Origin of the sequence: Mesorhizobium sp. B1-1-8, from assembly GCF_006442795.2 — a bacterium.
In the GTDB taxonomy this organism is placed as follows: Bacteria; Pseudomonadota; Alphaproteobacteria; order Rhizobiales; family Rhizobiaceae; genus Mesorhizobium.
On sequence record NZ_CP083956.1, the window covers coordinates 1,751,599 to 1,809,269 of the forward strand.

47 protein-coding genes and 1 tRNA gene (2 of these 48 only partly in view) are annotated in these 57,671 nt (G+C 63.4%); 22 read left to right on the forward strand and 26 right to left on the reverse strand.

The genetic code is table 11. The features are described 5' to 3' along the window. The 3 genes in view from FJ974_RS08625 to FJ974_RS08635 are tightly spaced (at most 26 nt apart) and all read right to left on the reverse strand, a layout consistent with a single transcriptional unit that may run on beyond the window. A protein-coding gene (locus FJ974_RS08625) for a phosphotransferase (protein WP_140529737.1) crosses the window boundary here: on the reverse strand, positions 1-878 show its 5' portion. 160 nt of this gene lie to the left of the window's left edge; 878 of the gene's 1,038 nt are visible here — the first part of the coding sequence; the start codon lies at positions 876-878; the stop codon falls past the left edge of the window. Continuing rightward, the gene (locus FJ974_RS08630) at positions 875-1,369 is read right to left on the reverse strand and encodes a MaoC family dehydratase (RefSeq protein WP_319023056.1); all 495 of its coding nucleotides are present in this window, start codon (positions 1,367-1,369) and stop codon (positions 875-877) included. Before FJ974_RS08630 ends, FJ974_RS08625 begins: the two co-directional genes overlap by 4 nt. 26 nt (positions 1,370-1,395) lie before the next feature. Next, the gene (locus tag FJ974_RS08635) at positions 1,396-2,211 is read right to left on the reverse strand and encodes an SDR family oxidoreductase (RefSeq protein ID WP_140529741.1); all 816 of its coding nucleotides are present in this window, start codon (positions 2,209-2,211) and stop codon (positions 1,396-1,398) included. A 116-nt stretch (positions 2,212-2,327) separates the two neighbouring features. Between FJ974_RS08635 and FJ974_RS08640 the strand changes: the two genes are divergently transcribed. Both FJ974_RS08640 and FJ974_RS08645 read left to right on the forward strand, forming a co-directional pair. Further along, positions 2,328-3,569: an acyl-CoA dehydrogenase family protein gene (locus tag FJ974_RS08640; RefSeq protein ID WP_140529743.1), complete on the forward strand. Its 1,242-nt coding sequence runs from the start codon at positions 2,328-2,330 to the stop codon at positions 3,567-3,569. Positions 3,570-3,574: 5 nt separating this feature from the next. Beyond that, the gene (locus FJ974_RS08645; protein ID WP_140529745.1) at positions 3,575-4,612 is read left to right on the forward strand and encodes a zinc-binding dehydrogenase; all 1,038 of its coding nucleotides are present in this window, start codon (positions 3,575-3,577) and stop codon (positions 4,610-4,612) included. A 14-nt stretch (positions 4,613-4,626) separates the two neighbouring features. Here FJ974_RS08645 and FJ974_RS08650 read toward each other — a convergent pair whose 3' ends face one another. After that, entirely contained in the window at positions 4,627-5,451 is an 825-nt protein-coding gene (locus tag FJ974_RS08650) for a MurR/RpiR family transcriptional regulator (protein ID WP_140529747.1), read from the reverse strand. Between the two features lie 145 nt (positions 5,452-5,596). Between FJ974_RS08650 and FJ974_RS08655 the strand changes: the two genes are divergently transcribed. From FJ974_RS08655 to FJ974_RS08705, 11 genes are all read left to right on the forward strand, one after another. Then, a complete protein-coding gene (locus FJ974_RS08655) occupies positions 5,597-6,415 on the forward strand; it encodes an N-formylglutamate amidohydrolase (protein ID WP_140529748.1) in 819 nt (272 codons plus the stop codon). 19 nt (positions 6,416-6,434) lie between these two features. Then, entirely contained in the window at positions 6,435-7,976 is a 1,542-nt protein-coding gene (locus FJ974_RS08660) for an amino acid permease (RefSeq protein WP_140529750.1), read from the forward strand. Between the two features lie 88 nt (positions 7,977-8,064). Beyond that, positions 8,065-9,435, forward strand: coding sequence for a glutamine synthetase family protein (locus FJ974_RS08665; RefSeq protein WP_140529752.1), 1,371 nt, complete (start codon positions 8,065-8,067; stop codon positions 9,433-9,435). Positions 9,436-9,562: 127 nt separating this feature from the next. Next, on the forward strand, positions 9,563-10,951 hold the full coding sequence (locus FJ974_RS08670) for an aldehyde dehydrogenase family protein (protein ID WP_140529754.1): 1,389 nt from the start codon (positions 9,563-9,565) through the stop codon (positions 10,949-10,951). 17 nt (positions 10,952-10,968) lie between these two features. After that, on the forward strand, positions 10,969-12,141 hold the full coding sequence (locus FJ974_RS08675; RefSeq protein ID WP_140529755.1) for an iron-containing alcohol dehydrogenase: 1,173 nt from the start codon (positions 10,969-10,971) through the stop codon (positions 12,139-12,141). A gap of 245 nt (positions 12,142-12,386) precedes the next feature. Beyond that, complete coding sequence (locus FJ974_RS08680) at positions 12,387-13,490, forward strand: ABC transporter substrate-binding protein (RefSeq protein WP_140529757.1); 1,104 nt, start codon at positions 12,387-12,389, stop codon at positions 13,488-13,490. Positions 13,491-13,578: 88 nt separating this feature from the next. Then, positions 13,579-14,484 (forward strand): ABC transporter permease, encoded by a 906-nt coding sequence (locus tag FJ974_RS08685; RefSeq protein ID WP_413468336.1) that lies wholly within the window; start codon positions 13,579-13,581, stop codon positions 14,482-14,484. Further along, complete coding sequence (locus FJ974_RS08690) at positions 14,481-15,284, forward strand: ABC transporter permease (RefSeq protein WP_140529759.1); 804 nt, start codon at positions 14,481-14,483, stop codon at positions 15,282-15,284. Before FJ974_RS08685 ends, FJ974_RS08690 begins: the two co-directional genes overlap by 4 nt. Positions 15,285-15,315: 31 nt before the next feature. Continuing rightward, positions 15,316-16,374 (forward strand): ABC transporter ATP-binding protein, encoded by a 1,059-nt coding sequence (locus tag FJ974_RS08695; RefSeq protein ID WP_140529761.1) that lies wholly within the window; start codon positions 15,316-15,318, stop codon positions 16,372-16,374. A 121-nt stretch (positions 16,375-16,495) separates the two neighbouring features. Then, entirely contained in the window at positions 16,496-18,049 is a 1,554-nt protein-coding gene (locus tag FJ974_RS08700) for a cation:proton antiporter (protein WP_140529762.1), read from the forward strand. Positions 18,050-18,083: 34 nt separating this feature from the next. After that, positions 18,084-18,992: an endonuclease/exonuclease/phosphatase family protein gene (locus FJ974_RS08705; RefSeq protein WP_140529764.1), complete on the forward strand. Its 909-nt coding sequence runs from the start codon at positions 18,084-18,086 to the stop codon at positions 18,990-18,992. 47 nt (positions 18,993-19,039) lie between these two features. On the opposite strand, the gene FJ974_RS08710 is transcribed toward FJ974_RS08705, so the two are convergent. The 14 genes from FJ974_RS08710 to FJ974_RS08775 form a co-directional block, all read right to left on the reverse strand. Then, positions 19,040-20,257 (reverse strand): MFS transporter, encoded by a 1,218-nt coding sequence (locus FJ974_RS08710; protein ID WP_210240687.1) that lies wholly within the window; start codon positions 20,255-20,257, stop codon positions 19,040-19,042. A 93-nt stretch (positions 20,258-20,350) separates the two neighbouring features. Next, on the reverse strand, positions 20,351-20,668 hold the full coding sequence (locus FJ974_RS08715; RefSeq protein ID WP_140529768.1) for a Dabb family protein: 318 nt from the start codon (positions 20,666-20,668) through the stop codon (positions 20,351-20,353). A gap of 11 nt (positions 20,669-20,679) precedes the next feature. Then, the gene (locus tag FJ974_RS08720; protein WP_140529770.1) at positions 20,680-22,308 is read right to left on the reverse strand and encodes a GMC family oxidoreductase; all 1,629 of its coding nucleotides are present in this window, start codon (positions 22,306-22,308) and stop codon (positions 20,680-20,682) included. A gap of 6 nt (positions 22,309-22,314) precedes the next feature. Then, a complete protein-coding gene (locus tag FJ974_RS08725; protein ID WP_140529772.1) occupies positions 22,315-23,076 on the reverse strand; it encodes a 3-ketoacyl-ACP reductase in 762 nt (253 codons plus the stop codon). Continuing rightward, on the reverse strand, positions 23,073-24,590 hold the full coding sequence (locus FJ974_RS08730; RefSeq protein WP_140529774.1) for a GMC oxidoreductase: 1,518 nt from the start codon (positions 24,588-24,590) through the stop codon (positions 23,073-23,075). Before FJ974_RS08730 ends, FJ974_RS08725 begins: the two co-directional genes overlap by 4 nt. Positions 24,591-24,596: 6 nt before the next feature. Next, positions 24,597-25,712, reverse strand: coding sequence for an ABC transporter ATP-binding protein (locus FJ974_RS08735; RefSeq protein ID WP_140529776.1), 1,116 nt, complete (start codon positions 25,710-25,712; stop codon positions 24,597-24,599). Positions 25,713-25,733: 21 nt separating this feature from the next. Further along, entirely contained in the window at positions 25,734-26,678 is a 945-nt protein-coding gene (locus FJ974_RS08740; protein ID WP_140529778.1) for a carbohydrate ABC transporter permease, read from the reverse strand. Beyond that, entirely contained in the window at positions 26,675-27,631 is a 957-nt protein-coding gene (locus FJ974_RS08745) for a carbohydrate ABC transporter permease (protein WP_140529780.1), read from the reverse strand. The genes FJ974_RS08740 and FJ974_RS08745 overlap by 4 nt, the downstream gene beginning before the upstream one ends. Before the next feature lie 92 nt (positions 27,632-27,723). Beyond that, a complete protein-coding gene (locus FJ974_RS08750; protein WP_140529782.1) occupies positions 27,724-28,977 on the reverse strand; it encodes an ABC transporter substrate-binding protein in 1,254 nt (417 codons plus the stop codon). A 56-nt stretch (positions 28,978-29,033) separates the two neighbouring features. Beyond that, positions 29,034-30,545, reverse strand: a complete 1,512-nt coding sequence (locus FJ974_RS08755) for an aldehyde dehydrogenase family protein (protein ID WP_140529784.1) — start codon at positions 30,543-30,545, stop codon at positions 29,034-29,036. 10 nt (positions 30,546-30,555) lie between these two features. Continuing rightward, positions 30,556-31,332 carry an enoyl-CoA hydratase/isomerase family protein gene (locus FJ974_RS08760; RefSeq protein ID WP_140529786.1) on the reverse strand — a complete coding sequence of 259 codons (777 nt, stop codon included), beginning with the start codon at positions 31,330-31,332 and terminating at the stop codon, positions 30,556-30,558. Beyond that, complete coding sequence (locus tag FJ974_RS08765; protein ID WP_413468348.1) at positions 31,325-32,875, reverse strand: acyl CoA:acetate/3-ketoacid CoA transferase; 1,551 nt, start codon at positions 32,873-32,875, stop codon at positions 31,325-31,327. Before FJ974_RS08765 ends, FJ974_RS08760 begins: the two co-directional genes overlap by 8 nt. Positions 32,876-32,922: 47 nt before the next feature. Further along, positions 32,923-33,939, reverse strand: a complete 1,017-nt coding sequence (locus FJ974_RS08770) for a Gfo/Idh/MocA family protein (protein WP_140529789.1) — start codon at positions 33,937-33,939, stop codon at positions 32,923-32,925. Beyond that, positions 33,936-34,979, reverse strand: coding sequence for a LacI family DNA-binding transcriptional regulator (locus tag FJ974_RS08775; protein ID WP_140529791.1), 1,044 nt, complete (start codon positions 34,977-34,979; stop codon positions 33,936-33,938). The genes FJ974_RS08770 and FJ974_RS08775 overlap by 4 nt, the downstream gene beginning before the upstream one ends. 231 nt (positions 34,980-35,210) lie before the next feature. Between FJ974_RS08775 and FJ974_RS08780 the strand changes: the two genes are divergently transcribed. The 4 genes from FJ974_RS08780 (at position 35,211) to FJ974_RS08795 (ending at position 39,955) form a co-directional block, all read left to right on the forward strand. After that, positions 35,211-36,365 carry a dihydrodipicolinate synthase family protein gene (locus tag FJ974_RS08780; RefSeq protein WP_140529793.1) on the forward strand — a complete coding sequence of 385 codons (1,155 nt, stop codon included), beginning with the start codon at positions 35,211-35,213 and terminating at the stop codon, positions 36,363-36,365. A 100-nt stretch (positions 36,366-36,465) separates the two neighbouring features. Next, positions 36,466-37,536: a GDP-mannose 4,6-dehydratase gene (gmd, locus tag FJ974_RS08785; protein WP_140529794.1), complete on the forward strand. Its 1,071-nt coding sequence runs from the start codon at positions 36,466-36,468 to the stop codon at positions 37,534-37,536. Positions 37,537-37,545: 9 nt separating this feature from the next. Next, entirely contained in the window at positions 37,546-38,517 is a 972-nt protein-coding gene (fcl, locus tag FJ974_RS08790) for a GDP-L-fucose synthase (protein ID WP_140529796.1), read from the forward strand. A gap of 205 nt (positions 38,518-38,722) precedes the next feature. Next, complete coding sequence (locus FJ974_RS08795) at positions 38,723-39,955, forward strand: hypothetical protein (protein ID WP_181177006.1); 1,233 nt, start codon at positions 38,723-38,725, stop codon at positions 39,953-39,955. Between the two features lie 19 nt (positions 39,956-39,974). On the opposite strand, the gene FJ974_RS08800 is transcribed toward FJ974_RS08795, so the two are convergent. The 3 genes from FJ974_RS08800 to cpdR form a co-directional block, all read right to left on the reverse strand. After that, positions 39,975-42,284: an alginate lyase family protein gene (locus FJ974_RS08800; RefSeq protein ID WP_140529799.1), complete on the reverse strand. Its 2,310-nt coding sequence runs from the start codon at positions 42,282-42,284 to the stop codon at positions 39,975-39,977. Between the two features lie 214 nt (positions 42,285-42,498). Then, positions 42,499-42,573, reverse strand: a tRNA-Val gene (locus tag FJ974_RS08805). 117 nt (positions 42,574-42,690) lie between these two features. Further along, entirely contained in the window at positions 42,691-43,053 is a 363-nt protein-coding gene (cpdR, locus tag FJ974_RS08810) for a cell cycle two-component system response regulator CpdR (RefSeq protein ID WP_006199474.1), read from the reverse strand. Positions 43,054-43,216: 163 nt separating this feature from the next. On the opposite strand from cpdR, the gene FJ974_RS08815 reads away from it, so the two are divergent. Both FJ974_RS08815 and hisN read left to right on the forward strand, forming a co-directional pair. Further along, the gene (locus FJ974_RS08815) at positions 43,217-44,158 is read left to right on the forward strand and encodes an N-formylglutamate amidohydrolase (RefSeq protein ID WP_140529801.1); all 942 of its coding nucleotides are present in this window, start codon (positions 43,217-43,219) and stop codon (positions 44,156-44,158) included. 325 nt (positions 44,159-44,483) lie between these two features. Then, entirely contained in the window at positions 44,484-45,257 is a 774-nt protein-coding gene (gene hisN, locus FJ974_RS08820; protein WP_140529803.1) for a histidinol-phosphatase, read from the forward strand. A gap of 97 nt (positions 45,258-45,354) precedes the next feature. Here the strand turns inward: hisN and FJ974_RS08825 are convergent, their stop codons facing one another. Together FJ974_RS08825 and FJ974_RS08830 are read right to left on the reverse strand one after the other, a co-directional pair. After that, entirely contained in the window at positions 45,355-45,798 is a 444-nt protein-coding gene (locus FJ974_RS08825; RefSeq protein WP_140529804.1) for a hypothetical protein, read from the reverse strand. A 149-nt stretch (positions 45,799-45,947) separates the two neighbouring features. After that, positions 45,948-46,904: an alpha/beta fold hydrolase gene (locus tag FJ974_RS08830; RefSeq protein ID WP_140529806.1), complete on the reverse strand. Its 957-nt coding sequence runs from the start codon at positions 46,902-46,904 to the stop codon at positions 45,948-45,950. A gap of 467 nt (positions 46,905-47,371) precedes the next feature. On the opposite strand from FJ974_RS08830, the gene FJ974_RS08835 reads away from it, so the two are divergent. Further along, a complete protein-coding gene (locus FJ974_RS08835; RefSeq protein WP_140529808.1) occupies positions 47,372-47,839 on the forward strand; it encodes an Hsp20 family protein in 468 nt (155 codons plus the stop codon). 69 nt (positions 47,840-47,908) lie between these two features. On the opposite strand, the gene FJ974_RS08840 is transcribed toward FJ974_RS08835, so the two are convergent. Beyond that, positions 47,909-48,811, reverse strand: a complete 903-nt coding sequence (locus FJ974_RS08840) for an MBL fold metallo-hydrolase (RefSeq protein ID WP_140529810.1) — start codon at positions 48,809-48,811, stop codon at positions 47,909-47,911. Next, entirely contained in the window at positions 48,808-49,878 is a 1,071-nt protein-coding gene (locus FJ974_RS08845) for a threonine aldolase family protein (RefSeq protein WP_140529812.1), read from the reverse strand. Before FJ974_RS08845 ends, FJ974_RS08840 begins: the two co-directional genes overlap by 4 nt. Before the next feature lie 488 nt (positions 49,879-50,366). Here FJ974_RS08845 and gltB point away from each other — a divergent pair, with 488 nt between their 5' ends. Together gltB and FJ974_RS08855 are read left to right on the forward strand one after the other, a co-directional pair. Further along, positions 50,367-55,088, forward strand: a complete 4,722-nt coding sequence (gene gltB, locus FJ974_RS08850) for a glutamate synthase large subunit (protein ID WP_140529813.1) — start codon at positions 50,367-50,369, stop codon at positions 55,086-55,088. 141 nt (positions 55,089-55,229) lie between these two features. Further along, complete coding sequence (locus FJ974_RS08855) at positions 55,230-56,684, forward strand: glutamate synthase subunit beta (RefSeq protein WP_140529815.1); 1,455 nt, start codon at positions 55,230-55,232, stop codon at positions 56,682-56,684. Positions 56,685-56,784: 100 nt separating this feature from the next. Here FJ974_RS08855 and FJ974_RS08860 read toward each other — a convergent pair whose 3' ends face one another. After that, positions 56,785-57,671, reverse strand: the 3' end of a protein-coding gene (locus FJ974_RS08860) for an EAL domain-containing protein (RefSeq protein ID WP_181177007.1). The gene runs 1,756 nt beyond the window's last position; only the last 887 of its 2,643 coding nucleotides appear in the window; its start codon lies off the right edge, out of view; its stop codon occupies positions 56,785-56,787.

A 57,671-nucleotide genomic window follows, 5' to 3' on the forward strand; every position in this document is an offset into this window, starting at 1 on the left:
AAGAAGGTCCAGTTGCCGATGCCGTCAAGTCCGCGCCGCCGGCAATAGTCGGCGACATAGGCCTGCTCCGAAGGCAAGCCGATCGCCGCGCGGTCGACGCCGCCAAGGCCGCGAAGTCCGGACGCCGGCGGCAGGCGCCACTGCATGCATTGATAAGCGAGGTCGGCAAAGGGATGGCCGAGCGTCGACAATTCCCAATCGAGCACGCCAATCACCTTCGGCTCGCCAGGCGCGAAAACCATATTGTCCAGCCGGTAATCGCCATGCACCAGCGAGACACGGCCGTCGTCGGGCGGCATGTGCATCTCCAGCCAGACAATCAGCCGCTCCATGTCGGCGATCTCTCCGGTTTCGGAAGCGCGGTACTGGCTGGTCCAGCGGGCGAACTGGCGCTCGAAATAGCTGCCGGGCCTGCCGAAATCGCCGAGGCCTACGGCCTCGACATTGACGTCGTGAAGGGCAGCGAGCGTCACATTCATGGCATCGTAGATCGCGGCGCGCTCATCGTTGCTCGAAATATCCGGCAATGACGGGTCCCAGAAGATGCGGCCGGCGAGGAATTCCATGACATAGAACATGCGGCCGATCGGGGATTCATCGCCTGACAGATGCAGCATGCGCGGCACCGGCACGGCCGTGCCGGCAAGCGCCCGCATGACCCGGAATTCGCGGTCGACCTGGTGGGCGGATTTCAGGAGCTGGCCGGGCGGCTTGGCGCGCAGCACGTAGCGGCCGCTTGCGGCAGTCAAAAGATAGGTCGGGTTCGATTGCCCGGACTTGAATTTCTCGACCGCGGAAAGCCCGGCAAAACCGGGAATATATACTTCCAGATAGGGCGCAAGTGCCGCCTGATCGATCGCAGTGGCGTCGATGCTCATGCGGTCTCTGGCTGGCGCTCGATGAGCGTCAACGTCAGCCAGCGTGCGGTCAGCGCCGGCTTCTTCGATCCCTCGATCTCGATGGTCACGTCGTGGGCCGTCTGCACCCATCCCGAAGGCCTGACCTTGACGTCGGCCAGCACGAAGCGGGTCCGGATGCGCGCGCCGGTCTTCACCGGCGCCAGGAAGCGCAGCGAATCGAAGCCGTGATTGACGCCCATCTTGGTGTTCTCGATCGGCGGCATGGTCTCGAAGGTCATCGCCGACAACAGCGACAGCGACAGGAAGCCATGCGCGATGGTGCCGCCGAAAGGCGTCTCGCGCGCGGCGCGCTCCGGATCGCAATGGATGAACTGATGGTCGTCGGTGGCGTCGGCGAACTGGTCGATCATGCGCTGCGTCACCGTTCGCCACGGCGATACGCCGACCTCCTTGCCGACGCTCGCCAGAAGCACATCGAGACTGATCGGTTCCACGCTGATGTTCTCCATTTCACCCACCTGGATGGCGAACGTCTTCATTCCTTGAACAGTGTCAACCCATGCTGCACCGACTGGCCACCGTCGATCGGCAGGATGGCGCCGGTGACGTAGCTGCCGGCACGGCTGCACAAATAGAGCGTTGCGCCGGCAATGTCATCCGGCACGCCGATGCGGCCGAGCGGTACATGGCCGCCGACGTGTTTCGCCTGCTCCTCGGTCGCGGTGGCGAAGGCCGTCATCCGACTCTGGAAGGGCCCGGGTGCAAAGGCATTGACGGTGATGCGGCGGCCGGCAAATTCGAGCGCCAGCGTTCGCGTCAAATGGTGCACCGCGGCTTTCGAAGCGGTGTAGGAATAGGCGTCGTCGGCAAGCGGCTGCGTGCCCATTACCGATCCCAGATTGATTATCCGGGCCGGATCCTCGTCCTTTGCCGCGGCATCGAGCAGCGGCAGGAGTTCGCGTGTCAGATGGAAGACGGCGGTGACGTTGACTCCGAACACCTTTGCCCAGGCGTGGTAGGGGAATTCCTCCAGCGGTGCGCCCCAGGAGACGCCGGCATTGTTGACCAGAATATGCAGCCGGTCGGTGCGCACCTTCACTTCGGTTACGAGCGCGGCGATACCCGCCTCGCTGGAGACATCGGCGGCAAAGCCCTCGGCCCGGCCGGCGCCGCCCTGCGCATTGAGCTCGCTGGCAACGCGGACGCAGTCCTCGCCCTTGCGCGAGGCGATCATCACGGTGGCGCCGGCCCGCACCAGGGCGGTCGCCACCATGCGGCCGATGCCGGTCGCCGCTCCCGTCACCAGCGCGGCCTTGCCGGCGACCGAGAACAGCTTGTCCAGATAGCTCATCGCATTTCCTCCGCATCCGCTGTCCCGCGCCGGCCCGCGGGACTCGCGTTGACAAGGCTAGCCGAAGTACGGTCATCCTTGCCATGAATAAAGATGCATGCGGAAAGGGTCTGGCGATGGCGGACATGAACCTCGGCATGACCGAGCGGCTGAAGCCGATCCACACGCGTGTCGCTGCGATGGTGCGCGACGAGATCGCGCCGCTCGGCGAGGAGTTTCTGGCCGAAGTCGGCAGGAACGGCGACCGCTGGACCTACAGCGCCAGACAGACCGAGATCCTCGAAGGCCTGAAGCAGGTGGCGCGGGAGCGCGGCCTGTGGAATTTCTGGCTGACTGATTCCAACCGCGGCTACGGCCTGTCGACGGTCGAATACGCCTATCTGGCGGAGGAGATGGGCAAGGCGCATCTCGGCGCCGAGACCTTCAACTGCTCGGCGCCCGACACCGGCAACATGGAAGTGCTGGAGCGCTATGGCTCGGAAGAGCACAAGCGGGAATGGCTCGAACCGCTGCTCGAGGGGAAAATCCGCTCCGCCTACCTGATGACCGAGCCGGACGTCGCCTCCTCGGATGCCACCAACATTTCCATGCGCTGCGAGCGGCGCGGCGACGATTATGTGCTCAACGGCGAGAAATGGTGGGCGTCGGGCGCCGGCGACCCGCGCTGCGCCATCTATATCGTCATGGTCAGGACCGGCTCGGACGACGAGCCGCAGCATCGCCGGCATTCGATGATCCTGGTGCCTTCCGACAGCAAGGGCATCACCAAGCTGCGGCCGATGCAGGTCTATGGCGACGACGACGCGCCGCACGGTCATATGCATCTCAGATTCGACAATGTGAGCGTGCCGGCGGCTAACCTGATCCTTGGCGAGGGCAGGGGGTTCGAAATCGCGCAGGGGCGGCTGGGGCCGGGCCGCATCCACCACTGCATGCGGGCGATCGGCCAGGCTGAGATGGCGCTTGAGATGCTGTGCCAGCGCTCCATGCGGCGCGAGGCCTTCGGCCAGCCCTTGGCGAAGCTCGGAGCCAATTTCGACACGATCGCCGAATGCAGGATGGAGATCGAGATGGCGCGGCTACTTTGCCTCAAGGCGGCCTGGATGATCGACCAGGGCGATGCGCGCGCCGCCGCCCCCTGGATCAGCCAGATCAAGGTCATCGCGCCGCGTGTCGCGCTGAAAGTCACCGACGAGGCGGTGCAGATGTTCGGCGCGCAAGGCATCAGCCAGGACACGCCGCTCGCCCGCTCGTGGACGCACCTGCGGACCCTTCGTCTTGCAGACGGACCGGACGCCGTGCACCGGCGGCAGGTGGCGCGCGCGGAACTGAAGAAATACACGCAGGAGAAGGTCTGACCGCAATGCCGCTTCCGTTGGAAATGAAGGCCTTACTGCTTGTCGGCGACGGCTATGCGAGAACGCCTTCGGCCGGCGCGCTGGAGGCGATGGAGCCTTATCTCCAGCCGGGCCGCATCGGCGTGCCGGCACCGGGGCCGACGCAGGCGCTGATCAAGGTCAGCCTTGCCTCGATCAACCCGTCCGATATCGCCTTCATCAAGGGTCAATACGGCCAGCCGCGCGTGAAGGGACAGCCGGCCGGTTTCGAGGGCGTCGGCATCGTCGCAGCGACCGGCGACGATCCTTACGCCAGGAGCCTGGAGGGCAAGCGGGTCGCTTTCGCCACCGGCCTGTCGAACTGGGGTTCGTGGGCCGACTATGCGGTCGCCGAGGCGGCGTCCTGCATTCCGCTGCTCGACACGGTGCGCGACGAGGATGCGGCGGCGATGATCGTCAATCCGCTCACCGCGCTCGCCATGTTCGACATCGTCAAGCAGGAAGGCGAGAAGGCCTTCATCATGACCGCCGGCGCCAGCCAGCTCTGCAAGCTGATCATCGGTCTTGCCAGGGAAGAAGAATTCCGGCCGATCGTCACCGTGCGCCGCGACGAGCAGATCCCGCTGCTGAAGGAGCTCGGCGCCGCGCATGTCCTCAACGAGAAGACGGCTGATTTCGAGACGGCACTGCGCGCGGTGGTCAAGGCCGAGCAGCCGCGCATCTTCCTCGATGCGGTGACGGGGCCGTTGGCTTCAGCCATTTTCAACGCGATGCCGAAGCGCTCGCGCTGGATCATCTATGGCCGGCTCGACGCCGAGCCGACGGTGATCCGCGAGCCCGGCCAGCTGATTTTTCAGGACAAGCATATCGAAGGTTTCTGGCTGGCCGAATGGATGCGCCGGTTCCGCGACCGGCGCGGCCCGGCGGTGCTGGAGGCGCAGCAGCGCTTTTCCGACGGGCGCTGGTCGACGGATGTCACTGCCGTAGTGCCGCTGGACGAGGCAATGGCCAAGGTGCCGGCGGAGCTCGCCAGGCCGAACGGCAAGGTGTTTATCAGGCCGTAAGCCAATACCCTGTTTTAGCGAAGGGCCTCCAGGTCGCGGATGCGTTTGGCGCCATCGGCTTCAAGCTGCCGCGTTACGGCGCCGATAATCGTTTCGGCGACGACGAAGAGGGCGGCCGAGGAATCCCACGCCGAGGGCACGGCGGTGCGCCCGGCAATCACATGGCGGGCGAAACGCGCGATCGGCGACAGCCACTGGTCGGTGAACAGCACGATCTGCACGCCGCGCTGATGCGCCTTCTCGGCAAAGCGGATGAGGCTTTCCTGATAGCGCCTGATGTCGAAGATCACCAGCACGTCGCGCTTGCCCATGTCGATCAGCCGATCCCGCCAGATGCTTTCCTGGCCGGCGAGATGGTAGACATCCGGCTGGATGATGGCGAGGTGGGCGGCCATGTAGCGGGCCAGCGGATCGGTGAAGCGGCCGCCGATCAGGAAGGTCTTGCCGCGCCGCTCCGCAAGCCGCGCGGCGATGTCGGCCAATTGCTTGTCCGAGAGGTGCCGGAATGTCTCGCGCATGTTGTCGAGGGTCGCCTCCAGCATCGGGGAGACGGCGCTGCCGGCCGAGGACGGGTTGAGCGTGCGCGATGCCGGCGACTGCAATTGCGCGGCCAACTCATCCTGCAGCGCCGACTGGAATTCGGGGTAGTTCTGGAATCCCAGCCTGGCGACGAAGCGCAGGATTGTCGGCGAGGAGACGCCGGCGGCGGTCGAGAACTCGGCCACCGTCTTCAGCCCGGTCAGCGGATAGTTGGCGATCAGCGTCTGCGCGGCGCGGCGCTCGCCGGCCGGCATCGTCGCGATACGATCCGAAATCAGTTCGGCAATGCTGGAAATCATCGTTTTCCCCCACTCATTGGCCCGGCCGACGCTCATTTGCCGAATTCGCGTTTGACAAAGGCGGTTAAACTGTATGAAATCATCCACAGGGACGCAATGAGACAAAATACGTAACATAAGATACAGCGCTTCCCAGGGGACAGGTATGGAGACAGCACGGCCCGCGAGCCTTGCGCCGTCCGAGACCGTAAGGGTGACCAACCCCGGCGGGTCCAGCCCTTTCGTCTTCACCTGCGATCATGCCTCGAACTTCTTGCCCGCCGAATTCGGAACGCTCGGCCTGCCTGTCGAGGACCTCTCCCGCCACATCGCCTGGGATCCGGGCGCGCTCCCGGTGGCCAGCCGTATGGCCGCGGCGCTCGACGCGACGCTGGTCGAGACCCGCATCTCGCGTCTCGTCATCGACTGCAACCGGCCGCTCGATGCACCGGACCTGGTGCCGCCGGTCAGCGAAACCACCGCCATTCCCGGCAATACCGGCCTGTCCGAGAAGCAGCGTGCGGCGCGGATCGACCTGTCCTGGCGTCCTTTCCATGACACGATCGCGCATATCATCGACAGGCGGCTGGCCCGCAGGCAGGAGACGCGGCTAGTTTCGGTGCATTCCTTCACGCCGGTCTATAAGGGCAGGAGCAGGCCCTGGCATATCGGCATCATCCACGACGACGACCGCCGGCTGGCGGCGCCGCTGATAGCGGCGCTGCAGCGGCTGGCCGGCGTCATCGTCGGCGTCAACGAGCCCTATTCGCCGGCCGATCGCGTCTATTTCACGCTTGAACGGCATGCGCGCTCGCGCGGCCTTGCCTGCGCGATGATCGAAATCCGCAACGATGAAATCTCCGGCGAGGCCGGGCAGCGGAAATGGGCGGATCTGCTCACCGGCATCTTTTCGAATCTGGAGCCCGAGGAGGCCAGGGGCTCCCGACAAAGCGCAATGGAAAAGTCAGTTCAAACGGCCAGCTAAGAACACAAGGGGACTTCAAATGGCAGCACCTGATCACACAGACAAGTCGGAGGACGTAAAGATCCTTCACAGTATGGGCTACGCCCAGGAATTGGCTCGCCGCATGAGCGGCTTTTCCAACTTCGCCATTTCCTTCTCTATCATTTGCATCTTGGCTGGCGGCATCACGTCGTTCCCGCTGGCGATGGGCACCGGCAGCGGTTTCGAGGCGACCCTCGGTTGGGTCATCGGCGGTCTCTTCGCCCTTGTCGTCGCTACCTCGCTCGGGCAGATCGGCTCGGCCTACCCTACCGCTGGGGGCCTCTACCACTGGTCCTCTATTCTCGGCGGGCGCGGCTGGGGTTGGGCAACAGCCTGGATTAATCTGCTCGGTCTGATCTTCGTCGTTGCTTCGGTGAATGTCGGTGTCTATTTGCTGTTTTCAGGGCTTGTCGCAGGGCCGATCCTCGGCTTGGACACATCGACATGGGGCTTTTGGCAGCAGACGACGGCAGTCGTCATAATTACCGTTACCCAAGGTCTGTTCAATCATCTGGGCATCAAGACGACGACGAGGTTGACCGACTTTTCGGGCTACCTCATCCTCGTTGTAGCGGTCGTGCTGACGCTGACCTTCCTGATCTGGGGGGCGCACAGCTTCGATCTTTCGCGGTTGACGACTTTCGTCAACACGACCGGTGAGCCTGGTGGTGGCTATGTTCCGACCGCCCGCACGGGGCTGGTGGCCTTCCTGATCGGCCTTCTCTACCCGCTTTATACGATCACCGGCTTTGACGCCTCGGCGCACACCGCCGAGGAGACACACAATGCTCGCACAGCGGTGCCCAGAGGCATGATCCATGCCGTTCTGTGGTCTCTCGTCTTTGGCTTCGTCATGGCGGTCTCCTTCGTCCTCGCGAGCCCCGATCTTGCGGCGACCGCCAAGGACGGCGGCAATGCCTGGTTCAACCTGTTCAACAATCTACCGGCGCCCACCTGGCTGAAGGATCTCCTCGGCATCTGCATTGTGCTGTCGAATTACCTGTGCGCGCTGGCCGGGCTCACTTCGACCTCGCGTATGATCTTCGCGTTTTCGCGCGACGGAGGTCTGCCTGGGTCCTCTTTTTGGAAGCAGGTTTCGCCGACATGGCGCACGCCTGTCCCGGCCATCTGGCTCGGAGTGGTGCTCTCGGTCGCGGCGACACTGTACTCGCCGGCCTTCGCCGCATTGGCGGCCGGCTGTGCCCTGTTCCTCTATGTGTCCTATGCAATGCCGGTAGCGGCCGGTCTGCTGGCAGAGGGCAAGAGCTGGACCGAATTCGGTCCGTTCCGTCTCGGCATGTGGTCCAAGCCGTTCGCCGTCATCACCATCCTCGGCGTTCTGATCCTGATGTATGCCGGCATCCAGCCGCCGTTCGACATCCTGATCAACTACGCCATCGGCTTGATAATCCTGCTCACGGTACTGTGGTTCGGCATCGAATCCCGGCGCTTCAAGGGTCCGCCGATCGGCGCCGACATTGCTCGCCGCCAGGCGGAGATTGCGGCAGCCGAAGTGGCGGTCGGCGAAACCGGCCACTGACAACTAGCCTTAAACCCATGGCCGGTCTTAGCGCCGGCCATGGTTTTGTTTCCCCTTCAAATCGACAAGCGCTGGGAGCGCCAAAGGAATGGCCGGGAATTTCTCGTTCGATCAGTTGAAGAAGGCGGTCTCCGGCGGCGAGATCGACACGGTGCTGGCCTGCATCGTCGATATGCAGGGCCGGCTCGCGGGAAAGCGCTTCCTGGCCCAGTATTTCGTCGATTCCGCACATGACGAAACGCATGGCTGCAACTATCTGCTGGCTGCAGACATCGATATGGAGCCGGTGCCAGGCTACAAGGCGGCGAGCTGGTCGAAGGGCTATGGCGACTTCGTCATGAAGCCGGATCTTTCGACGCTCAGGCGCATTCCTTGGCTGGAAAAGACGGCGCTGGTCATCTGCGACGTGCTCGACCACCACGACCATGAGGATTTGGCACATTCACCTCGCGCGATCCTGAAGAAGCAGGTCAAGCGGCTGAAGGAGCGCGGCTATATCGGCTATTTCGCCTCCGAGCTCGAATTCTATCTGTTCAGCGAAACCTACGATTCCGCCCGCAGGAAGCACTGGCAGGGCCTCGACACCGCCTCGCCCTATATCGGCGATTACCAGATCGGCATCACCAGCAAGGAAGAAGGCGTCATGCGCCGGCTTCGCAACGAGATGGAAGCGGCAGGCATCCCGATCGAGAATTCCAAGGGGGAGTGGGGGCCGGGCCAGGAAGAGATCAACGTGCGCTATGCCGAGGCGCTGGAGATGGCCGACCGCCACGTCATCCTGAAGAACGGCGCCAAGGAGATCGCCGATTCCGAAGGCAAGGCGATCTCCTTCATGGCCAAGTACAATTACGGGCTCGCCGGCAATTCCAGCCACATCCACAATTCGCTGTGGAGCGCTGACGGCGAGACGCCGCTGTTCTTCGACAAAAAGGCCGAGTGGACGCTGTCGAGCCTCGGCCAGCAATGGGCGGCCGGCCAGCTCAAATATGCCAACGAATTCACTTGGTTCCTGGCGCCCTACATCAATTCCTACAAGCGCTTCCAGGCCGGCACCTTCGCGCCGACCAAGATCATGTGGAGCGAGGACAACCGCACCGCCGGCTTCCGGCTCTGCGGCGAAGGCACCAAGGGCATACGCATGGAGTGCCGCATCGGCGGTGCCGACCTCAACCCCTATCTCGCCTTCGCGGCGCTGATCGCGTCCGGCCTTGCCGGCATCGACGAGAAGCTGGAACTGCAGAAGCCATTCGTCGGTGATGCCTATCAGGCGTCACAACTGCCGGAAATCCCGAAAACGCTGCGCGACGCCACCGAGACGCTGGCAAAGTCCACGATGCTGAAGCAGGCCTTCGGCGAGGACGTGATCGAGCACTATGTGCATACCGCCCGCTGGGAGCAGTTCGAATACGACCGCCGCATCACGGACTGGGAACTGCACCGGGGGTTTGAGCGGTACTGATGGCGGCGAGGCCTGCGCTGCCCCTCGCCGCAAGCAACGGGAGAGGGCACTGCAACCTCTGGCGACAGACGCATGAGGCAACGCTACGCCGCGCGATTTCCATTGTTTAAAAGACAGCGAGGAAGAAATGACCGAAATGGTCAAACTCAAATCCCCCATCGACGGCTCGATCTATGCGGAGCGGCCGGTCGCGACCGACCAGGCGATCAACGCGGCGGTCGAGCGCGCCAAGGCGGCGCAGGAGAAATGGGCCGAGACGCCGGTCGTCGAGCGCGGCAAGTACATGCTGGCGATGCTGGAGGCGCTGGTCGGCATGAGCGACGAGATCGTGCCGGAGATCGCTTGGCAGATGGGCCGGCCGGTGCGCTACGGCGGCGAGTTCGGCGGCGTCAGGGAGCGCACCAACTACATGGTCGAGATCGCCGAACAGGCGCTCAGGCCGGTCATGGCCTCCAACCCCAAGGACGGGTTCCGCCGTTATGTGAAGAAGGTGCCGCTCGGCGTGGTCCTGGTGATTGCGCCGTGGAATTATCCTTATCTCACCGCCGTCAACACCATCGTGCCGGCGCTGATGGCCGGCAGCGCCGTCATCCTCAAACATGCGGCGCAGACGCTGCTGGTCGGCGAGCGCTTTCAACAGGCTTTCGACAAGGCCGGTCTGCCCAAGGGCCTGTTCCAGAACCTGGTCATGAACCATGGCCAGACCGAAAAACTGCTCGGCTCGGGAAAAATCGACCACGTCAACTTCACCGGTTCGGTCGCCGGCGGGCGCGCCATCGAGAAGGCGGCGGCCGGCACCTTCATGACGCTCGGCCTCGAGCTCGGCGGCAAGGATCCAGCCTATGTGCTGCCCGACGCCAAGATGGACCATGCAGTTGCCAATCTGGTCGACGGCGCCTTCTATAATTCCGGCCAGTGCTGCTGCGGCATCGAGCGGGTCTATGTGCATGAGAAGATCTATGACGAGTTCGTCGAAGGTTTTGTCGCCGAGACCAGGAACTATGTCGTCGGCAATCCGCTGGACCAGGCGACCACGATGGGGCCTATGGCGCAGGCGCGCTTCGCCGACCTGATCCGCGAGCAGAAGGCCGAGGCGCTGCGCAAGGGCGCCAAGGCGCATATCAATATGAAGGTGGCTAACGACACTCCCGGCTCGCCTTACCTGGCGCCGGAAGTGCTGACCGACGTCGACCATCAGATGAGCTTCATGCGCGAGGAAAGTTTCGGCCCGATCGTCGGCATCATGAAGGTGCGCAACGACGAGGAGGCGATCGCCCTGATGAATGACAGCCCCTACGGCCTGACGGCCTCGATCTGGACCAGCGACACCGAACATGCGGTGGCGATCGGCGACCGTGTCGAGACCGGCACCCTCTTCATGAACCGCTGCGACTATCTCGATCCGGCACTGGTCTGGACCGGCGTCAAGGATACCGGCAAGGGCGCAGCGCTTTCGGCCATCGGCTACGACAACCTGACCCGGCCGAAATCATACCACCTGCGCGAAGCCATCTGATTTTTCGAAAGGCAAACATGTCCAAGCTGATTTCCAAATGGAACTATCCCACCACCGTCCGCTTCGGCGCCGGCCGTATCAAGGAACTGCCGGATGCGCTGGCGGCTGCCGGTATCAAGCGGCCGCTGTTCGTCACCGATCCGGGCCTGGCGAAATTGCCGGTCGTCGCCACTGCGCTGAAGATCCTCGACGACGCCAAGGTGCCTTATGCCGTGTTTTCCGAGGTCAAGCCCAACCCGGTCGAGTCGAACCTGACCGCCGGCATCGCCGTGTTCAAGCAAGGCAAGCATGACGGCGTCATCGCCTTCGGCGGCGGCTCGGCGCTCGACCTCGGCAAGCTGATCGCCTTCCAGGCCGGGCAGACGCGCCCAGTGTGGGATTTCGAGGATATCGGCGACTGGTGGACCAGGGCCAATTCCGACGCGATCGCGCCGATCATCGCGGTACCGACGACGGCCGGCACCGGCTCGGAGGTGGGTCGCGCCGGGGTCCTCACCAACGAGGCGACGCACACCAAGAAGATCATCTTCCATCCGAAGCTTTTGCCGGCAATCGTTATCGCCGATCCGGAACTGTCGGTCGGCATGCCAAGCTTCATCACCACCGGCACCGGCATGGACGCACTCGCCCACTGCCTCGAAGCCTATTGCGCGCCGGGCTATCACCCGATGGCCGACGGCATCGCCGTGGAAGGCATTCGGCTGGTGTTCGAGAACCTGCCGAAGGCCTTCGCCGACGGCAAGGATCTCGTCGCCCGCGCCCATATGATGAGCGCCGCCGCGATGGGTGCCGCGGCCTTCCAGAAGGGGCTGGGTGCCATCCATTCGCTGTCGCATCCGATCGGCGCGCTCTACGACACCCATCATGGCATGACCAATGCGGTGTTCATGCCCTATGTGCTCGCCTTCAACCGCGAGGCGATCGAGGACCGTATCGCCCGGCTCGCCGCCTATTGCGGCATCAAGGGCGGCTTCGACGGCTTCGCCAGGGCGATCATCAAGCTGCGCAAGGAGCTCAAGGTGCCGCATGCGCTGCCCGGCCTGATCAAGGGCCTCGACATGGACAAGAAGCGAAAAGGCCTGATCGCCGACATGGCGGTGGTCGATCCGACCGCCGGCAGCAACCCGGTCAAGCTGACCAAGAAGGCGGCGATCACGCTGCTCGAGAACGCCATCGCCGGGTCTGTATGACAGCCGGTTTTCGATGCCGAGGAGTTGAATAAGGGAACATTCGAGGAAAGGGAGAAGGGGGCAAAAATCAAGGCAGCTAACTATTAGCCGGAAAATTAAGTGGGAGCTAATTGCTACAGTCCGTTAAAAAGAGTTAACTTTTCACCCTGCGGGGCTCGGTTTCAAAAAGCTTTCATCTGGCTGTCACACGAAAACGATACCGGCATCGAAGGCGTCCAACGGCGCCAGTTCAACGGAGAGAACAAATGTTCAAGTTCACGGGGAAAGTGCTTTCCCTTTCGGCCGCGGCGCTTTTCGCGTCGACGGTGATTTCGTCCGCAGCTTCGATGGACGATCTCGTCAAGGCCGCTAAGGCGGAAGGCCAGCTCACTGTCATCGCGTTGCCGCATGACTGGTGCGGCTACGGGGCAGTGATCGACGCTTTCAAGGCTAAGTATCCGGAAATCAAGATCAACGAACTCAACCCGGACGCCGGCTCGGGCGACGAGGTCGAGGCGATCAAGGCCAACAAGGGCAATACCGGTCCTCAGGCTCCCGACGTTATCGACGTCGGCCTGTCCTTCGGCCCGACGGCCAAGGACGCCGGCCTGATCCAGCCGTACAAAGTGTCCACCTGGGACTCGATCCCGGACTCCGCCAAGGATGCCGATGGGTTCTGGTATGGCGATTACTACGGCGTTCTGGCGCTCGAGGTGAACAAGGACATCGTTAAGGATTCGCCGAAGGATTGGGCCGATCTTCTGAAGGCTGACTATGCCAACACGGTGGCGCTTGCCGGCGACCCGCGCACGGCAAACCAGGCCATCCAGGGAGTCTACGCGGCTGGCCTTTCGGCCGCTAAGGGCGACGCTTCCAAGGCTGCCGAGGAAGGTTTGAAGTTCTTTGCGGAACTCAACAAGAAGGGCAATTTCGTTCCGGTCGTCGGCAAGATTGCTTCGCTGACCCAGGGCGCAACGCCGATCATCATCCGCTGGGACTACAATGCTCTGGCCGATCGCGACAATGGCAAGGGCACCAACATCGACGTCGTGGTGCCTGAAACAGGTGTCGTTGCAGGCGTCTACGTTCAGGCGATCAGCGCCTTCGCTCCGCATCCGAATGCCGCCAAGCTGTGGATGGAATACCTCTATTCCGACGAAGGCCAGATCGGCTGGCTGAAGGGCTATTGCCACCCGATCCGCTTCAACGATCTGGCCAAGAACGGCAAGGTCCCGGCGGAATTGCTGGCCAAGCTGCCGCCAGCTGAAGCTTATGCGAAGGCCGTGTTCCCGACGCTCGACGAACAGAATGCCTCGAAAGCTGCAATCACCAAGGATTGGGACGCTGTCGTGGGTGCTGCCGTCAAGTAATTGACTGTGGCGATAGAAAGAGATGCGTTGGGCTCGGCCTTTGGTTGAGTCCAACGCCAAGCCTTTCCTCTGTTCCGGTATTGGTGAGATGGCCGAAGCTACATTGATGACCGCACCGCCCGCCGGTGTCGTTTCAAAGCGCCAGCGGACTGTTTCATTCGCCGTGCTCGGCCTGGCGCCGTTCGCCATTTTCGCAGCGCTTTTTCTCATTGTGCCGACTGGCTTGTTGCTCGTCCGTGCCTTCGAAACCCCAGATGGCGGGCTGACGTTCGACAATATCCTTGAAATCTTCCGACAGGGATCAATCGTAAAGTCGTTCCTGCTCAGTATCGAGGTCAGCGCCGTCTCGGCCGTAGGCGGAACGTTCTTCGGCTTCTTCATCGCTTATGCCATCACCCTCGGTGGCTTGCCGTCCTGGGTCCGCAGCGCCGTGATGACTTTTGCTGGCGTTGCATCGAATTTTGCCGGCGTTCCTCTGGCTTTCGCGTTCATCGCGACCTTGGGACGCGTGGGACTTGTCGCTTTCGTGCTGCGTGATTGGTTCGGCGTCAATTTCAACGCCACCGGCTTCAATCTTTACAGCTTCGTCGGTCTTTCGATCGTCTACCTGTATTTCCAGATCCCGCTCATGGTACTGGTGTTCGTGCCGGCGCTGGAGGGTCTGAAGCGCGAATGGCGAGAAGCGACCGCCGTGCTCGGAGGCACCAATTCCGACTATTGGCGCTACGTCGCGATCCCGGTGCTTTGGCCCAGCATTCTGGGTTCGGCATTGCTGTTGTTCGCCAATTCCTTCGGTGCTGTCGCCACGGCCTACGCGCTCACCGGCTCATCGCTGACGATTGTCCCTATCCAGCTGTTTGCGCAGATTCGTGGCGACGTGCTGAACAACCCGGGCCTTGGCTATGCCATTGCTCTTGGAATGGTGGTGATCACCAGTATTACCAGTGGCGGATATATTCTCCTGCGTAGCTGGAGCGAGAGGTGGGTTCGATGAAAACCAATTCGCTTTTCGCCTGGATCATCGTAGCTCTCGCAGGTATTTACTTTGTGCTGCCGCTTGTCGCGACGTTGGAATACGCGATGCGCCAGTTGCCTGCCGGCGCCGCGCCAGGATGGTTCTTCCTGGGCAAACCGCATAGCTTTGATGCGTTTATATCGTCGGTCGTCAGCCCGCGCTTCCAAGTCGATTTTCTGCGCTCCATAGTCCTCGCCATCGCCGCGATATTGCTCGGAATACTTCTCGTCGTTCCGACCGCTTATCTTATCCGGCTAAAATTTCCAGGCTGGAGGTCTCCGGTCGAGTTCGTGACTTTGCTTCCGCTGGTCATTCCGGCAATTATCATCGTCTTCGGTTATAGTCGCCTGTATCTCGCGACGTCGCTGTCCCCATTCAACAAGTCGCCTTTTGCTACAGATATCCTGCTGACATTCGGTTATGTGACGCTGGCATTGCCTTACATGTATCGCTCGGTCGATACGGGTATGCGAGCAATCGACGTGAAGACATTGACCGAAGCCGCGCAGATTCTGGGTGCGGGAAGTTCGAGCATCCTGTTCAAGGTGGTGCTGCCAAATGTGCGCTCGGCCGTGTTGAGCGGTGCCTTCTTGACGTTTGCTATCGTCATCGGTGAATTTACCTTCGCCAGTCTGCTTGCGCGCCCGGTCTTCGGCACGTACTTGCAGGAAATCGGGGCCAACCAGCCGTATGAGCCGTCGGCTTTAGCGTTGATTGCCTTCTTCATTACCTGGGCTTGCATGGGCCTGATCCAGGTCGTCGGCCGCGCGCGGAAATGAGATTTTTGTTTGAATTGGGGCTAGAGCTGTAATGGCATTCCTTGACGTTGTGGGAGTCGAAAAAAGCTACGGCTCCAACCAGGTTGTGAAGACGTTCAGCTTGAGCGTCGAATCTGGCGAGTTCGTCTCGTTTCTCGGACCATCGGGTTGCGGCAAGACGACGGTGCTGAGGATGATCGCGGGCTTCGAAGAGCCCTCGGCTGGCAAGATCGTCATCGGCGGTAAGGACGTAACGCAGCTGAAGCCGAACCAGCGCAATGTCGGTATGGTCTTTCAGGCCTATGCCCTGTTTCCGAATATGACTGTCGCCCAGAATATCGGCTTCGGGCTGAAGATCGCCGGCATGCCGAAGGCTGACGCCGACAGGCGCGTCGCCGAAATGCTCGACATGATCAAGCTGCCGCAGATGGCCGACCGCTATCCCTATCAGCTCTCCGGCGGTCAGCAGCAGCGCATCGCCCTGGCCCGCGCCATCGCGCCGAAACCGAAGCTGCTGCTGCTCGACGAGCCGCTGTCGGCGCTCGACGCCAAGGTGCGCGTGTCGCTGCGCGAGGAAATCCGCTCGATCCAGAAGAAGCTCGACATCACCACCATCTTCGTCACCCATGACCAGGAAGAAGCGCTGTCGATCTCGGATCGCATTGCGGTCATGTATGGCGGCATAGCCGAGCAGGTCGGCACTCCGTTCGAGATCTACAACCGGCCGGCGACCAAGTTCGTCGCCAACTTCGTCGGCACGCTCAACGTGCTCGAAGGCACCGTCACCGACGCCACGTCCGGCACGGTGCGGGTCAACACGCAAGAACTCGCCCTCAAGAGCAAGCTCAACGGGTCGAAGTCCGGCGATACGCTGTCGCTTGCGCTGCGGCCGGAGGCGATTTCGCTGGCAAAGCAGCCCGGCCACGACGCCAGCCTTTCCGGTGAAATTGCGGAAGTGCATTTCCTCGGCTCTGTCATCCGGGTGCGTGTCGGCATCGGCGGCAACATGGTGTCGCTCGATACCTTCAACAATTCGACGACACCGCCGCCGGTCGTCGGCCAGAAGGCGGATATCTCCTTCTCGTCGGGCGACATGCTGGTGCTACACTAGGGAAAAAGTGAATGGTGAATGGCGAAGAGAGCACTTTACGTGCTTAAATTCTTATGGTGATGCCCATTCACCATTCACTTTTTGCAGTGCCAAACGCGTGGTTCCATCGCTACGATGAGCCATGGCCCTTTTCGAAATCACCCTCATTCTGCTCCTCACCGCCGTCGCGCTGACGGCGCTGTCGCGGCGGCTCGAAATACCCTATCCGTCGCTGCTGGCTCTGGCGGGAGCCGGACTTGCCTTCGTGCCCGGCGCCCCGATGATCGAGATCGATCCGGAACTGGCGCTTGCCCTGTTCATCGCGCCGGTGCTTCTCGACGCCGCCTATGACACCTCGCTGCGCGACCTGAAGCGCTACCGGCTGTCGCTGGTCATGCTGGCGCTTGGCGCCGTCGTCTTCACCACTGTGGTGGTCGCTTTCGTCGGCTGGAAGATGGCCGGCCTGCCGATCGCGGCGGCGATCGCGCTCGGCGCCATCGTTGCACCGCCGGATGCGGTGGCGGCGAGCGCGGTGCTCAATCAGTTCAAGGTACCGCACCGCATCACCGCCATCTTGAAGGGCGAGAGCCTGCTCAACGATGCCACGGCACTTTTGATCTACCGGATATCGGTTTCTGCGGCCATTGGCTCGCTGATGCTGAAGGATGCAGTGCCGGTGATCCTGCTGGCGACGGTCGGCAGCGTTATCGCCGGCTATCTGTTCGGCCGCTTCTCGTTGGTGGCGCTGTCGCGCATCGAGGATGCGGCAAGCAGTACGGTGGTGCAGTTCGCGGGAACCTTCGCCGTCTGGATCATCGCCGACAGGATCGGGCTGTCAGCCATCATCACCATCGTCGTCTATGCCATCACCATAGCGCGTACAGCGCCGCGCCGAATGTCGGCAAGACGGCGCGTCAGCACCTATTCGGTCTGGGAGTCGGCGGTGTTCGTGCTCAACGTGCTGGCCTTCGTGCTGATGGGCCTGCAGGCGCGCTCGATCGTCGGCCGGCTCGCCGGCGACGGGCAAGGCGACGCATTTCTCTTTGCCGCAACGGTGCTGATCGTCGTCATCGTGGCGCGCCTTGTCTGGGTGCTGGGTTATGTCACGGTCATACGGCGGTTTTCCCGCTACGACAGCGAAGTGCAAAAGCGAGATGCGCCGACGTTTGCCGGTGCCGTGCTCGTCGGCTGGTGCGGCATGCGGGGATTGGTGACGCTGGTGGTGGCCATCGCCCTGCCGGCCGGCTTCCCCGGCCGTGACCCGATCGTGCTTGCGGCCTTCGCGGTCGTGCTCGGCACGCTGGTGCTGCAAGGCATGAGCCTGAAGCCTCTGCTGCGGGTGCTCAATTTCGAACGGGATACGACGATAGACCGCGAGGTAGCCCAGGCGCGCGTCGCCATCATGCAGGCCGCGCTCGACGTGCTGAGCCGCAAGACGACGGCCGCGGCGGCTGTCGTGCGCGAGCAGTATGAGGCCCAGCGCCTGATTGCGGAGAACCCGGAGAATGCACAGGCGGCGACCGAATACGACCGGCTGCGCCTCTATGCCATCAACCGCCAGCGCGATACGCTCGAGGAATTGCGCAGCAACGGGACGATCGGCGACGAGGCCTATCACCGCCTGGAAGAGGAGATCGACTGGTCGGAGCTTGCCGCGTCTCCGGCCGGAAGCTTCCAGCCGCTCACGACGTATTGAACCCCCCGTCACCGAGTATTGAGCCGGTTCATCAATGAAGCTGATCAGCTACAACATCCAGTACGGCTATGGCAGCGACGGCCGCTATGACCTGACACGCTGCGCCAAGCTGGTCGAGGGCGCCGACGTCATTGCCTTGCAGGAGGTCGAGCGGCACTGGCAGCGCAGCAATGGGGACGACCAGCCGGAAATCCTGTCGCGGCTGCTGCCGGACTATCACTGGGTCTACGGCCCGGCCTACGACATGGACGCCAGCGAAAAGCGCGACGGCCGCGTCATCAATCGCCGCCGGCAGTTCGGCACCATGGTGCTGTCCAAGCAGCCGATCGTCTGGTCTCGGCTGCACACGCTGCCGCTGCGTCGCACGCTGCGTCCGCTCAACACCCGCAACGCCGCGCTCGAATGCATGATCCGCACGCCGGCGGGGCCGGTGCGTTTTTTCTCGCTGCATCTTGCCCATATCGCGGCGGAGGAGCGGCTGGAGCAGATCGACTATCTGCTCGCCGAGCACCGGCGGGCGCCTTCCGATGGCGGCCCCTGGAGCGGCGCCGACGACGAGCCGCAGCGAAACTGGACGAATGGCGAGCCCGAGCCGGAAAGCCCGCAGGCGGCGATCTGGCTCGGCGATTTCAACACGGAGCCGGGCAGCGCGGAATACCGGCGCATCGCCGGCAGCACGCCTTATCATCGCGGCGCCGCCTATATCGATGGTTTCGTCGATGCCGCAGCCGTGGCCGGTGAGCCGACAGGGGACTTCCACACGCATGAGAAGATCATCGACGGACGGCTGGCGAAACGCCGTCTCGACCATTGCTTCGTCGGCGGCATGCTGGCGGGCCGCGTGCGCTCGGTCGGCGCCGATATCGGCGAGGTCGCCTCCGACCATTTTCCGCTCAGGGTCGATATCGATCTCGAAACGCCGTTCGGCTCACCCGCCGGGTGAGCCGACGGCCGAGCGCATGCCGCCGGCGCTTACCGGCACCAAACACGTCAGCCCAGCACCGTCATCACCTCGCCGCGTTTTTCCGGGCTGAAGCGGATGACGACGATGATGCAGACGGCAACCACGCCGGCAAACAGCGCCAGCGCGTAGCCGTAGCTGCCGCCGGGAGCCTCGGCGATGCCGGCCTGGTAGGGGCCGCCATAGGATGCGGCGAGATTGCCGGCCTGGTAGATGAAACCGGGCAAGGTCGCCCGCACCGGGCCCGGCGACAGCTCGTTGAGATGCGCCGGCACCACGCCCCAGGCGCCTTGCACCGCGACCTGCATGACGAAGGCGCCGATCGCCAGCATGAACGGCGTCGTCGAATAGGCCCAGAGCGGGATCGACGGCAAGGCGATCACGCAGGCGATGGTGATGGCATTGATGCGGCCGATCCTCTCCGACAGCGCGCCGAATGCCAGGCCACCGACGATGGCGCCGATATTGGCGACGATGGTGATCCAGCTCACCGTGTGCGGGTCGAAGCCGTGCTCCTTCTTCAGGAAGGTCGGGTAGAGGTCCTGCGTGCCATGGCTGAAGAAGTTGAAGAACATCATCAGCACCACCGCATAGAGCGCGATGCCCCAGTGTTTCCGCAGCGTCTCGATCAGCCCCGGTCTCGCCTGGGCTCGGCCTTCGACGAAAGCCGGCGATTCCGGCACATGCGAGCGAATGAAGAGCACGACCAGCGCCGGCACGAAGCTGAGCAGGAACATGGCGCGCCAGCCGATGGCGTAGCCGCCGATCGTCTGCCCGTAGAGCAGTCCATAGACCGCCGCAGCGAGCAGGTAGCCAGCCGGATAGCCGCATTGCAGGATGCCCGAAACCGTGCCGCGGGCGCTCGGCGGAATGGATTCCATGGCAAGCGAGCTGCCGAGACCCCATTCGCCGCCCATGGCAATGCCGAAGAGCGCCCGCAGCGCCAGGAAGATGCCGAGATTTGGCGAAAAGGCGGCAAGCGCCCCGATCACGGAATAGCTGACGATGTTGAGCATCAGGATGGGCTTGCGCCCGTATTTATCGGCAAGCATGCCGAAGAAGAAGGCGCCGATGAAACGCGTCGCCAAGGTCAGGAAAAGCGCCTTGGAGACTGCCGGCACGTCTGTGTGGAATTCAGTTGCAATATCGGTGAGCACGAATGTCAGAAGGAAGAAATCGAAAGCATCGAGTGTCCAGCCAAGGAACGATGCGATTACGGTTTTCTTCTGCTCGGTGGTGAGGTTCAAGGCGTTGCTCCTTTGCATCCCCCAAAAGCAACGATATGTCGCCCGGCCCGCAAAAGAGAACGGCCGTCAGCCGGCTTTCGAAAAAACCGGCGGTCACTTTTTCGTAAGATCGAGATCGAAGACCATCAATCCATCCGTGCCACCCTCAAGCGCCGCGACAAGCCTGGCGCCGGCGCGCTGATGCGCCTCGTGCACAAGATAGGCGTCGCGGGCGACGGCATCGCGGAAGTCGATGGTAAAGCCGTGATTGAAGCCCCGCGCGAAGGGTTCCGGGCTGACATTGGCGCTGAAGTGCACCCTGTCCATGCCATCGATGACGGAGCGCAGCGCTTCGAGGTCGGCGTGGATCGCCGCGCGCTCGGCAGCGGCAACATTGTTGCGAAAGCGGACAAAGACGCAATGCCGGATCATAGCCGGCTTCCCTATGCTGCGCGATTGCCGGAAAATACCGCGGGCGGCAGCGGCTCGCGGCCAAGGATCAGGTCGGCACCCTTTTCGCCTACCATGATGGTTGGCGCGTTGGTGTTGGAGGAGGGGACGCGCGGCATCACCGATGCGTCGCACACCCGCAAGCCCTCTATGCCACGCAGCCTGAGGTCCGGGGTGACCACGGCCATCGCGTCATGGCCCATGCGGCAGGTGCCGACCGGATGGTGGTCGGTCTTGGAGCTGCGGCAGGCGTAGTCGATCAGCTCATCGTCGCTGGCGAGTGCCGGGCCGGGCAGCACTTCACGCAGCACGTAAGGGGCAAGCGCCTTCTGCCGCATGATCTCGCGCGCCAGCCGCAGTCCCTTGATCGACATGTCGCGATCGTAAGGGTCGGACCAGTAGTTCGGGTCGATCAGCGGATGGTCGGCGGGGTCGGCGCTCTTCAGCCGCACCGTGCCGCGCGAGCGCGGGCGCAGGAAGGCCGAGTTCAGGGTGACGCCCGGGTTCTTCAGCTTCTCGACGCCGGCCTCGATGCCGGAGCCGAGGCCGAGATGGAACTGGATGTCGGGCGAGGCAGCCGTCGGGTCGGCGTACCAGAAGCCGCCGGTCTCGAACAGGCTGGAGGCGACCGGTCCTTTCTTCAAGAGCAGGTATTGCAGGCCCGCCCAGGCCGTGCGGTGCAGCTTGGCGTAATTGTCGTAGGTGTGGTCACCGGTGCATTCGGCAATGACGAACAGGTCGAGATGATCCTGCATGTTCGAGCCGACACCGGGCAAATCGTGGACGGGGGTCACGCCGACCGATTTCAGATGGTCGGCCGGGCCGATGCCCGATTGCATGAGGAGCTTTGGCGAACCGATCGCGCCCGACGAGACGATCACCTCGCGTTCGGCGCGCAGGATCGACTTTTCGCCGCCGGGCCCTTCGACGATTTCGACGCCAACGGCGCGGCCCTTCTCGACGACGACGCGCGTCACCAGCACGTCTGTCCTGACCGTCAGATTCTTCCGTTCGCGGATAGGCCTCAGATAGGCGACCGAGGCGGATGAGCGCCGGGCGTCCTTCTGCGTGAGCTGATAATAGCCGACGCCTTCCTGGCTGGCGCCGTTGAAATCCGGATTGAAGGGGATGCCCATTTCCTGCCCGGCGCGGAAATAGGCCTCGCAGATCGGCAGCGGCGAAATCGGGTTGGAGACGCCGAGCGGCCCTTGGTCGCCATGATAATCGTTGGCGAAGCGCTGGTTATTTTCCGCGCGCTTGAAATAGGGGAGCACGTCGCGGTAGCCCCAACCGGTCAGCCCTTCCTCCTTCTCCCAGGCGTCGTAGTCGCGAGCGTTGCCGCGCGTATAGATCTGGGCGTTGATGGACGAGCCGCCGCCGACCACCTTGGCCTGGGTGTACCAGAAGATGCGATCCTTCATGTGCTTCTGCGGCACGGTCGACCAGCCCCAGGAGGCGATGCCCTTGGTCATCTTGGCGAAGCCCGCGGGCATATGGATATAGGGGTGCCAGTCCTTGCCGCCGGCTTCCAGCAGCAGCACCGAATTCGCCGCGTCCTCGCTCAGCCGGTTGGCCAGAACGCAGCCGGCCGGACCGGCGCCAACAATGATGTAGTCAGCCATTGTCCCTCACAAGCGCGGCACGGAAAGCGCGCCGTCGACATTGATGACCGATCCGGTCGAAAAGCCGAACTTGCCGGAGGCAAGCGCGGCCACCACTGCGCCGATATCGGCGGCTTCGCCCCAGCGCTTCGCCGGCACCAGTCCGCCATCGATCAGCGCGTCGTATTTGGCGGTCACGCCCGCCGTCATATCGGTGCGGATGATGCCCGGCCTGACCTCGAACACGCCGATATTCTCGGTGGCGAGCCGCAGCGCCAGGTTCTTCACCCACATCGAAAGGCCGGCTTTCGAGATGCAGTAGTCGGCGCGTTCGGGCGAGGCCATCGCGGCGCTGACCGAGGTGATGGTGATGATCGATTTTGCGTGGTCGCCCGGTGTTGCGAGCATCGCTTTGGCGACGGCCTGGCTGAGGAAGACGGTGCCGCGCAGGTTGATGCCCAGCGCGCGGTCGAAATTCTCCGGCTTCAATTCCAGAAGGTCGCCGCGCATGGCGGCGCCGACGCCGGCATTGTTGACCAGACAGTCGATGCGGCCGAAGGCATCCGTGGCTGCTTCGACCAGTTTCGAATGGCGGGCGACATCGGCGATATCGCAGCGGGCGTAGGCAAATTTCGCGCCGCGCCCGGCGATGTTTTCGGCGAGGCCGCCGGCGGGTTTGTCGGCAAGGTCGGCGACGAGGAGGTCGAAGCCGGCGTCAGCAAGCGCCTCGGCGCAGGCCAGCCCGATGCCACGCGCGCCGCCGGTGACGATGGCCGCCGGACGGGTCATGCGTCAAGCTCCGTCCTGCGGATATGCTCGGCCACACGCAGCGCTTGTGCGGCAATCGACAATGCCGGATTGACCGCCGCCGAGTTCGGCAAAAAACTGCCATCGACGACGAACAGGTTCCGGTGGTCGAAGGCGCGGCAGAACGGATCGAGCGGCGATGTCGCAGGGTCGTCGCCCATCTTCACCGTGCCGCACTGGTGCGAGGGCGTGCGCTTGTCGAAGGGCCGCGACAGCACGATCGGATAGCCGCAGGCGCGAAAATTTTCGCGCATCACCTTGGTCAGGCCGTCCAGCGACTGCATGTTGGAGCGCCGCCATTGCATGACGATGTCCTTGCCGTCGACCATGATACGGCTTTCGGGATCGGGCAGGTCCTCGCACATCAGGTACCAGTCGACGGCATGGCCGGCCATGTAATCAAGCGCGAATTTGGGCATCAGCTTGACGTTGGCCTTAAGCATGTTGCCGTCGATCTTGCCGAGCAGCTGCACATTGCCGAGCGGCTTGCCGCCCTTGCCGTCCGACAAATAGTAGTCGTTGAGCATCAGCGTCTTCTGGTAGACGGAATTGTTGCGGCGGCGCGGATCGATCGCCAGCATGGCGCTCGAATTGTGGTTCATGAAATTGCGGCCGACCTGGTCGGAGCGGTTGGCGAGGCCCTTGCTGCCTCCCTTACCATTGTCTGCTGAAGGGGAGCGCAGCAGGATGACGGCCGAGTTGACCGCGCCGGCCGACAGGATGACCAGTTTCGGCGCAAGCTTCTTCCTGGAACCGCCCTGCGTGTAGTGGATGGCGGCGATAGATTTGCCGTCGGGCGCTGCTTCGAGATAGTCGACATAGGCGCCCGTCTCGAGCTTGATATCGGCGTCGGCGAGTGCTGCCGTCAGCGGACCGGTCTGCGCGTCGATCTTGCCATGGCCGGTGTTCGGGAAAGCGTCCCAGCCGGTCTTGCCTTCCCTCAGCCAGGTATCGATGTCGACGCCGAGCGGCAGCGATGCCGGATGCAGGCCGAGGCCTTTCAGTTCGGCGCGGGCGCGCGCGATCGGCGGCTCGTCGGGCACCGGCTTGAAGGCGTAGGGGATCGAGTGAAACGGCTCGGTCGGGTCCTCGCCAAGCGCGCCGCGCACGCGAAAGAGCTGCTCGGCTTTCGAATACCACGGCTCGAACTCGTCATAGGAGAATGGCCAGGCCGGCGACACGCCGCCAAAATGCTCCATGGCAGAAAAGTCTTCCTTGCGGTAGCGAATCAGCACCGCGCCGAAGAATTTCGAATTGCCGCCGACATAGTAGTAATTGCCGGGGTTGAAGGTCGGGCCGCCGGCCTCGCGCCACATCTCCTTTGGCCTGTAATGCTCGTCGAGGAAGATCGCGCGGGTGTCGCGCGCATGCGGCGTCGCGGGCAGCGGCTCGCCGCGCTCTAGGATCAGGATCGAGGCGCCGCTGCCTGCCAAGCCGGAGGCGATCGTGGCGCCGCCGATGCCGGAACCGATGATGACGATATCCGGGTTTGCCATAGCTTTTTAAAGGATGCGCTTCTCGGTCGCCGGGTCGAAGAACACCGCCTTGCTGAGGTTGAAGGCCAAAGGCGTGCTGGTGCCCGGCTGGATCCTGGCATCGGCGCGCAGCCGCGCCACCACGCCCTTGCCGCCGAGATTGGTGACGGCAAAGGTGTCGGAACCGGCGGGCTCGACCACTTCGATGTGGCAGTCGGCGGTGGCGATGTTGGAGCCGTTGCGTTCGGCGCCTTCGGGGTCGGTCAGCGCCTCGGGGCGGACGCCGAAGATAACCGGCTTGCCCTGGAAGGCCGATAGGCCCGACGGTGCGCCCGGCATGGGCAGCACGATCGGCTGGCGCGTCTCGCGGTCGAGCACCACCGACAGCCCACTGCCATTGCCATCGATTTTGGCCGGGATCAGGTTCATCGCCGGCGAGCCCATGAAGTCGGCGACGAAGACGTTGGTCGGATTGTTGTAGATCTCGGCCGGGGTGCCGAATTGCTGCACCTCGCCGTCACGCATCACTGCGATCTTGGTCGCCAGCGTCATCGCCTCGATCTGGTCGTGGGTGACATAGACAATGGTCGTGCCGGTCTTGGCGTGCAGGCGCTTGATCTCGATGCGCATGTCGACGCGCAATTTGGCGTCGAGGTTGGAAAGCGGCTCGTCGAACAGGAAGAGCTTGGGGTCGCGCACCAGCGCCCGGCCCATGGCGACGCGCTGACGCTGGCCGCCGGAGAGCTGGCTCGGCTTGCGCTGCAGGAGATGGCCGATCTGGAGAGTCTTGGCCACCTTGTCGATCGCCGCCTGCCGCTCCGCCACCGGCACGCCGCGCATCTCCATGCCGAAGGCGATGTTTCCGGCGACCGTCATGTTTGGATAGAGCGCGTAGCTCTGGAAGACCATGGCGATGTCGCGCTTCGAAGGATGCAGATCGTTGATGGCGCGGCCGTCGACGCGGATCTCGCCCTCGGTGATCTGCTCCAGGCCGGCGATGGTGTTGAGCAGCGTGGACTTGCCGCAGCCGGACGGACCGACCAGCACCAGGAAGCCGCCCTTTTCGAGCTCGACATTTATGCCTTTCAGGATCTCGACACTCCCGAAGCGCTTCTTCAGCCCATCAATTTCCAGAAAAGCCATGGTCGTTCCTTCCGAATGTGGTCAGCCCTTGACCGCGCCCGCCATCAGCCCGCGCACGAAATAGCGTCCGGCGACGATGTAGACGATCAGGGTGGGGAGCGCGGCGATCATCGCCGCCGCCATGTTGACGTTGTACTCGACGACGCCTGTCGAGGTGTTGACGACATTGTTCAGCGCCACCGTCATCGGCATCACGTCGCCTGAGCCGGCATAGGCGGAGGCGAACAGGAAGTCGTTCCAGATGTTGGTGAACTGGTAAATCACCGTCACAACGATGATCGGCAGCGAATTGGGCAGCATGATGCGCCGGAAGATCTGGAAAAAGGAGGCGCCGTCGACCTGTGCCGCCTTGACCAGCTCGGTCGGGAAGGCCTCGTAATAGTTGCGGAAGAAAAGCGTGGTGAAGCCGAGGCCGTAGACGACGTGGACGAAGACCAGGTTGACCGTCGAATTGCCGAGACCGAAGTTGAACCCGGTGGCGTTCTGCAAGGTGACGCCGAAGCGGCCAATGCTGCCGAGGATCGTCGCCATCGGCAACAGCACCGACTGGAACGGGATGAAGCAAGCAAACAGCATCATCGCGAAGACCAGCGTGTGGCCGCGGAAGCGCCATTTGGTCAGCACATAGCCATTGAGCGCGCCGAGCAGCGTCGAGATCAGCACCGCCGGCACGACCATCTTGATGGAGTTCCAGAAATAGCCCTTCATGCCGACGCAGGTCAGGCCCGAGCAAACTTCGCTCCACGCCTTTATCCATGGTGCGAAAGTCGGCGATTGCGGCAGCGCCAGCATGTTCCCGTTCTGGATTTCGTCCATGGTCTTGAACGAGGTCACCAGCATGACGAAGAGCGGCATCAGGTAGAAGATCGCGAACAGCGCCAGCAGCCCGTAGACGAAGATGCGGTTGACCATTTTCGCACTGACGCCGCCGGAGGCCGGCCGCGCAGGTGAGGTGACGGCGCTCATCGCGGTCTCTCCCTGAGCTCGGAATAGAGGTAAGGCACGATGATTGCGGTAATCGTCATCAGCATGATCACCGCGCTCGCCGAGCCGACCGCCATCTCGTTGCGCTTGAAGGTGAACTCATACATGAAGTTGGAGGGCAGCCAAGCCGAGCCGCCAGGGCCGCCGCTGGTCAGCGCCACGACCAAGTCATAGGACTTGATGGCCAGATGCGCGAGCACGATGAAGGCCGAGAGGAACACCGGCCTGAGCAGCGGAATGACGATGCGGCGGTAGAGCTGGAAGGTGGTGGCGCCGTCGATCTGCGCCGCCTTCATGATCTCGCCGTCGATGCCGCGAAGCCCCGCCAGGAACATCGCCATGACGAAGCCCGAGGCCTGCCAGACGCCGGCGATCACCACCGTGTAGATGACGAAATCCTTGTTCTTGATCCAGTCGAAGTGGAAGCTCGTCCAGCCCCATTGATGCAGCGTCTGCTCAAGGCCGAGGCCGGGGTCGAGGAACCATTTCCAGGCAACACCGGTGACGATGAAGGACAGCGCCATGGGGTAGAGATAGATCGGGCGCAGCACGCCCTCGCCGCGGATCTTCTGGTCGAGCAGGATGGCCAGGAACAGGCCAAGCGCCAGGCAGATGAAGATGTAGAGGAAGCCGAAAATGCCCATGTTGGTGATCGAGGTGTACCAGCTCGACGGCGGGTCGCTCTCGAAAGTCCAGCGCCACAGCCGCTGATAGGCGCGGCCGCCGGTGATGGCATAGGAAGGGAAGGTCTTGGAGTTGGTGAAGGACAGATAGATCGTCCACAGGATGAAGCCGTAGACGAAGACGATGGTGATGGCAAAACTCGGCGCCAGAACGATCTTCGGCAGCGCATCCTGCAGGCGCGAGCGCACCGTGGCACGCGGACGGGCCTGTTCGGGCGTCAGCTTGATCTGGCTTGTCGCAACAGTGCTCATGAACTCCTCCCGTCGACGCGAGGTCGACCGGCCCGGCGGGCCGGAAACCTTCCCCGCCGGAGCGGGGAAGGCGCTTTCTTGGCGCGTGGCGCTTACTTGGCGTCGTCGATTGCCTTGACCAGTTCGGTGACGGCCTCGTCGGAGGTCTTGATCTGACCATGGACGAACTTCGACACGACGTCCTTGTAAGCGTTGGCGACCGCCGGAGGGGCGCCGTAGCCCTGCGCCAGCGAGCCGAACAGCGTGCCGCCTTCATTGGCCTTCTTCAGGTCGGCGATGCCCTTCTTGCCGCAAGCGTCGAAGTCGGTATCCGGCACGTCGGTGCGGGCCGGAACCGAACCCTTCACCACGTTGAAGGCCGACTGGAAGCTCTTCGACAAAGTAGCGGTGGCAAGCGCGACCTGGGCGGCCTTGCGGTCCTCCGGAACGTTGAACATGCCGAACATGTCGGAGTTGTAGATCACCGAGCCGTCGGTGCCCGGGAAGCGGAAGCACAGGAAGTCGGTGCCCGGGGTCTTCTTGGCGGCGTGGAACTCGCCCTTGGCCCAGTCGCCCATGACCTGAACCAGCGCGTCACCCTTGATGACCATGGCGGTGGCAAGGTTCCAGTCGCGGCCCGAGAAGTTCGGGTCGACATATTTGACGAGCTTGGCGAGGTTGTCGAACGACTTCTTCATCGTATCCGACTTGAGCGACTCCTCATCGAGGTCGTTCATCGCCTTCTTGTAGAACTCCGGTCCGCCGGTCGACAGCACGACCGAGTCGAACATGGTCGCTTCCTGCCAGTTCTGGCCGCCGAGCGCAAGCGGGATAACGCCGGCCGCCTTGGCCTTGTCGAGCAACGCGACGAAGTCGTCGAAGGTCTTCGGCTCGGTGCCGCCGATCTTGTCCATCACCGCCTTGTTGATCCATAGCCAGTTGACGGAGTGGACGTTGACCGGAGCGGCCACCCATTTGCCGTCATAGACGGAGAACTTCTGCAGGGCCGCAGGAACCGACTTGTCCCAGCCTTCCTTCTTGGCGGTCTCGGTGAGATCGCCCATGACGCCGGCGGCGGCATAGTCGAGCACGGTGTAGCCGAGCATCTGCGAGGCGGTCGGGTAGTTGCCTGCCGCGACCATCGCCTTCAGCGCGGTCATGGCCGCGTCGCCGCCGCCGCCGGCCACCGGCACGTCCTTCCAGGCATAGCCTTCCTTGGCCAGATCCTGCTTGAGCACGTTGAGAGCGGCCGCTTCGCCACCCGACGTCCACCAATGCAGCATCTGCACTTCCTTGACGTCCGCGGCATGCGCCGAGAACGCAAAGCTCGTCGCAAGAGCCGTTCCGATAAGCAGTTTGCGCAACATGTACTACCTCCCTTGTTGCATTCACATAACCGGCATATAGGCCGGGGTCTCCCAACTCAGCCGACCCACCATCCGGTGCGCTGGCCGCGATGAAACTGGATTGTCTTTTCCTCGGTATAATCCTCGACGGCGCGCTTGCCGAGTTCGCGTCCGAGACCGGACTGCTTGTAGCCGCCGAAAGGCAGTTCGGGGTAACCTTCCATGAACGTATTCACCCAAACCGTCCCCGAACGCACACCCCGCGCCACCGACATGCAGGTATCGATGCTGGCGCTCCATACCCCTGCGGATAAACCATAGGGCGTGTTGTTGGCGATGTGCAATGCCTTTTCAATCGTTTCAAAAGTGAGCACGGACAGCACCGGCCCGAACACTTCCTCGCGGGCGATGGCCATCTCCTCGGTGACGCCGCGCACGATGGTCGGATCGAGATACTGGCCGGCGTTGGAGGTCAGTTGGCCACCGCCGCTGTAGACGCTGCCGCCGTCCGTTTTTGCGGCATTCACATAGCCGGCTACCTTTGCCAAATGATCCGCGGAGATCATGGCGCCGACCTTGGTGTGGTCGTCCAACGGATCGCCGACCTTGACCTTGTCGGCCAGCGCCTTGACGGCAGCGAGAAAGTCGTCGGCGATCGCCTCGTGCACGATTAGCCGGCTGCCGGCATTGCAACATTCGCCGGCGTTGAAGAAGCCGCCGAACACCGCGGCGTCCGCCGCAGCTTCGAGGTCGGCATCAGGGAAGACGATCTGGCCGTTCTTGCCGCCGAGCTCCATCGAGACCTTCTTCAAGGAATTCGAGGCTGCCGCCATGGTCATCTTGCCGACGCGGGTGGAGCCGGTGAAGGACACCATCTCGACCAGCGGGTGACTGACCATCGGCGCGCCGACATCGGCACCGAGGCCTGCCAGGATGTTGACGACGCCGGCAGGAACGCCGGCTTCCAGCAGGATGTCGCCGAGCACGAAGGTCGAGGCCGAGGTCATCTCGCTCGGCTTGACGACCGCCGTGCAGCCGGCGGCGAGCGCGAAGGGCAGTTTCTGGCTGACGATCAGGAATGGGAAATTCCACGGCGTTATGATCGAGACGACGCCGATCGGTTCGCGCAGTACGACGCCCAGCATGGCATCGCCGAGATTGGCGTAGCTCTCGCCATGCAGCGTGCGGGCGAGCGCTGCGGCATAGCGCCAGATGTCGACGGCACCGACGATCTCGCCGCGCGCTTGGGCGATCGGCTTGCCGGATTCCAGCGCGTCGAGCCGGGCGATTTCTTCCAGCCGGGTTTCGATCAGGTCGGCCGCCTTGAGTAGCACCGCAGCGCGCTCCGAGGCCTTCATGCGCGGCCACGGGCCGGTCTCGAAGGCCTTGTGCGCGGCCTGCACCGCAGCCTCGACTTCCGCTGCGCCGGCTTGGGCATAGCGTGAAACGGCAAAACCATGACCGGGGCTGCTACGCTCGATCGTGCGGCCGTCACGAGCGTCGACATGCTTGCCGTCGATCAGAAGCTGGTAGGTCTTCGGTGCCTTGGACGCCTCGGCCGGCATGGAAATCTTGAGGGGTGCGTTCATCGTATCTTCTCTAGGATCTCGAAAAGGCCGGCTTCTGCTTGGCCTTGAAGGCGCCGACGCCGGCCTTGAGGTCGGCTGTCAGCGCGATGAAGCCGCTGGCCAGCGCTTCCGTGGCGGCAGCGCTTTCCTCACCTTCAGCGACCGCGATCATCAACTTTGCGGCCTCGGTCGCCAGCGGCCCACGCTCGGCGATCTTTTCCCCCCAGGCTTTCGCCTCATCGAAGGCCTTGCCAGTCTCGACGACACGATCGACGACGCCGTGCGTCAGCGCGTCGGCTGCCAGGAAAATCTCGCCACCAACTGCCACACGGCGCACGATTTGCGCGCCGAAGCGGCGTACGGCGCGCTGCGTGCCGGACCAGCCGGGCACCACACCGATCGAAGTTTCGGGGAAGCCGAGCTTGATCTGGGTCTCAGCGACACGGAAGTCACAGGCCGCCGCCAGTTCCAGTCCGCCGCCCAGCGCGTGGCCCGACAGCACCGCAATGGTCGGCTGTCTGAGCCGCGCCAAGCGGTCGAAAACGCGGTGACCGTAGCGGACCCATTGCACCTGGAAATCGGCGGCGCTCATGGCGCCCCAGGCCTCTACGTCGCCGCCGGCGCAAAAGCCCTTGCCTTCGCCGCGGATGAGCACGACGTGCACGCCCTCGGCCAGTTCCGCCTCGTCAAGGGATGCTTCGAGCGCACGCAGCATCGGAATGTCGAGCGCGTTGAACTTTTCCGGGCGCCGCAGCGTGAGGATGCCGATCGCGCCATCCTGCTCGAAGGTAACGAGGCGCTCAGCCATGCGGGCCTCCAAGCGAGGCGCCGCCATTGAGCGACAGGCCGATCGGCCTGTCCTGATAGAGCGCCGCAGGCGTGACCTTGAGGTCGTTCGCCACAGCGAGCGGAATCTCGGCCTGCGCCAGTACATCGCGTTCGAGGTCGATGCCGGGCGCGAGCTCGGTCACCATCAGCCCGTCCGGCGTCAGCTTCATCACGCAGCGTTCGGTGACATAGGTGATGTCCTGGCCTTGCGCGACGGCGCGTTTTCCCGAGAATGAGATGTGCTCCACCTCTTCGACCACCTTCTTGACCTTGCCTTCGTGGTCGATGCGGATGGCGCCGTCGGCCAGCGAGAGTTTTGCGCCGGCATTGAAGAAGCCGGAGAATACGATCTTCTTCGCCCGCGCCGTGATGTCGACGAAGCCGCCGGCGCCGGCCGTCACATGCGGCCGCGCCGAAAGCTTGGAGACATTGACCGAGCCGTGACGGTCGATCTGCAGGAAGGACAGCAGCGAAGCGTCGAAGCCGCCGGCCTGGAAATAGATGAACTGGTGCGGCGAAGGCATGATCGCTTCGGCGTTCGAGGCGCAGCCGAACTTGAAGTCGAGCAGCGGCACGCCGCCGACCGCGCCCTGCTCGATCACCCAGGTGACCTTGCCGTGCTGGCCTTCCTCAAGAAGGATGCGCGGCACATTGGCCGAGATGCCGAAGCCGATGTTGACGGCCATGCCGTCGCGCAATTCCATGGCGACACGGCGCGCAATCACTTTCTGGATGTTCATCTCCGGCGTGCGGAAGGTCGACAGTGGACGGAAGATCTCGCCGGAAATCGCCGGATCGTAGGGCGTCTGCGTCGTCTGCAACTGGTCGGGCGCGACCACGATATGGTCGACCAGCACACCGGGCACGCGCACGTCATGCGGCTTCAGCGTGTCGTTCTCGACGACGCGCTTCACCTGCGCAATGACGACGCCGCCATTGTTGCGGGCTGCGAGCGCCTGTTCGAGGCCGCCAAGGTAGGCGCCCTCATGCTCATAGGTGAGGTTGCCGCGCTCGTCTGCCGTGGTGGCGCGGATGATCGAGATGTTGGGCACGATCGAACGGAAATAGAGCCATTCCTCGCCGTCGAACTGCTGCACCGAGACGATCGGCTCGCTAGCGGCGGCATTCATGGCGCAGCCCTGGTGGCGCGGATCAGCGAAGGTGTCGAGACCGACCTTGGTCAGCACGCCCGGGCGCTTGGCGGCGGCCTCGCGATGCATGTCGAACAGGATGCCGGACGGCACGTTATACGCGGCGACCGAATTGTCGCCGATCATCTTCCAGATCTGCGGCGGCTCGGCGGAGGACGGGCCGGACGGATAGGAGCCGCAGAGCGTGCGCTTCAGCAAGCCGGGCTTGGCGAGATGGTCGATGCCCTTGATGCCGTACATATCGCCGGCGGCGATCGGATGCAGCGTGGTGATATTCTTCGGATGGCCTTCGGCGTCGAAGCGTTCGCCGATCGCGGCAAGCACGGCGTCGGGGCAGCCAAGCCCGCTCGACGACGACACCGAGACGACCATGCCGTCCTTGATCAGGCTGGCGGCATCAGCCGCCGAGACCAGCTTGCTCACGTAGGGCTCCCGAGTTGTGGATCAATCACGACCGCCTGGCCCGTCTTCGATGATTGTAGTGCTGCTTCGGCCGATGCCAGCGACCAGACACCGTCCTCGCCGGTGGCCGACGGCTGGCCTTCGCCTCGGATCGCGGCATGCAACTGGCGCAGCGAGCGGGTGTAGAGGTCCTCGCGGTCGAAGCTCAGTTCTTCCTCGCCGGCAGCAGTCCGCAGCAGCACCGAGCCGACCGGCTTCTGCGTCATCACATTGGTGGCGATCAGCGAGCCTTCCGATCCGTGCACCTCGAAGCCGGTGCCGGCGAATTTGGTGGTGAACCCCTCATGCGACTGGGCGATGGCGCCGGACTTGAAGCGCCAGATGCACATGGCGCCGTCCTCCAACCCGCCGCTGGCCATGCCGGCGGCTTGCGTGAAGGCCGAAATCTCGACGGGGTCGTCGCCGAGCACGAAGCGCAGCGTGTCGGCATCGTGAACGGTGATGTCGAGCACCACGCCGCCGCCGGCCTCCGGCTTCGTGATACGCCAGCCCTGAAGATTCTCCGGCAAATAGACGGAATGGAAGACGCGCGCCGCGATCGGCCTGCCGATGCGGCCGGCGGCGATCGCGTCGCGCATCGCCCGATGCGCGCCGGCATTTCGCAAATGATGATTGGTGCCGAGCACGACGCCTGCCGCGCTAGCGGCGGCGACCATCTTGCGGGCATCGGCGCTGGTCAGCGCCAACGGCTTCTCGCACAGCACATGCCTGCCGGCCTTGATGGCGGCTAGGCCCTGCTCGAGGTGCAATTCGTTGGTGGTAGAGATGTAGACGGCGTCGATGTTCGAGTTGAGCAGCGTGTCGAGAGACGAGACGGCGCGTGCGATGCCGTTTTCCCTCGCATAGGCCTCGGCCCGTTCCGGGCTGGAGCTCATCACGGCGGCGATCTCGCCATCGGCCTGCGCGCGGATGGCATCAATCATGAACTGTCTGGCGATCGTGCTGGCGCCGATCAATCCCCATCGCACGCTCATGCCGCGTCTCCCACTTGGCTATTGCGGTCCGGACCGCTGCTTTCGCGAACGACGAGGCTGACGGCGCCGATATGGTCCTCGGCGCGCGTGGTGCGCGACTGGATCATCTTCAGCATGACGTGGGCGGCACGCTCGCCGAGGCCCGCGGTATTGACGGCAACGCTGGTCAGCGCCGGGCTGTAGTGCTCGGCCTCGGCGACATCGTCGAAGCCGACGACGGCAAAGTCCGTTCCTGCTTCCAGATTGCGGCGGCGCAGTGCCAGCATGACGCCGAAGGCGACCGCGTCGTTGAAGCACAGCGCCGCCGTCGGCGGCTGTGTCGTGGCAAGCGCCGTCTCCAGGCAGGCCATGCCGCCCTTGCGGCTGGTCTCGCCCTCGACGATCAGCCGGTCAGCGGTCGGAATGCCGAGCGTTTCGCAGGCTTCGAGGAACCCGCCCAGTCGCTGGTGATAGACAACAAGGTCGGACGAGCCGCCAAAGAACGCAAGGCGGCGATGGCCCCTGCGGATCAGATGCTCGGTGGCAAGCACAGCGCCGCGATGATTGTCCGGCGCGATCACCGGGATGCGGCTTTCAGGCAGCCGGCGCATGGTGAAGACGATCGGCACCCCGGCCGCCTCGATGCGGCGGAAGGCGCCCGACGTGGTGCCGCGCGCCGGAGAGACGATGAGCCCAGCTACGCCTTGCTCCATCAGCGACTTCAGCACCTCTTCCTGTCGCACCGGGTTTTCGGCCGTGTTGGCGATGAAGGGCACGACGCCTGCCGCCTGGAAGACGCGCTCCATGCCGACGGCAAGCTCGGCGAAGAACGGGTTGGTGAGATCGTTGATCACCATGCCGATGACATTGGAATGGGCCTTGCGCAGATTGGCGGCGCCGCGGTTGTAGACATAGCCGACATCCTCGATCGCCTTGCGCACCCTGACCGCGGTTTCCGGCCGGATCAGCCCGCTGCCCTGCAGCACGAGCGACACCGTCGATTTGGACACGCCGGCTTCACGGGCGATGTCCAGGATCGTCGCCTTGGCCCGGCTGGCCATGTCCGCTTCATCCTCCGCGTTGAAATGGCAAATCCATTGGAACGTTCTAAACCTGCAGCCAAATCAGAGTCAATCGGGATTCTCGCGCAATCGAAAAATTGACAGCCGGTAGTTCAAATGCAAGGGCTGGCGGTGTGGTGCAGCATTGAATCGCTTCAGGCCACCCGGAACCATAAAGGTTCTTGATTTATTGGAACGTTCCATTTACAGATAGCCGCAAGGGAGAGTTTCATGGACATCACCTTGCCTGCGCAGGATGGCGGCCGCGCCAGCTACCGGCTCGTCGGCGAACCGGTGGAGCCCAGGATCGGCGCGCGTTTTTCGCGCATTGCCTATGCCGCCGCCCATGTCGTCGTAGACCCCATCGCCATGACCAATCCGTGGTCTCGGGCCGCCGTCGACTGGGACAAGACGATGGCGTTCCGCCATCATCTTTGGGCACTCGGCTTCCGCATCGCCGAGGCCATGGACACCTCGCAGCGCGGTATGGGTTTCGACTGGACGAGCGCGCAGGAACTGATCCGGCGCTCGATCGCCGAGGCGCGCACCGTGCCCGGCGCCGATCTCGCTTCGGGCGCCGGCACCGACCATCTGGCGCCGTCGGCGGCAAGAACGCTCGAAGATGTGATCCATGCCTATGAGGAGCAGTTCGCCTTCATTGAAGGCGAGGGCGGCAAGGCGATCATGATGGCGAGCCGCGCGCTGGCGGACGTGGCCCAGGGGCCGGACGATTATGCCAGTGTCTATGACCGCATGCTTAGCCAGGCGTCTGGCAAAGTCATCCTGCACTGGCTGGGCGACATGTTCGATCCGGCGCTGAAGGGATATTGGGGCAGCGCGGATTTCAAGCCGGCGCTCGACACGGTCGTCGCCATCATCGAGCGCCACGCCGCCAAGGTCGAGGGAATAAAGATATCGCTGCTCGACGCCGGCAAGGAGATCGAGCTCAGGAACCGACTGCCCGACGGGGTGGTGATGTTCACCGGCGACGATTTCAACTATCCCGAACTGATCGCCGGCGACGGCAAGCGGCATTCGCATGCGCTGCTCGGCATTTTCGACGCCATCGCGCCGGTCGCCAATGCCGCGCTGGCGAAACTCGCCGAGGGCGACCGTGCCGGCTACGACGCGCTGATGGCGCCGACCGTGCCTTTGTCGCGAAAAATCTTCGAGGCGCCGACCGAATATTACAAGGCCGGCATCGTCTTCATGGCCTGGCTGAACGGCCATCAGGATCATTTTGCGATGGTCGGCGGCATGCAGTCGGCGCGCGGCATCTGCCACTACGCCGAAATCTTTCGCCTTGCCGATCAGGCCGGGTTGCTGGCCGACCCTGGACTTGCCGTCGCACGGATGAAAACCCTCTGCGCCGTCGTTGGTGCCTGAGCCCGATCGAGCAGGCGGCTGAAAAGCATTCCCCGCGTGGGGTTTGCGTTCCGCCGGCAAATCTGTATTCGGTTGCCGGGTTTCATGCGGACGAGCGGCAATGACGGACAAAGTGGCTCTGATTACCGGCGTGACCGGGCAGGATGGGGCCTATCTGGCGCAACTGCTGTTGCAGAAGGGCTATATCGTCCACGGCGTCAAACGCCGCTCGTCCTCGTTCAACACCGAGCGCGTCGACGACATCTATGTCGATCCGCATGAGAGCGGCGCGCGGTTCTTCCTGCATTACGGCGACCTGACCGACGCGACCAACCTGATCCGACTGGTGCAGGAGACGCAGCCCGGCGAAATCTACAATCTCGGCGCCCAGAGCCATGTCCAGGTGAGCTTCGAGACGCCGGAATATACGGGCAATGCCGATGCGCTGGGCACGCTTCGGCTGCTGGAAGCGATCCGCATCCTCGGCCGCGAGAAATCGGTGCGCTTTTACCAGGCCTCGACGTCTGAGCTCTACGGCAAGGTGGCGCAAATCCCGCAGAACGAGATCACGCCGTTCCGGCCGCGCTCACCCTATGCCGCGGCCAAGCTCTATGCCTACTGGATCACGGTGAATTACCGTCAGGCCTATGGCATGTTCGCCGCCAACGGCATCCTGTTCAACCACGAAAGCCCGACGCGCGGCGAAACCTTCGTCACCCGCAAGATCACGCGCGCCGTGGCCGCGATCCATCACGGGCTGCAGGACACGCTCTATCTCGGCAACATCGATGCCAGGCGCGACTGGGGGCATGCGCGCGATTATGTCGAGGGCATGTGGCGCATCCTGCAGCATGACGAGCCGGATGATTTCGTGCTGGCGACCGGCGAGGCGCATTCGGTGCGCGAATTCGTCGAACTGGCCTTCGCCGAAACCGGACGCGCCATACGCTGGCACGGCGAGGGCGCCGATGAAGTGGGCATCGACGCCGGGTCCGGCGCCGTGCTGGTGCGCATCGATCCGCGCTATTTCCGGCCGACCGAAGTGGATACGCTGGTTGGCGATGCTTCCAAGGCAAGGACCAGGCTGGGCTGGTCGCACACGGTCGGCTTCAAGGATCTGGTGGCGGAAATGGTTCAGGCCGACCTGGCGCGCGCCGCCGGCGGCACATGGCGCAATGGCCATTCCGCATAGGACGTGCCGATGGACCAGACCTTCGACCTCAAAGGCAAGCGGGTTTTCGTCGCCGGCCATCGCGGCATGGTCGGCTCGGCGCTGGTGCGCCGGCTGGCAGGCGAGGACTGCGAGATCCTGACGGTGGCGCGCAGCGAGCTCGACCTTCTCGACCAGGCCGGCGTGCGGCGCTGGATAAGCGAGCATCGGCCCGATGCGGTGGTGATGGCGGCCGCCAAGGTCGGCGGCATCCTCGCCAATGACCGTTTTCCGGTCGACTTTCTCTACGAAAATCTTGCCATGCAGACCAATGTCATCGAGGCCGCGTTCCGCAGCGAGGTCCAAAAGCTCCTGTTCCTCGGCTCTTCCTGCATCTATCCGAAACTGGCGCCGCAGCCGATTCCGGAAGACGCGCTGCTGACCGGTCCGCTCGAGCCCACCAACGAATGGTATGCGGTCGCAAAGATCGCCGGGCTGAAGCTCTGCCAAGCCTATCAGCGCCAGTACGGGGTCGACTACATCTCGGCGATGCCGACCAACCTCTATGGTCCCGGCGACAATTTCGACCTCAACGGCAGCCATGTCGTGCCGGCCCTGATGCGCAAGTCACATGAGGCGAAGCGCACCGGTCAGAAAACACTGCAAGTGTGGGGGTCGGGCAGGCCGATGCGTGAGTTCCTGCATGTCGACGACGCCGCCGATGCCCTGGTCTGGCTGCTGAAGAACTATGCAGGAGATAGCCACGTCAATGTCGGCTCCGGACAGGACGTCACCATCGCGGATCTGGCCCGCACCATGCTGTCGGTCGTCGGCTGCGAGGCGGCGGTCGCCTTCGATCCGACCAAGCCCGACGGCACGCCGCGCAAGCTGATGGACGTGTCGCGGCTGTTCGCCACCGGCTGGCGGCCGAAATACTCGCTTCGCGGCGGATTGGAACAGACCTATGCGTGGTTTCTCGACCATGTCGAGAAGGGGCAGATACGGTTTGGACAATCTCGTTAGACGGAGCCAGCGAGGGCGACAGCGCTTGAGCGACTTCTCCACCAAGATATTTGCAGCGACCAGAACCGATGGCCTGGGCGGACGGCTGCTGGCGATGGTCAATGCAAAAAGCCTGGCCGACAGGACGGGATGCCGTTTCGGATTTACCTGGAATGGCCAATCCGTCACGCAAATGCAATTCCACATGGTGGAATGCGTCGACAAGGTGTTTTCCGCCGACTTCGTGGAAAAGCACTGGCTGGGCGAGGAGATCGACATCAACCGGTTCAGCGTTCTCGGCGGGGCGTTCACCCGCGGCAGCCTCGAGGCGGATGCCAGGCGAACCGACCTGCAGGGGTGGACCTGCGACGACTTCAATGTTCTGGGCTCATGGCGACAGGGCTGGTTCAAGGCGCGGCTGCCGGCCAACAGGCCGGCCATCATGAGACATCAGGCGTTCGGCGGGTTCGGCTTTTCTGCGGCCATCAAAGCGGCCATTGCCGCCGCCGGCGAATATCGGTTTTCGCGACCCGCGGCAGCGCTGCATCTGCGCAGCGGCGACATTGTCTACGGCACCTACCGATCGCGGCTGGAATTCGGGGAGAAGGTCATCCCGGCTCCGCTCGCGAGGCAGATCGTGTCGAAACTCGCATCGAAGGGTCTGGCGACCCTGCTTATCGGGCAGGACCGGGCGATGCTCGACTATCTGAAATCGGAGACCGGCGCCCTGCTGAGCGAGGACTTTGGCGTCAACGAATTTACCGATCAGACGAGCAGGGCATTTTTCGAGATGGGGTTGATGGCGCGATGCCGCCAAATCTACGCCGGAAGCAGCGTTTTCGCGACGATCGCCTCTGTCATGGGCAATGTGCCGGTCTTCAGGACCAAGGCGTTGTTCAACCAGGGCCGGACAGCACACATTATCCTTGAAGAATTGAGGATCAGGGAAGCCGATTACCGTCCAATGGAGGCAGCGTTCGGCTATCAGCGGGCCTTCTGCCTGCTGGAAAACAGGATCAGTCCTGCTCGCGCCAGAGGAATCCTTGAAAAGGCGCTCGCGCTCGACTTGGAAAATCGGGTTTACATCCTAAAGATTGTAGCGAGCCATTTCCGCGAGAAGAACTACGCGGCCGGCGAGGCGATGCTCAGGGCGTTCATGACCAGGGAATTCGACGCTTCCGGCAAAATTCCGACCGGTATCATGCAGCTTCTGATCAGCCGGTCGTGGCGCGGCCTCGTCATGAGCGGCGATTTCGGTCTTTACCTCGCGGCCGCCAGGGCCGGTTGTGCCTATGCCGCCGCATGCGCGGCGCACATACTTCACGCGGCTCTGGGCAGAACTGAAGCCGCGTTGGCGATGGCGGCCCTATCGCTGAAGGCCGACCCCGGCAACAAACTTTTCCAAGAGAACGAGTTCGTGATCCGGTCGGGTACGAGTGCAAAGTCCAGCCAGGCGTGAGTGCCTTGCTCGGCTGAGGTCAGGGCCGCCGCCATGTCCAGAATGGCGCGATCGCGCAGTCCGGATGGAAGATTAGCGACCTCGACCCTGCTTCCGCGTTGGCGGATGCGGGCCAGTCGGGATCGTGGCGCGCGAGATCGTCCAGCAGTGGGCGGATGCGCTGCGCGTCGAAGCGCTCGCCAGGAGACGTGGCCAGCGTGCCGGCATGCACCGCCAGCCAACGCAAGGCTCGCACCAGAGCTTGGCCCTCGCGATGCTGCCAAAGATCATCGCCGCCCGAGGACAAAAGCCGCGCCAGCGCGGTCCATCCCTGCAGGGCGAACATGACATAATGTCTTGGATTGGCGCGGGACAGTTCACGCGGCAGCGAACCGTCGGCTGCGACCTGCTCAACCAGCCGCTCGCGCGCGTAGAGCCCGGTGCGGGCCAGCGTCGCGCTGTCGCCCAGATAGGCGGCAATGGCCGCCCGTTGCAGGTCGAAGAAAACGCCATGGTTGTTGGGCCGGCGGAATTCCAGCCTGGCGGCGGGCGCGGTATCCAGCCATTGGCCATATGAGCCCAGCCAGGACCGGAAGGCCAGCCTGTCGGATTCGTCCAGTGCGCCTGTACGCTCGACCAGGCGGACGGCGTCGAGAAAGAAATAGAGGTCCTTGAGCTCGATGACGCCATAACCCACCCCCTCATGATCGTTGTGGCCGAACCGCACCTGCGCGTAACGCATGTGCGGGTTCATTCGTGTCGCAGGGTCGACGAACCAGGTTCGGACCAGCCGCGCTGCGTGGCCGGCAAAACGCTGGTCGCCGAGCACGCTCGCCGCCAGCGCCAGCACCGTCGTGTCGTCCAGCATCCGCTGCAGTCGCGTGCGGTCGTAGGCTTCGCCTGCGGGGTCGTGCAAGCCGGTGCCCGGCGCGCGCCCGCCATCGCGCCGGATGAAGGGGAGGCCGTCGGGTTTGTCCGGGTCGGGCCACCAATAAGGGGCGGGCTGAAAATAGTCGTGCGGATCGCCGCTTGGCGCCCGGCCGCTTTTGTCCGTGACGCTGAACGGACCACGCGAAAGCGCCTGTTCGGCGGCAGCCCGGAGCTCCTGCCGGCCGTAAGCGTGCTGGTCTGCCCGTGCGGCGACGAGCGCGTCCTCGTCATAGTAGGTCAGGCGCGACGGGTCGAGCCGACTGGCGACAGCCCTGGCGTCACAGCGGTCGAGCATGTCGACGATTGCCTGGTCGCGGCTTGCCCAGCGGGCACGCGGACCGGTCTTGCCGGTTTCCAGATGAGCGTATCCCGAATCGAGGCGCGCCACCCAGCCCGCCTTCCAGAAAAGCCCGCCGTCCGCCGCCAGGGACGGACGCGGGAAATCCCATGGGTCGTCGCGGAACCTGTCCCAGAGCCCCGACACACCGAGCCGCCACAGCATCTCGATCTTGGGCCGGCGGCCATAACCATAGTTTTCGTCGAACAGCTCTGTGGTGTCGCCGCGAAAGATGATCTGCGGCTCTTCCTTCGCCTTCGGCCTGAAATTCCCGTCGAGCAGCACGGCGTTGTCGACGATGCGGGCCATGGGAACGACGAGGTAGTGGAGATAGTGCTTCACCGCTACAGCCCTGCGGATCTCATCGAATGCCTGCCGCGTCAGATAGCAATTGCCATCCCAGGGCATCAGCCATTTGGCGCGTCCGCGGGCGATCTCCAGCGCCTTGTTGCGGGCGCCGTTGTTGTTCATCGCATAGCGGTTCTTGTGGAGACGGATGCAGGTTTCGTAACGCGCCGCATCCTGCCCACCGGGCCATCTTTCACTGTTGGAGAACCTGGTCTCGCCAGGCGACAGCCGATCGGTATTCCAGGGCATCCGCCGGTACTCGTCGAACTCGAAGGCGATCCGGTGGAAAGCCTGGCCGCGGCTCTGCAGCAGGGCGACGACGCGCGCTTCCTCGTCCGGATCGATGATCCGGTTGACGATCCAGAATTTCTCGCAGCCGGGAAAGGCCGGTTCGTTGTCGAGGATGAACAGGACATTGTCGTGTGCCTGGCCCTTCCTGTGCCGTGGCTCGAGGTCGTTGCCGATGACGCGGACGAGCATGAAGCTGTCCCTGACGGTCGAGAGCGGCGAGGTCTTGTGGCTCTTGCGCGCGGCCCTGACCCGCTGCCTGACCAGGCAGCCGTGATCGATCTTCCGTCTTGCCCAGGCCCGCACCCGGGCAAGCGTGGCTAGCGGCGCGCCGGCGTGCTTGCCCGCCCGCCGCAACTCGAGATAAACGCGCAGCCAGACGGGGCGACGCCCTGCCGAACCGGGCGTCGTGGCCGCAGGCGCGCGCCCGGGTATTTCAGGCCGCATGTCGCCGGCGCCAGACTGGCGCGCTATGTCCTCTGTCAGAAACGTTCCCCCGGAATATCAGGAGTTTCGTATCCTTTCGCGCCGGCTATGTCACGGCCGTTCGGGCTGTGGCGCAAGCAAAGGCTTGCCGATCGATGATGCTGAACGGCGCACGGACCGCTCGTCGCAACGGCTTCCGACTTCAACGAAGGTGGTTCAAATCGACTGGATTGGATGGTGGGCGTGACAAGGATTGAACTTGTGACCCCTGCAATGTCAATGCAGTGCTCTCCCGCTGAGCTACACGCCCATCCGAAGCCGCGCATACACCACTTTTGGTCCGACGCGTCAATAGCTTGAATGTTGAATGAAGGCTTCTCTTTGCCGCATCGGCGCAGCACGCGCCAACGCTTCCGGCAAGAACGGCTCAGGCCGCCTGCAGCATCTTCTCGACTTCGTTGACGAGATCGCGCAAATGGAACGGCTTCGACAGCACCTTGGCGTCCTTGGGCGCCTTGGAATCCGGGTTGAGCGCGACGGCGGCGAAGCCGGTGATGAACATGACCTTGAGGTCCGGATCGATCTCGGTGGCGCGGCGAGCGAGCTCGATGCCGTCCATCTCCGGCATGACGATATCGGTCAAGAGCAGCGAGAAGGGCTCCTCGCGCAGCCGCTCATAAGCGCTGGCGCCGTTGTCGAAATCGCTCACCTGGTAGCCGGCCCGCTCCAACGCCTTGACGAGGAACCGGCGCATGTCGTCATCGTCTTCCGCCAGCAGAATGCGTGCCATCATATCCCGTCCGAATCACCCGCCCCGAGGCTGCCGCCGGGCAAGCCCGTTAACCATCCTGTATATGAGGAGGTGACGGTAAACATCAAGTGAACGATGGCCGCATTATCCGCAGTTCGGCGACCGCCCAATGGGCTGAAATGCTGGACATGCCGGGCACAAGATGGCAGTTTTGCGTCATGATGCAGTGCTGTTTCCTGGTTCGTTCAAATTGAAGACGGCAGCCGAGGATTTTTCGGTCATACCACCCTTCGAAATCCGATCGGGCGCCGAGCAACGCGTACCCTTCCTGTTCAATTCGCCGCATAGCGGCCGCCACTATCCCGAGCGCTTCCTCGCCATGGCGCGGCTCGACCGCAATGCCATCCGCCGCTCGGAGGATTGCTATGTCGAGGAGCTGTTCGGCGGCGCCGTCGCGCTCGGCGCGCCGCTGCTGGCGGCGAACTTTCCGCGCGCCTATCTCGACGTCAACCGCGAGCCCTGGGAACTCGACCCGCGCATGTTCGCCGAGCCGGTGCCGTCCTTCTGCAACATCCGCTCGGCACGCGTCGCGGGCGGCCTGGGCACCGTGCCGAAGCTGGTCGGGGAGGGGCTCGACATCTATCCCGGGCGCCTGCCGCTGGCCGAGGCCGTCGGGCGCATCGAGGCCGTCTACAAGCCTTATCACGAAACGCTGAAGCGGCTCCTGACCAGAACCCATGCACGGTTCGGATATGCGGTGCTGATCGACTGCCATTCGATGCCGGCAAGCATCCGGGTCGGCGACAACGGGGTGCGGCCGGACTTCATCGTCGGCGACCGCTTCGGCATTTCGGCAACGGCAGCGCTCACCGAGACGGCGATCAGCCTGCTCGTCGGGATGGGCTACACGGTGGCGCATAACAAACCCTATGCCGGAGGCTTCATCACCGAGCATTACGGGCGGCCGGCGCGCCACCTGCACGCGCTGCAGATCGAGGTCAACCGCGGCCTCTACATGAACGAGCGGACGTTCCACAAGGCGGCCGGCTTCGACGCGCTTGCCGCCGACCTGAGGCGCTTTTCGGCCGAACTGATGGCGATGCCCGACCATCATTTCGTCGATTTGCCGCTCGCCGCAGAGTGATGGCGGCGCCGAGAAATGGCGGCGTGGTGGGGGGCCCGCGCGCTAAAAAAAGACCGCATCGTTTTCACGACACGGTCGAAGTCTAGGGAGGAAACGCCCAAGGAGGGCATGGACAGGATAAGCTGTCCGATGACAAAACTATTGTGCGACGCACAAATGTCAATTGGCTTCAGGCTTTTTTAATTCAATATGATGTGGAAATTCCGCTTCGGCGGCTGAAGTGTGACATTCAGGCAACAAGAATCGGGCGCTTGAAGGGCTCTTACGCTCGTGTTCAGATAGAAAAACTGCGGTTGGCGACGGCTGCCGCAACGGGGAGAACGAGTTGGACATCAGTATCGATTTCATGCGGCGCATCGCGCATGCCGCCGCCGCCGAGACCCTGCCGCGCTTCCGCAGCCAGGGCGCGGTGGCCAACAAGCTGGTGGAGAGCTTCGACCCGGTCACAGAGGCCGATCGCGAGGCCGAACGGGCGATCCGGGCATTGATATCGGCGCACTATCCCGATCACGGCATTCTCGGCGAGGAACATGGCAGTCAGAACATTTCCAGCCGGCATGTCTGGGTGATCGATCCGATCGACGGCACGCGCGCCTTCATCTCCGGCCTGCCGGTCTGGGGAACGCTGGTCGGCTTGACGGTCGATGGCGATGCGGTGGCCGGCATGATGTCGCAACCGTTCACCGGCGAGCTGTTCTATGCCAACGCCTCGGGTTCGCACTACGAAGGGCCGGGCGGCCCGCGCAGGCTCGCAACCCGCAAGACGACCGAGCTTTCGCAGGCGACGCTGTTCACCACCACGCCGGCATTGTTCAAGGACCGGGCGCGTGATCGATTTGACGCATTCGAGACGCAGGTGCAACTCGTCCGCTACGGCGCCGATTGTTATGCCTTCGCGATGATCGCTTCAGGCAGTGTCGACATCGTCGCCGACCCCGGACTGAAACCCTACGACATCGTGGCGCTGATCCCGATCATCGAGAAAGCCGGCGGCGTCATCACCACCTTCGATGGCGGACCGGCAGAGAGGGGTGGCGACATATTGGCCGCGGCGACACCTGAATTGCATGCCGCTGCGATGGCGGCACTGCGCGGCTGAGCATCCCCTGCCGATGTGCGCCTTTGATTTTAAGCATGTCTTTGTCCCGAAAACGCTGCACACTTTCGGGAGACATGCTCTAGACTCTGCCGCAGGATCACGCTCTCTGGAGACGCAGGCCCCACAAAATCAGCGCGAAAGAGATGAGACCGGTCGGCGCGGATGAATATCCTACGCCTTTGATCACGCCCTCCTGAAAGGCGTTCCCATGGGCGCCTGCCGCCGCCAGCGGCATTGTCTCGTTGCCGGCGCCCCAGATGCTGGCCAGCACATAAGCGGCCAGGATAGCCACATCAGAATAGATCAGCAGCCAGAACGCAACCCTCGACAGCACGGCGCCAAGGTTGAGCCTGGGCCATACAAGACCCAGCGCCAGCAGGAGGACACTTTGCAGGGCGCTGAGCGTGTGCACGGACAGCCCGAGCCGCGGTGCGGCAAGGTACGGGATCGCAAACCCCTCGATCGACGAAAAAAGCAGCAGGGCAACGCCGATCTGCAGGAGGCGATGGCCCTGGCGGGCCAACATGCTCGATGCGTTCATGCGCGCTTCTCCAGATCCCTTTAGATCGGCACAAGCCCCTTCGGACCGTAACCTAGCGCTCGGCAGCTGAAACGGAATGAGGGGACACGAACCGGGATTGTTTGCCAGCACCTGCGAGGCATGTTCGCCCGCCTTGCGCGAAGCCTCGCTTAAGCTACGTCGCCGGTGCCGGGAATGAAGGCGTCGAAGGCGGCGAGAAGCTGTTCGCGATAAAAGTCTTTCTCCTGCAGGATCTCGTGACGCGCGCCGTCGATCATCAGCAGCGAGCCGACGCGCAGCCGCCTGGCATAGGCTTCCACCGCCTTGGTCGAGACGACCTGATCGGCGCCGGCGGCGACAATCAGCGTCGGCACCTGGATTCTCGCCATGAAATCGGGATTGCTAATGGCCCCTGAGGCCGCGGCGGCGGCTCTCAGCCAGCGGATGGTCGGGCCGCCGAGTGCCAGCTGCGGCCAGGCCTCGTAGATGCCGATGTTGCGCCGATAGCGGTCGGGGTCGGACGTCACCTTGTTTTGCTCGAAAGGCAGCGGCGCTTTCGGCCGTGGGCCCCAGGCAGCGTATAGCCGGCCAAGGCCGAGCGCGCAGAACACCGAGCAGACGCGGCGGACGGCGGTTATCGAAAACGGCAGGTCCGGCAAGGTGAGGAATGGCGCGATCAGCACCATGCGCCGCACCCGGTTGATCATGGACGGCGAGGCAAGCAGCGCGATCACCGCTCCCGTCGAATGGGCGAGGATATAGTAAGGCCCTCGGCAATCGGGCAGCACGATCTCCTCGAAGAATTGCTCGAGGTCGTTCGTGTAGTCGCGGAAGCTGCGGACATAGCCGCGCTGCGGATCGCGGATGAGGCGGCTGGAGCCACCCTGGCCACGCCAGTCGAGAATGGCGACGGCGAAGCCGCGGTCGGAGAGATTGCGGATGGTCTCGAAATATTTCTCGATGCACTCGTTGCGGCCGGCCAGCAGCACCACCGTGCCTTGCAGCGGCCGGGCAACGGCGGCGAAGACGCCATAGCGGATCTTCTTGCCGTCGCGGGTGGCGAAAAAACCGCCGGTCGCGATCTCCGGCGGTGGATTGCCTTCGGTCTGGTGGAAAAGGTCCGTCATTCGGCGCTTCGTTGTTGTTCTTCACCCGGGCGGCAAAGCGTCGGCATGGTGATAAACGGCCATGCGGCAAAAGCAAAGGCGTTGCGGAATTGCCAGACGAGCCTGAAACGGGGAAGGCCGGAAATGCTTGCGGCGCACTTCCGGCCTCGTCGATCCGGGAGGAAGGGACGTTGACACCCGGTTCGGCCTCGTGGCGGCGCCAATCATGGGCGCCGCTTATCGGTTATCTTGGCCGGAGCCTAGCGGCGCCAGGCTGAACGGATGCCGAAGCGATGGTTCATCTGCCGTTCATCGAACGGGCAAATTGCCAAGGATTTTCAGCCCGCGGAAAACCTTGAAATGGCTTTGACTGCTTCCCAAATGAACATTGCGGCCGCCAATCATGGGGTCGCTGGCCCATCCGGAACGCCTTCAAGGGTTTCGTGCCGGTCAAACGCAAACCATGTTGCTCAACAGGAGAACACACCATGCGTCATGTTGATTTTTCCCCGCTTTATCGTTCGACCGTCGGCTTCGACCGGCTGTTCACCATGCTCGACTCGCTCGCCCAGCCCGACGGCGCGCAGACCTATCCGCCCTATAACATCGAGCGCACCGGCGAGAACGCCTATCGCATCTCGATGGCGGTTGCCGGCTTCTCGGAAGACGAGATCTCGATCGAGGCGCACCGCAACGTGCTGACCGTCAAGGGCGAGCGCAAGGAAGAGGGCAACGGCGAGGGTTCGGAGCTGCTCTATCGCGGCATCGCCTCGCGCGCCTTCGAGCGCCGCTTCCAGCTCGCCGACCATGTCGAGGTCGAGGGCGCCACGCTGAAGAACGGCCTGCTCTTCGTCGACCTCAAGCGCAACATCCCCGAGGAGCTGAAGCCGCGCAAGATCGCGATCACCGCGTCCTCGGACAAGGCCAAGCAGATCGAGGCCAAGAACGCCGCGTAATCCGCGCGTTCGCTGCGCAATACCAGTCTCCTCCCGAGACGAAAGCGGCGCCGCAAGGCGCCGCTTTTTTTACGTTCGGCTGGTGGATTCCAGTGCAAGCACGGCTTGCACATTCTCGCGGTGGACGGCCTCGTATGGCGCGAAATAATTGATCGTCCCTGATGCGAACGCTTCCGCGGCGAACAATTTGAGATCCTGTGCCACGAGGCCCGGCTCATTTGGGCAGCGAGGCAGTTTTTCGACATAGGCCTGCGTTGCCGTGATGAAACCGCGCCCGTAGCCGCCGGCTTCAATCATTTCAAGTGAACCGTGATTGGGCAGGATTCGGTCGAATGTCCATCCGGCCATGCGTTCGAGGTCGCGCAGATGCTCGGCCAGGCGATCCGGCTCGGCGACGTAGGTGACCGGATCTTCAAGCGTATCGCCGGCAAAAAGCAGGCCGGCGCCGGGCATGATCAGCACGGTACCATCATGGCTGTGGATTTCGACATGCTGAAGCTCGACCGGGATCGATCCCACGGTCAAATGCAGGCTGCCGTCAAAAATCCTGTTTGGGAGGACGAGCGGCCTGATCGGCGGGTTCTCGTTCTCCAGTTTGACACGGTTCTTCGAAAGCGCCGCCGCGGTCAGGCGATTTGCGATGATCTCGCAGTCCTGGAATACTTCATTGCCGGCAACATGATCGTCGTGCCAATGGCTGAGCACGACTTGAATTGAGGTGACGCGAAGCTCCTCAAGGGTTCGCCGGATGATACGGGCATGCGGCAGCGAGACATGCGTGTCGTAGACGAGCGCCTGATAGCCGTCGACGATCGCATAGGTGCAAATGCCGAGCGCATAGGCGCCATCGTCCAGCCAATTCGGGCCATCGGACCAGGCGCGGGCGCCATCGACGCGGCCATCATAGAAGGCAAGCACATTTGGCGCCGGGCGCACCAGCCGCATGGTCGAGCCGAGGGGCGGCTTCGTCATCTGTTTGCAGGCGCTGTCGAGGCGAGCAGCCCGCCGAGACGATCTATCTCTTCCGTCGTCGTGGCGAAGCTGGTGACAAAGCGGTAGAGCAACTCATCCTCGCCGATGTGGCCGTCAAAGCCACGCGGCCTGTGCCAGTCGTAAAAAGCGGCGCCGGCAGCCTGTAACCTGTCTGCTTCAGCTTTCTTCATCACCGCGAAGACTTCATTGGCCTGCGGCAGCCAGGCCAGCCGCGCCGTGTCGGAATCCTCAAGCATCGCGGCGAGGCGCGCGGCCATTGCGTTGGCGTGGCGGGCGGTGTCGAGCCACAGGCCGTCCCTGAAATAGGCCTCGAACTGGGCAGCGATGAAACGCGACTTGGAGAGCAGCTGGGCGGCGCGCTTGCGCAAAAAGGCGAGTTCGTTGGCGCGGTCGAGATCGAACAGCACGATCGCCTCGGCGCACCAGCAGCCATTCTTGGTGCCGCCGAAGGAGAGAATATCGACACCGCGCTTCCAGGTCATTTCGGCGGGCGTGGTGCCGAGCGCCACCAAGGCGTTGGCGAAGCGCGCGCCGTCCATATGCAGCGGTATCTTGTAACGCCTCGCGATCGCCGAAATCGCCGCGATGTCATCGAGCCCGTAGACGGTGCCGACCTCTGTCGACTGGGTGATCGAGACAGCCATTGGCCGACCCCAATGGACAATCTCGGAGGCGAAGCGGCCCACGGCCCTTTCCAGATTGCGCGGGTCGATCCTGCCCAGCGCGCCGTCGACAGGGTTCAGCCGCGAGCCGCCGGAGAAATATTCCGGCGCGCCGCATTCATCCTCGATGACGTGCGATTCGCGATGACTGAAGGAAATGCCGCCGGGCTTATTGTAGGCAGTCAGCGACAGCGAGTTGGCTGCGGTACCGGTGGCGACAAAGAACACCGCGACCTCGCGCTCGAAGATTTCGCTGAAGCGCTTGCAGACGGCCTGGTCGAGGGCGCCGTCGCCATAGGCTGTCGAGAAGCCGCCGGCATGGGCAGACAGGCTGGCCGCGATATCGGGATGGACGCCTGCCCAATTGTCGGAAGCAAAGAACATCGAGAGGTCCATGTCTGATCTTGCGGTAACGGGCGCGACTTGACCGCTTTGGCCTGCCAAGTGCAAGACCAATGATCCGAAAATCGCTGAAGCCAGCATGCGGCCGAAAAATGGCCGGGACTGAAGCTTGCGTCCTGCGGGTTTCTCACGAAATTTTGTGTCGTGGCTGGGCCAAGATTTTTGTGAATCGGTCTTGTGTGATTTCCTAATTTCTGCCATAAAAAATTTAGGACAGTAGTGCTGTCTTATTTTGTCGCGCAAAACAGGCCGAGCTGGCGTATCATCATGCCATTCCAGCCATTGTCGCGAGCGACGGGTAGACGACTCGGCTCTGGCCTGTACGATACCGGATGCGAACCGGGCGGATACCGCAGGGTTCGGCAAGGATTTCGCAAGACGTGCAGCAAGGTGAAGGGGAAGCAACGCGCTTCCCAAGGCAAACCGGCGACCAGGCAGAACCCAGGCGCCGCGGAACGGAGGACAGGACGATGACGGAACTGACGCCATCTGCGATCAACGGCCGGGCCGCGCAGACGAAAGCGGCAGCCGTTAAAAATCCGACTCGCACCGCCACCGGCATGACCGCCCAGGGCCTCTACGATCCGCGCAACGAGCACGATGCCTGCGGCGTCGGCTTCATCGTCAACATGAAGGGGGTGAAGTCGCACCAGATCGTCATGGACGGCCTGGCGGTGCTTGAAAACCTCACCCATCGCGGCGCCGTCGGCGCCGATCCGCTGGTCGGCGACGGCGCCGGCGTGCTGGTGCAGATCCCGGACCAGTTCTTCCGCGAGGAGATGGCGGCCAAGGGCGTCGAACTGCCGCCTGCCGGCCAATACGGCGTCGGCCACTGGTTCATGCCGCAGGACGCAGCGTTTCGCGCCCATGTCGAGGAGATCATTGCCGAATCGGCGCAGTCCGAAGGGTTGCCGCTGCTCGGCTTCCGCGACGTTCCCGTCGATAATTCGTCGCTGTCCAAGGCGCCGGAGATCGCGGCGTCCGAGCCGTTCCACCGGCAGGTCTTCATCGGCCGCACCGCCGACATTCCCGACGACGAAGAGTATGAGGCGAGACTCTATCTGCTGCGCAAGGTGATTTCCGGCCGCATCTACGCCGAGAACGACAACAAGGACATCGGCGCCTATTGCGTGTCGCTGTCGGCGCGCACCATCGTCTACAAGGGGATGTTCCTGGCCTACCAGGTCGGCGCCTACTACAAGGACCTGACCGATCCGCGCTTCGAGACCGCGCTGATCCTCGTCCACCAGCGTTTTTCCACCAACACCTTCCCGTCGTGGAAGCTGGCGCATCCCTATCGCATGGTCGCGCACAACGGCGAGATCAACACGGTGCGCGGCAACAACAACTGGATGGCGGCGCGCCAGGCCTCGGTCGATTCCGAATTGTTCGGCAACAACATCTCGAAGCTGTGGCCGATCTCCTATGACGGCCAGTCCGACACGGCGTGCTTCGACAACGCGCTCGAATTCCTGTTCCAGGGCGGCTATTCGCTCAGCCATGCCATGATGATGCTGATCCCGGAAGCCTGGGCCGGCAACAAGCTCATGGATGCCGATCGCAAGGCCTTCTACGAGTACCATGCGGCACTTATGGAACCGTGGGATGGACCGGCCGCGGTGGTCTTTACCGACGGGCGCCAGATCGGTGCCACGCTCGACCGCAACGGCTTGCGTCCGGCGCGCTACATCGTCACCGACGACGACCGCGTCATCATGGCCTCGGAGGCCGGCGTGCTGCCGGTGCCGGAGGAGAGGATCGTCCAGAAGTGGCGGCTGCAGCCTGGCCGCATGCTGTTGATCGACCTCGCCAAGGGCCGCATCATTTCCGACGAGGAGATCAAGTCGGAGATCGCGCACAAGCACCCCTACAAGACCTGGCTCGCCAACACGCAGCTCATCCTCGAAGATTTGAAGCCGGTTGAGCCGCGCGCGCTGCGCAAGGACGTCAGCCTGCTCGACCGCCAGCAGGCCTTCGGCTACACGCAGGAAGACACCAAGCTTCTGATGGCGCCGATGGCCACGACCGGCCAGGAAGCGGTGGGCTCGATGGGCACCGACACGCCGATCTCGGCGATGTCGGACAAGTCGAAGCTGCTCTACACCTATTTCAAGCAGAACTTCGCCCAGGTCACCAATCCGCCGATCGATCCGATCCGCGAGGAACTGGTGATGAGCCTGGTGTCGTTCATCGGCCCGCGGCCGAACATCTTCGACCTTGTCGGCACATCGCGCCGCAAGCGGCTCGAAGTGCGCCAGCCGATCCTGACCAATGGCGACCTTGAGAAGATCCGCTCCATCGGCCACACCGAGGACCGCTTCGACACCAAGACGATCGACATCACCTATGCCTCGAACGAAGGGGCGGGCGGCCTGCCGGGCGCCATCGACCGGCTCTGCGAACGGGCCGAGGCGGCGGTTGCCGGCGGCTACAACATCATCATCCTGTCCGATCGCCAGGTCGGGCCGGACCGCATCGCGATACCGGCACTTCTGGCGACGGCGGCCGTGCACCATCACCTGATCCGCAAGGGGCTGCGCACCGCGGTCGGGCTGGTCGTGGAATCAGGCGAGCCGCGCGAGGTGCATCATTTCTGCTGCCTGGCCGGCTACGGCGCCGAAGCGATCAACCCCTATCTCGCTTTCGACACGCTGCTCGACATGCACAAGCGCGGCGAACTGCCGGAAGAGGTCGACGAATACGAAGTCGTCTCCCGCTACATCAAGTCGATCGGCAAGGGCATCCTCAAGGTGATGTCCAAGATGGGCATCTCTACCTACCAATCCTATTGCGGCGCGCAGATCTTCGACGCCATCGGGCTGAAGTCTGATGTCGTGCAGAAGTATTTCACCGGCACCGCGACGCTGATCGAAGGCGTCGGGCTGGACGAGATTGCGGCCGAGACGCTGAGCCGCCACACCGATGCCTTCGGCAACGATCCGGTGCTGCGCAACAATCTGGAAGTCGGCGGCGAATATCTGTTCCGCATGCGCGGGGAAGCGCATATGTGGTCGCCCGACGCGGTCGCCACCTTGCAGCACGCCGTGCGCCAGGGCTCGTGGGACACGTTCAAGGAGTATTCGGCGCAGATCGACAGCGAGACCGCACGCGCCCAGACCATCCGCGGCCTGTTCAAGATCAAGCTGGCGGACGAAACCGGCCGCAAGAAGGTGGCGCTCGACGAGGTCATGCCGGCGGCCGAGATCGTCAAGCGCTTCTCGACCGGGGCGATGTCGTTCGGCTCGATCTCGCGGGAAGCGCACACCACGCTGGCGCGCGCCATGAACCAGATCGGCGGCAAGTCGAACACCGGCGAGGGCGGCGAAGAGGCCGACCGCTATCTGCCGCTGCCCGGCGGCGGCAAGAACCCGGAACGCTCGGCGATCAAGCAGGTCGCGTCGGGCCGGTTCGGCGTGACGGCCGAGTACCTCGTCAATTCCGACGTCATGCAGATCAAGGTGGCGCAGGGCGCCAAGCCCGGCGAGGGCGGCCAGTTGCCCGGCCACAAGGTCGACGCGACCATCGCCAAGGTCAGGCACTCGACGCCCGGTGTCGGTCTGATCTCGCCGCCGCCGCATCACGACATCTACTCGATCGAGGATCTGGCGCAGCTGATCTACGATCTGAAGAACGTCAACCCGGCGGCTGACGTCTCGGTCAAGCTGGTGTCTGAGGTCGGCGTCGGCACGGTCGCGGCGGGCGTCGCCAAGGCGCGCGCCGACCACATCACCATCTCCGGCTATGACGGCGGCACCGGCGCCTCGCCGCTGACCTCGCTCAAGCATGCCGGCAGCCCATGGGAAATGGGCCTTGCCGAGACGCATCAGACGCTGGTGCTCAACGGCTTGCGCTCACGCGTTGCGCTGCAGGTCGACGGCGGCCTGCGCACGGGGCGCGACGTCATCATCGGCGCGCTGCTCGGCGCCGACGAGTTCGGCTTCTCAACCGCGCCGCTGATCGCGGCCGGCTGCATCATGATGCGCAAGTGCCACTTGAATACCTGCCCGGTCGGCGTGGCGACGCAGGATCCGGTGCTGCGCAAGCGATTCAAGGGCACGCCCGAGCACGTCATCAACTTCTTCTTCTACGTGGCGGAAGAGGTGCGCGCGCTGCTTGCCGACATGGGCTTCACCCATCTCGACCAGATCATCGGCGACACCGACCTGCTGGAAAAGCGTGACGTGATCCAGCACTGGAAGGCGCGCGGGCTCGATTTTTCGAAGATGTTCTTCAAGCCCGATGCACCGCACGAGGCCGTGCACTGGACCGAACGGCAGAAGCATCCGATCGACGACGTGCTCGACCGCAAGCTGATCGAACTGGCGAAGCCGGCGCTGGAAACCAAGCAGCCGGTGACGATCGAGCTGCCGATCCGCAATGTCGATCGTTCGGCAGGCGCGATGCTGTCAGGCGAAGTGGCCAGGCGTTTCAGGCACAAGGGCCTGCGGGAGGACACGATCCAGGTGAAGCTGACCGGCACCGCCGGCCAGTCCTTCGGCGCCTTCCTGGCGCGCGGCGTCTCGTTCGATCTCATTGGCGCCGGCAACGACTATGTCGGCAAGGGCCTGTCGGGCGGCCGCATCGTCATCCGTCCGCCAGAAGAAGCGAAGATTGTCGCGGCCGACTCCATCATCGTCGGCAACACCGTGCTCTATGGCGCGACCGAAGGTGAGGCCTATTTCGCCGGCGTCGCCGGCGAGCGGTTCGCGGTGCGCAATTCGGGCGTGGCGGCGGTCGTCGAAGGCGTCGGCGACCATGGCTGCGAATACATGACCGGCGGCATCGTCGTCGTGCTGGGAAAAACCGGCCGCAACTTCGCCGCCGGCATGTCGGGCGGCGTCGCCTATGTCCTTGATGAGGCCGGCGATTTCGCCGAGCGTTGCAACATGGCGATGGTCGAGCTGGAGCCGGTTCCGGAAGAAGACGATCTGATGGAGAAGCTTCTGCATCACGGCGGCGACCTCGACCACAAGGGACGCGTCGATGTTTCCGGCGATATGACCAGCCATGACGAGGAGCGCCTCTATCAGCTGATCTCGAACCACGTCCATTACACGGGCTCGGTGCGCGGCCGCGAGATCCTCGACAACTGGCAGAGCTTCCGGCCGAAATTCCGGAAAATCATGCCGGTCGAGTATCGCCGCGCGCTGATCGAGATGGAACGCATGCGCATGAGCGTGGCGGCGGAATAGGCTTCGGGCACGGCCGGGAAGACGACTTTCCGGCCGGCATCCTCACCACAATCCTGACCTCGGACTAAAGGTTGTCATAGCGGCCTTATGAGGTTAACGGGTGCGCCGAGAAGCGTGCCTTCGGACAGCAGGGACTGGACTATGGGTAAGGTAACAGGCTTTCTCGAAATCGACCGGCAGGTGCACAAGTACCAGCCGGCCTCCGACCGCATCCGGCATTTCCGCGAATTCACGCTGCCGATGTCGGACAAGGAGGTCGAGAAACAGGCCGCGCGCTGCATGGATTGCGGCATTCCATACTGCCACGGGCCGACCGGCTGCCCGATCCATAACCAGATCCCCGACTGGAACGACCTCGTCTACAATGGCGACTGGGACAATGCGATCCGCAACCTGCATTCGACCAACAATTTTCCGGAGTTCACCGGCCGCATCTGCCCGGCGCCTTGCGAGGAAGCCTGCACACTGAACCTCGAGGACATTCCCGTCGCCATCAAGACGATCGAGCAGGCGATCGCCGACAAGGCTTACGAGACCGGCCATATCCGGCCCTATCCGCCGGAGAAGAAGACCGGCAAGCGGGTTGCCGTCATCGGCTCCGGGCCGGCCGGCATGTCGGCGGCGCAGCAACTCGGCCGCGCCGGCCATGACGTGCATGTCTATGAGCGCGAGAGCCGGCCTGGCGGGCTGATGCGCTACGGCATTCCCGACTTCAAGATCGAGAAGCACTATATCGACCGTCGCATCGAGCAGATGCAGGGCGAGGGCGTGACCTTTCATTGCGGCGTCAATGTCGGCGTCGACAAGCCGGCGGCGGAACTGCTCGCCGAATATGATGCCGTGCTCTATTGCGGCGGCTCGGAAACGCCGCGCCCGGCCAATATTCCGGGCGACGACCTCGGCGGCGTCTATGACGCCATGCCCTATCTGGTGCAGCAGAACCGCCGCGTCGGCGGCGAGCCGATCCAGACCGTGGCATGGCCGTCGCATCCGATCATCGCCGGTGGTCAGCATGTCGTCGTCGTCGGCGGCGGCGACACCGCCTCCGACTGCATCGGCACCGCCTTCCGGCAGGGCGCGGTGCGGGTGACGCAGCTCGACATCCGCCCGCAGCCGCCGGAGAAGGAAGACAAGCTGGCGGTCTGGCCCTATTGGGCGACGAAGATGCGCACCTCGTCCTCGCAGGCCGAAGGGGCTGAACGCGAATTCCAGGTGGCGACGCTCGAATTCATCGGCGAGGAGGGCCAGCTGACCGGTGTGAAGTGCTGCGAGGTCGACGAGCAGCGCAGGCCGGTCGCCGGCACCGAGTTCGTCATCCGCGCCGATCTCGCCTTCATCGCCATCGGCTTCGCCGGACCGGCCCCGGACAGTGTGATGAAGGAACTGGGGAACGAGATAAGGGTCGTCACCGACAGTCGCCGCTCGAAGAATGTCGAGGCCAACGATCGCGACTACCGGACCAGCGTCGACAGGCTTTACGCCGCGGGTGACGTGCGCCGCGGCCAGTCGCTGGTGGTATGGGCTATCCGCGAGGGCCGCCAGGCGGCGCGCTCGATCGACGAGGCGCTGATGGGGTCGACAGTTCTTCCGCGTTAAGATTGTTTGGAAACTCTACTCGCCGGCCGAAGCCTTCATGAACGTCTACGCCTCGGATTGGCTACGGCCGGCATAGGCCGGCCTATGCCGGCCGTAGCCTTCATGAGCGTCTACGCACCGGATTGGCTACGGCCGGCATAGGCCGGTGCTCATGGGTGGACGGCACCCTGACGGCATTACCCACAACGCGCTCCTGCGACGCTGGCCGTTCCGCTCGCCTGCCATTTTCGGGTGCAGGCTCGACGATGTCGCCAGCCACGACGGCGCGCGTCCGCTCCAGCATTGCGGGAATTTCCTGAGCAGGTAACGGCCGACTGAGCAGAAAACCCTGTGCTTCGGTGCAGCCTTCTCTTCGCACCCGCTCGAGCTGCTCCGCTGTCTCAACTCCTTCGGCGGTGGTCTGCATTCCGAGGCTGTTGCCAAGGCTTGTGACGGCCCGGATGATGGCGACGGAGCTATCGACGTCGTTGGCATCCTTCACGAAGGACTGGTCGATCTTGATCTTGTCGAACGGGAACGAGCGCAGATAGCTCAAGCTCGAATATCCGGTTCCGAAGTCGTCCATCGCGATATGCACGCCCAGCATGTGGATCTGTTGCAGCATCGCCAGGGTCGCCTGGGTGTTGGCCAGCAGCACCGTCTCGGTGATTTCAAGCTCGAGCCGGCTCGGGGGCAGCCTCGAGACATCCAATGCCTCGACGATCGCCGAGAGCAAGCGCGTGTTGCGAAACTGCGTCGGCGACAGATTGACGGCAACCTTGATACCATCGGGCCAGCGTGCCGCGTCGAGACAGGCCTGCTTGATCACCCATTCGCCGATCGGGACGATCAGGCCGATCTCCTCGGCCAGGGAAATGAATTCGACCGGGGAGACGATGCCGCGCGTCGGGTGATGCCAGCGCAGCAGCGCCTCGAAGCAGCTGACCTCGCCACGGCCGAGATCGAGGAGCGGCTGGTAGTAAATCTCGAATTGCCCCCGTTCCAGCG

Excerpts from the sequence above, each read along its gene's own strand:
- FJ974_RS08630 (WP_319023056.1), bottom strand. The coding sequence starts at position 1,369 with ATGGAGAACATCAGCGTGGAACCGATCAGTCTCGATGTGCTTCTGGCG.
- FJ974_RS08635 (WP_140529741.1), bottom strand. The coding sequence starts at position 2,211 with ATGAGCTATCTGGACAAGCTGTTCTCGGTCGCCGGCAAGGCCGCGCTG.
- FJ974_RS08640 (WP_140529743.1), top strand. The coding sequence starts at position 2,328 with ATGGCGGACATGAACCTCGGCATGACCGAGCGGCTGAAGCCGATCCAC.
- FJ974_RS08645 (WP_140529745.1), top strand. The coding sequence starts at position 3,575 with ATGCCGCTTCCGTTGGAAATGAAGGCCTTACTGCTTGTCGGCGACGGC.
- FJ974_RS08650 (WP_140529747.1), bottom strand. The coding sequence starts at position 5,451 with ATGATTTCCAGCATTGCCGAACTGATTTCGGATCGTATCGCGACGATG.
- FJ974_RS08655 (WP_140529748.1), top strand. The coding sequence starts at position 5,597 with ATGGAGACAGCACGGCCCGCGAGCCTTGCGCCGTCCGAGACCGTAAGG.
- FJ974_RS08660 (WP_140529750.1), top strand. The coding sequence starts at position 6,435 with ATGGCAGCACCTGATCACACAGACAAGTCGGAGGACGTAAAGATCCTT.
- FJ974_RS08665 (WP_140529752.1), top strand. The coding sequence starts at position 8,065 with ATGGCCGGGAATTTCTCGTTCGATCAGTTGAAGAAGGCGGTCTCCGGC.
- FJ974_RS08670 (WP_140529754.1), top strand. The coding sequence starts at position 9,563 with ATGACCGAAATGGTCAAACTCAAATCCCCCATCGACGGCTCGATCTAT.
- FJ974_RS08675 (WP_140529755.1), top strand. The coding sequence starts at position 10,969 with ATGTCCAAGCTGATTTCCAAATGGAACTATCCCACCACCGTCCGCTTC.
- FJ974_RS08680 (WP_140529757.1), top strand. The coding sequence starts at position 12,387 with ATGTTCAAGTTCACGGGGAAAGTGCTTTCCCTTTCGGCCGCGGCGCTT.
- FJ974_RS08685 (WP_413468336.1), top strand. The coding sequence starts at position 13,579 with ATGGCCGAAGCTACATTGATGACCGCACCGCCCGCCGGTGTCGTTTCA.
- FJ974_RS08690 (WP_140529759.1), top strand. The coding sequence starts at position 14,481 with ATGAAAACCAATTCGCTTTTCGCCTGGATCATCGTAGCTCTCGCAGGT.
- FJ974_RS08695 (WP_140529761.1), top strand. The coding sequence starts at position 15,316 with ATGGCATTCCTTGACGTTGTGGGAGTCGAAAAAAGCTACGGCTCCAAC.
- FJ974_RS08700 (WP_140529762.1), top strand. The coding sequence starts at position 16,496 with ATGGCCCTTTTCGAAATCACCCTCATTCTGCTCCTCACCGCCGTCGCG.
- FJ974_RS08705 (WP_140529764.1), top strand. The coding sequence starts at position 18,084 with ATGAAGCTGATCAGCTACAACATCCAGTACGGCTATGGCAGCGACGGC.
- FJ974_RS08715 (WP_140529768.1), bottom strand. The coding sequence starts at position 20,668 with ATGATCCGGCATTGCGTCTTTGTCCGCTTTCGCAACAATGTTGCCGCT.
- FJ974_RS08720 (WP_140529770.1), bottom strand. The coding sequence starts at position 22,308 with ATGGCTGACTACATCATTGTTGGCGCCGGTCCGGCCGGCTGCGTTCTG.
- FJ974_RS08725 (WP_140529772.1), bottom strand. The coding sequence starts at position 23,076 with ATGACCCGTCCGGCGGCCATCGTCACCGGCGGCGCGCGTGGCATCGGG.
- FJ974_RS08730 (WP_140529774.1), bottom strand. The coding sequence starts at position 24,590 with ATGGCAAACCCGGATATCGTCATCATCGGTTCCGGCATCGGCGGCGCC.
- FJ974_RS08735 (WP_140529776.1), bottom strand. The coding sequence starts at position 25,712 with ATGGCTTTTCTGGAAATTGATGGGCTGAAGAAGCGCTTCGGGAGTGTC.
- FJ974_RS08740 (WP_140529778.1), bottom strand. The coding sequence starts at position 26,678 with ATGAGCGCCGTCACCTCACCTGCGCGGCCGGCCTCCGGCGGCGTCAGT.
- FJ974_RS08745 (WP_140529780.1), bottom strand. The coding sequence starts at position 27,631 with ATGAGCACTGTTGCGACAAGCCAGATCAAGCTGACGCCCGAACAGGCC.
- FJ974_RS08750 (WP_140529782.1), bottom strand. The coding sequence starts at position 28,977 with ATGTTGCGCAAACTGCTTATCGGAACGGCTCTTGCGACGAGCTTTGCG.
- FJ974_RS08755 (WP_140529784.1), bottom strand. The coding sequence starts at position 30,545 with ATGAACGCACCCCTCAAGATTTCCATGCCGGCCGAGGCGTCCAAGGCA.
- FJ974_RS08760 (WP_140529786.1), bottom strand. The coding sequence starts at position 31,332 with ATGGCTGAGCGCCTCGTTACCTTCGAGCAGGATGGCGCGATCGGCATC.
- FJ974_RS08765 (WP_413468348.1), bottom strand. The coding sequence starts at position 32,875 with ATGGTCGTCTCGGTGTCGTCGTCGAGCGGGCTTGGCTGCCCCGACGCC.
- FJ974_RS08770 (WP_140529789.1), bottom strand. The coding sequence starts at position 33,939 with ATGAGCGTGCGATGGGGATTGATCGGCGCCAGCACGATCGCCAGACAG.
- FJ974_RS08775 (WP_140529791.1), bottom strand. The coding sequence starts at position 34,979 with ATGGCCAGCCGGGCCAAGGCGACGATCCTGGACATCGCCCGTGAAGCC.
- FJ974_RS08780 (WP_140529793.1), top strand. The coding sequence starts at position 35,211 with ATGGACATCACCTTGCCTGCGCAGGATGGCGGCCGCGCCAGCTACCGG.
- gmd (WP_140529794.1), top strand. The coding sequence starts at position 36,466 with ATGACGGACAAAGTGGCTCTGATTACCGGCGTGACCGGGCAGGATGGG.
- fcl (WP_140529796.1), top strand. The coding sequence starts at position 37,546 with ATGGACCAGACCTTCGACCTCAAAGGCAAGCGGGTTTTCGTCGCCGGC.
- FJ974_RS08800 (WP_140529799.1), bottom strand. The coding sequence starts at position 42,284 with ATGCGGCCTGAAATACCCGGGCGCGCGCCTGCGGCCACGACGCCCGGT.
- cpdR (WP_006199474.1), bottom strand. The coding sequence starts at position 43,053 with ATGGCACGCATTCTGCTGGCGGAAGACGATGACGACATGCGCCGGTTC.
- FJ974_RS08815 (WP_140529801.1), top strand. The coding sequence starts at position 43,217 with ATGGCAGTTTTGCGTCATGATGCAGTGCTGTTTCCTGGTTCGTTCAAA.
- FJ974_RS08825 (WP_140529804.1), bottom strand. The coding sequence starts at position 45,798 with ATGAACGCATCGAGCATGTTGGCCCGCCAGGGCCATCGCCTCCTGCAG.
- FJ974_RS08830 (WP_140529806.1), bottom strand. The coding sequence starts at position 46,904 with ATGACGGACCTTTTCCACCAGACCGAAGGCAATCCACCGCCGGAGATC.
- FJ974_RS08835 (WP_140529808.1), top strand. The coding sequence starts at position 47,372 with ATGCGTCATGTTGATTTTTCCCCGCTTTATCGTTCGACCGTCGGCTTC.
- FJ974_RS08840 (WP_140529810.1), bottom strand. The coding sequence starts at position 48,811 with ATGACGAAGCCGCCCCTCGGCTCGACCATGCGGCTGGTGCGCCCGGCG.
- FJ974_RS08845 (WP_140529812.1), bottom strand. The coding sequence starts at position 49,878 with ATGTTCTTTGCTTCCGACAATTGGGCAGGCGTCCATCCCGATATCGCG.
- gltB (WP_140529813.1), top strand. The coding sequence starts at position 50,367 with ATGACGGAACTGACGCCATCTGCGATCAACGGCCGGGCCGCGCAGACG.
- FJ974_RS08855 (WP_140529815.1), top strand. The coding sequence starts at position 55,230 with ATGGGTAAGGTAACAGGCTTTCTCGAAATCGACCGGCAGGTGCACAAG.